Source organism: Shewanella sp. (assembly GCF_048265805.1).
In the GTDB taxonomy this organism is placed as follows: Bacteria; Pseudomonadota; Gammaproteobacteria; order Enterobacterales; family Shewanellaceae; genus Shewanella.
On sequence record NZ_JBLXAT010000024.1, the window covers coordinates 1 to 57,671 of the forward strand.

A 57,671-nucleotide genomic window follows, 5' to 3' on the forward strand; every position below is an offset into this window, starting at 1 on the left:
ATCATTTGATCACATGACAAGATGCGCATCTACCTTAATTTGATGATTTTTATCTAAATCATCAGGGGATTCCTCAGAACTTCGCAGGCGTTATTTAGCTTGATGCTTATGACGTACACACAAAAAGCGGATCACTAAAATCATCCGCTTTTTTCGTTGCTGACTAGGGGCTGTTTATCTTTAGTGTTTAATTTTTGTTCAAATTAAACGCGTTATGAATGAGGCGAGACCTGCGACGCTTAGTCAACTAAGCAAGCTGGGCGCAACAAAGTTCAGGCGGCGTTTAAATGAACCCTTCGGGCAGCGATAGCGCGCAATTTATTCAGCGTTAGGCGCTGTTTGTGGAGAATAACGGCACATCACCTGCCTTGCCTAAATCACGCGCTACCAGCTGCAAAAACAACCAGCAAAGATAAACAGCCCCTAGGTTGTCGCAATCAAGTAATTAGCTGTGCTTGGCGGCAAATGCCGTCATGAACTCAACCAACTTTTGCACACCTTCGAGCGGCATAGCATTGTAGATGCTGGCACGCATACCACCCACAACACGATGGCCTTTTAATGCGACTAACCCTTGCTCTTCCGCTTCTTTAAGGAAGGCTTTATCCAGCAATTCATCCGCCAGTTGGAAAGTGACGTTCATACGCGAACGGTTGGCAACCGCAACCCCATTTTTGTAGAAAGGTAAGCTATCGATGCAGCGATATAGCAGTTCCGCTTTGGCTACGTTGGTTTTCTCCATCGCTGCCACGCCGCCTTTATTCTTCAGCCACTTAAACACTTCGGCCGCCAAGTACCAAGCAAATGTAGGCGGAGTGTTGAACATTGAGTCTTTCGCCGCCGCGATACGGTAATCCATGATTGATGATGGATGCACTACTGGCAGTTCGAGTAAATCTTCACGCACGATGACTAACGTCAAACCTGATGGACCAATGTTCTTCTGTGCACCAGCATAGATTAACCCGAATTTGCTAACATCAACTTCGTGCGACATGATGGTGGACGACATATCGGCAACGATTGGCCATGGGCTTTCGAGGGTATCGAAAATCTCAATACCGTCTACGGTCTCATTCGGACAATAATGCACATAGCGATATTTGTCGGCTGCCCCAGCGAGCTGAGGCAATACTACTTTGTTTAGCCCATCTTGCTGCTCAACAATATTTAGTGTATCGATAGCCGGTTCCCCGACCAAACGTACAGCTTCTTCTGCCGCCGAGTTAGACCATTGTCCGGTCAACAGGTATAAAGCGCGACCGTTATCTCCAAGGAAGTTATTGACTACTGCAGCAAATTGACCGCGACCGCCACCGTGCATAAATAGCACTTTGTAGTTGTCAGGGATATTCATCAGTGAGCGCAGATCTTTTTCAGATTGCGTTGCCAATGCAATAAAAGGTGCACCACGGTGACTGACTTCCATCACCGACACGCCTAGCCCCTGCCAATCCAGTAATTCCTGCTGCGCTTTTGCCAAAACGGGAGCGGGCAACATCGCTGGCCCGGCACAAAAGTTGTACACCGTACTCACTGATCTTCTCCTTGGAAATTTAAAAGGCGTAAATAAAACGAGCGTCACATCGGACGCTCGTTACACTGCTAAGAATGGTTACTCTTCTGCATCATCCTGCGGTTCATCTGGCGTAGCAACTGATGATGCTTCGTCATCAGCTAATTCCGAGTCGATATCATCGCCGCTAGATTGAATTTCGTCAATGCGCTGCAGTCCGACCACTCGTTCATCATCAGCAGTACGGATAATGGTCACACCTTGTGTGTTACGACCAATCAGTGACACACCCGCTACTGGCGTACGTACCAACGTGCCTTTGTCACTGATCAGCATGATTTCATCGTTCTCAGCCGCTTGAACTGCGCCAATTACTGCGCCGTTACGGTCAGAGACTTTAATTGAAACCACACCTTTGGTGCCACGGCTCTTCGATGGATATTCATCGATTGCTGTACGTTTACCATAACCGTTCTCTGTCACGGTCAGGATTGGGTCATCAGACTTAGGCACAATCAACGATACCACGCGTTGATCGTCTTCCAGTTTGATGCCACGAACACCGGTGGCGTTACGGCCCATTGGACGCACGCCTTTGAAGGCGATTTGCACTTCACCGTTTTCATCCAGTACTGGGTTGCCATCTTCATCTACAATGGCCGACTCTTCAGCTTCTTTAAAGCGTACAACTTTACCTGCATCAGAGAACAACATGATTTCGTTGCTGCCATCAGTGATATCAACACCGATTAGCGCGTCACCATCTTTCAGGTTAACCGCAATAATACCGTTGCTACGTGGACGGCTGTATTCAGTCAGGGCGGTCTTCTTCACAGTACCATGTGAAGTTGCCATGATGATGTATTTACCCTCTTCATATTCACGTACAGGCAGAATCGCAGTGATGTGCTCACCTTCGGCCAACGGCAGCAGGTTCACAATGGGTTTACCGCGAGATTGACGACTTGCCAACGGCAGTTCAAATACCCGCATCCAGTAAAGTTTACCGAAGTCAGAGAAGCACAAAATGGTGTCGTGGGTGTTAGCCACCAACAGACGTTCCACGAAATCTTCATCTTTCACTTTGGTAGCGGCTTTACCTTTACCACCACGGCGTTGCGCTTGGTAATCGGTCAGTGGTTGATACTTGGCATAACCTAAGTGCGACAGTGTCACCACTACATCTTCTTCGGTGATCAAATCTTCTAGATTGATATCAGCTGTTGAAGCGGTAATTTCGGTACGACGCTCATCACCGAAGTTTGCCAAGACTTCTTCGAGCTCTTCTTTGATCACTTCCATCAAACGTGCAGGACTACGCAGGATCAACAACAAACCAGCGATGATGTCTAGCAGTTCAACGTATTCGTTAAGAATTTTTTCGTGTTCCAGACCAGTCAGTTTGTGCAGACGCAGATCCAGAATCGCTTGTGCTTGTTGTTCTGTCAGGAAGTACAGGCCGTCACGGATACCATATTCTGGTTCCAACCACTCAGGACGGGCTGCATCATCACCGGCTTTTTCTAGCATTTCGCGCACATTGCCCAGTTCCCAACCTTGCGCCATCAAGCCAACTTTTGCTTCCGCTGGGCTTGGTGATGCTTTGATCAGCTCAATGATTGGGTCAATGTTTGACAATGCAACGGCCAATGCTTCCAGAATGTGGGCACGGTCGCGCGCTTTACGCAGTTCGTAAACGGTACGACGAGTGACCACTTCGCGGCGGTGTAGAATGAAGGCTTCCAGCATCTCTTTAAGGTTGAACAATTTAGGTTGGCCGTTTGCCAGTGCCACCATGTTGATACCGAAAGAGGTTTGCATTTGAGTTTGCGCGTACAAGTTATTAAGAACAACTTCGGCAACTTCGCCACGTTTGATCTCAATAACAATACGCATACCGTCTTTATCAGACTCATCGCGCAGGCCACTAATGCCTTCTATACGTTTATCTTTTACTAGCTCAGCAATCTTTTCAATCAAGCGCGCCTTGTTCACTTGATACGGAATTTCAGTGACAATTATGCGTTCACGGTGGCTGTGCTCGTCAGTTTCAAACGACGCACGAGCACGCATGATAACTTTACCGCGACCAGTACGATACGCGTCTTCAATGCCTTTACGGCCATTGATGATTGCTGCGGTCGGGAAATCTGGGCCAGGAATATAGTCAATCAACTGTTCAATCGACAGTTCCGGCTCATCAATCAACGCCAAACAACCTTTGATCACCTCAGTCAAGTTGTGTGGCGGAATATTGGTTGCCATACCTACCGCAATACCTGATGACCCGTTAACTAACAAGTTAGGTACGCGAGTTGGCAGCACTTCAGGAATCATTTCTGTGCCGTCATAGTTAGGCACATAATCGACGGTTTCTTTTTCGAGGTCAGCCAGCAACTGATGCGCCAGCTTTTGCATACGGATTTCGGTGTAACGCATTGCCGCTGCCGCGTCACCGTCGATAGAACCGAAGTTACCTTGACCATCAACCAAGGTATAACGCAATGAGAATGGTTGCGCCATACGCACAATAGTGTCGTACACCGCACTGTCACCATGTGGGTGATATTTACCGATTACGTCACCAACAACACGGGCGGACTTTTTATAAGGCTTGTTCCAGTCGTTTTTCAGCTCGTTCATCGCAAATAGTACGCGACGGTGAACTGGTTTCAGACCATCCCTAACATCAGGGAGTGCCCTGCCCACAATTACGCTCATTGCATAATCGAGGTAGGAATTTTTGAGTTCGTCTTCAATATTTATTGGTGAAATTGATGAAGCCTGGTCAGTCATAAACTGCTCGATCCCCTTGTAATAGCTGACAACTGATTAATTCCTTGTCATTGCCGAGCCTGAAAAACGTGATTTCGGATTCTACCACAGTTCTGCCCACTGGTAAGCTTTGATCCTATTACCAACATCGAAATATGTTAGGTTCGCCGAATTATTGCGCAATCAGACAGTTGCCGCGTATCCACCGCGCTAATAATTTGCACTAATTTCTGCAAAACAGGCGGACAAATTGCCGAATTACGCTAGTAAAGCCACCGGAAGATAAGGTTATAATGAACGCCTATTTTTCGAGAGGAATCGAGTAAGTTACATGTCCCAGAATGCCAATGTTGATCCGCAAGAGATTGCAAAGTTTGAAAATATGGCGGCCGGATGGTGGGATCCGCAAGGAGAATTTAAACCCCTCCATGAGCTAAACCCATTGCGCCTCAACTACATCGATTTGAAGTCAAATGGCATATTTGACAAACAAGTACTGGATGTAGGCTGTGGCGGTGGTATTTTAGCTGAAAGCATGGCACGCATCGGTGCAAAAGTTACTGGGCTCGACATGGGACATGAACCACTGGAAGTGGCTCGTTTACACGCGTTAGAAAAAGGCGTCAACATCAACTATCTGGAAATGACCGCCGAAGAGCACGCCCAAAACCACCAAGGTGCCTATGATGTGGTGACGTGTATGGAGATGCTCGAACACGTCCCCGATCCGCTGTCAGTGATTCGCGCTTGCTGCGATATGGTGGCAGATGATGGTTGGGTGTTCTTCTCTACTATTAACCGCAATGTGATGTCATGGTTGCAAACCATTGTTGCCGCAGAGTACGTCATGAAAATGCTGCCAGTGGGTACACATCAGCATGATAAGTTTATTCGTCCATCGGAACTTATCGATATGGTTGAACAAACCGAACTGCATTGCCGCGATGCTATCGGTATCAAATACAACCCAATCACTTCAGTGTTTTCCTACACACCTAGCCTTGAAGTGAATTACATGCTCGCCTGTCAAAAACAAGGATAATCCTATGCCCGCGTTGCCAAGTATCCAAGGCCTATTATTTGATCTGGATGGCACGCTGGTTGATACAGCGCCAGATTTAATTCAGGCGCTGTATTTAGCTTTAGCTCAGTTCCAACTCCCCTGCCTTGCCGATGAAGCCACACTGACGTCGGTCGCCTCCCATGGCTCACTCGGCCTTGTTAAAACCGCGCAACCACAGCAAACAGCCGAAATGACCGAAACACTACGCTTAGCATTGTTAGACCACTACCATACTGTCAACGGAGACGCGGCCAAGTTATTCGATGGTATTGCAGAATTACTCGCTTTTGCGAATAAACAGCATCTGAAAGTCGGCGTGGTGACCAACAAGCCCGCCAGATTTACCCGTCCGCTGCTACAAAAACTTGGGTTAACGCCACAACTGCACAGCATTATCAGTGCTGACAGTACCCGTTTTCGTAAGCCAGATGTCCAGCCTATGTTGCTGGCCGCACAGCAACTACAACTGCCTACAAATAACATCCTGTATTTAGGTGATGCCGAACGCGATATTGTTGCCGCTAAAAATAGCGCAATGCCCAGTGCTGTCGCCTTATGGGGTTATCTTGCAGAAACTGATCGGCCTGAGGCTTGGGGGGCAGATATTGCACTGCAACAGCCAACAGAATTGCTCGGTATTCTCAGTGGCTTTTAACCGTCAATAATGGCAGTGATCGAGACACGATCTTGTCACATCTGCTGCAAATTTTGGCGATCGAAATCTTTTTGTTTGACCGCACATATTTTGACCATCACGCGCTAGACCGCGTATTGACGGGGCTAACTGAAATGTGAGAGGGAAGATAGCCAATTTATCCACAAGATATGCTCCGTCTTGGTACTTGCAAATCCCCCCTAACCTCATTATCTTGATGTATATCAAATTTAGAAACACTATATGTAGTGTGCAATCCTCAGTACAAACACTAGAATTGTACTATCAAAACGAATTAAACCGAGATGGCCTTTTTGCGGCCATTTTAGTGATTTTTGTTTACATCGGAAGTTAGGTGGCGAGAGCCATCATTATAAGAAAATTGACTAGGGCTAGACTCCATGAATAGCAATATGACAGTGACTAAGCGCAGTGGCGCACGTGAAGTGATAGATCTTGAGAAGATCCATCGTGTGATCACTTGGGCAGCTGAAGATCTTTCTAACGTATCAGTATCTGAGGTAGAACTGCGTTCTCATCTGCAGTTTTTCGATGGCATCCCTACCGAAGCCATCCATGAAACCATCATCAAAGCTGCGGCTGATTTGATCTCGCCAGAGTCACCAGATTACCAATTCTTGGCAGCGCGCTTGGCTATCTTTCACCTACGTAAAAAAGCCTTCGGTCAATTTGAGCCACCAAAACTGCGTGATCACGTCGTCAAACTGGTTAAGCTTGGCAAATATGACCAGCACATTCTGGAAGACTACACCGCTGAAGAACTCGATATCCTTGATAGTTATATCGATCACTGGCGTGATATGACCTTCTCTTACGCTGCTGTTAAGCAGCTAGAAGGTAAATATCTGGTGCAAAACCGCGTGACCCATGAAGTCTACGAAAGTGCACAGTTCCTCTATATTCTGGTGGCCGCCTGTTTGTTTGCCCGTTATCCCAAAGAAACGCGTCTGCAATACATCCGTAATTTCTACGATGCGGTATCAACCTTTAAGATTTCACTGCCTACGCCAATCATGGCTGGTGTGCGTACGCCAACTCGTCAGTTCAGCTCATGCGTATTGATTGAAACTGGCGATAGCTTAGATTCTATCAACGCCACCTCTTCTGCCATTGTGAAGTATGTTAGCCAACGTGCCGGTATCGGTATCAACGCTGGTCGTATTCGCGCGCTGGGTAGCCCAATCCGTGGTGGTGAAGCTTTCCACACCGGTTGTATTCCGTTTTATAAGCATTTCCAAACAGCTGTTAAGTCTTGTTCGCAAGGCGGTGTACGCGGCGGCGCAGCGACCCTGTTCTACCCAATGTGGCACTTGGAAGTGGAATCACTGCTGGTACTGAAAAACAACCGTGGTGTAGACGATAACCGTATTCGTCACTTGGACTACGGCGTACAGATCAACAAGTTGATGTACCAACGTTTGATTAAAGGCGAGAACATTACGTTGTTCAGCCCTTCAGATGTGCCTGGTTTGTATGATGCCTTCTTTGCTGACCAAGCGGAATTTGAACGTTTATACGTACAGTACGAACAAGATCCGGCAATTCGCAAACGTACACTGCGCGCCGTAGAGTTGTTCTCATTGATGATGCAAGAACGTGCTTCTACTGGCCGTATCTACATTCAGAACGTTGACCACTGCAACACGCACAGCCCATTTGATCCTCAAGTCGCGCCAGTCCGTCAATCCAACTTGTGTTTGGAAATCGCACTGCCAACAAAACCATTGAACGATGTGAATGATCCAAATGGTGAGATAGCACTATGTACCCTATCAGCACTAAATTTGGGCGCAATTTCTGACTTGAATGAACTTGAAGGCTTAGCTGATTTGGCCGTACGTGCGCTCGATAGCTTGCTGGATTATCAAGATTATCCGATCCCAGCGGCACAAACAGCATCGATGAACCGACGTACACTCGGTATTGGCGTAATTAACTTTGCTAACTATTTAGCTAAGCATGGTGTGAAATATTCTGATGGCAGCGGTAACAACCTGACTCACCGCACCTTTGAAGCGATTCAGTACTACCTACTGAAAGCGTCAATGAAGCTGGCAAAAGAGCAAGGCGCTTGCCCACTGTTCAACGAAACCACCTACGCTAAAGGCATTTTGCCAATTGATACCTACAAGCGTGACTTAGACAAGATTGTTGCTGAGCCACTGCACTTAGATTGGGAACAACTGCGTAGCGACATCAAAGAGTACGGTTTACGTAACTCTACCCTGTCAGCGCTGATGCCATCAGAAACATCATCGCAGATCTCTAACGCGACTAATGGTATTGAACCGCCACGTGGCTTGATCAGCGTAAAAGCTTCGAAAGATGGCCAACTGAAACAAGTGGTCCCCGATTTCGAACAGTTGCGTGAAAACTATGAGTTGTTGTGGCAGATGCCAACCAACGACGGTTATTTACAACTAGTGGGCATCATGCAGAAGTTTATCGACCAATCGATTTCTGCCAACACCAATTATGACCCATCGAAGCACGAAAGCGGCAAAGTACCAATGCAGTTGCTGCTGAAAGATTTGTTAACTGCCTACAAGCTTGGTGTGAAGACGCTGTATTATCATAACACCCGAGATGGTGCTTCTGATAAGCACGACGATTTTGCTGCCGTCGAGAAAGAAGACGATAGCTGTGCCGGCGGCGCATGTAAGATTTAATAGATAAAATACTAACGGGGCCAAGTTGGCCCCGACTGTTTGGAAGAATGGATTATGGCTTATTCGATTTTCTGTCAAACGCCGAACGACGCGACTCGCGAACCGATGTTCTTCGGTCAAGCGGTTAACGTTGCGCGTTACGACCAACAAAAATATGAAGTGTTTGAAAAGCTGATTGAAAAACAGCTGTCTTTCTTCTGGCGTCCAGAAGAAGTTGACGTATCACGTGACAAAATTGACTTTGCTTCACTGCCTGAGCATGAAAAACATATCTTTTTGTCTAACCTGAAATATCAAACCTTATTGGACTCTATCCAAGGCCGCTCACCTAACGTAGCGTTTTTGCCGCTGGTATCTCTGCCAGAGTTGGAAACTTGGATTGAAACTTGGTCGTTTTCAGAAACCATCCACAGTCGCTCGTACACCCATATTATTCGCAACATTGTGAATAATCCGTCTGAAGTGTTTGACGATATCGTGGTAAACAAGGAGATCCTCAAGCGTGCCGGTGACATCGCCAACTACTACGACCGCTTGATCAACATGACGCAGTACTATCACCTGCATGGTGAGGGTACGCTGCAATTCAACGGTGAAGAGGTTACCGTAACACTGCGTGAAATGAAAAAAGCGCTGTACCTGTGCATGATGTCAGTAAACGCGTTGGAAGCGATTCGTTTCTACGTGAGCTTTGCTTGTTCATTCGCCTTCGCTGAACGTCGCTTGATGGAAGGCAACGCTAAAATCATCCGATTGATTGCTCGTGATGAAGCACTGCATTTGAACTCAACCCAACACATCATCAACCTGATGCAAGCGGGTCGCGATGATCCTGAGATGGGTGACATTGCTAAAGAGTGCCAACAAGAAGCGTATGACATCTTTTTCCGCGCTGCCGAACAAGAGAAAGCGTGGGCGCAATACCTGTTTAGAGACGGTTCGATGATCGGCCTCAACGAAGCAATTCTGTGTCACTACGTTGAGTACATCACTAACGAACGCATGAAGTCAGTTAACTTGGCACAACCGTACCAACAACGCAGTAATCCACTGCCATGGATGAAAAACTGGTTGGAAAGCGATTCAGTGCAGGTCGCTCCGCAGGAAGTGGAAGTGTCTTCATACTTGGTCGGCCAAATTGATTCTGCCGTTGATGAAAATGAGTTCTCCGACTTTGATCTTTAAAAAACGCCCAATTATCTACTTACAAGGTGAACCCCTGCTGCTATGGAATTGGCAGCAGGAGCAGCAGACGCTACTTGAAATTCTTGAAAGTAAACGGGTGCGTATTTTTTCCGAGTGTCGCAGTGGTTTCTGCGGCGCATGCCGCACCAAAGTGCGTCAAGGTTCAGTAAAATACCTGATTGAACCGCTTGCTGAGCTAGCGGCGGACGAATGTCTGCCCTGTTGTTGTATCCCAAACGAAGACTTAGATCTGGACATAACGACGGAAGACGCCGATATGCCGCTGGTGTATCTGGATAAATACGCATAACGTCGATAGTGCCTTAACACTATTGCCCAACAAGGAACGTGGAAGTAGTTGCTGTAATGATAAGTTCGAGTATTCCGCAATTTACCAGCTTGTATGCGGCCTTTGACCGTTTTCCCCTTCCCAAAGGTGCCACCACACATATTCGCCAAATGGCATCCACCTTGTTTAATCATTGTGGTGACGGGCTGTTATACGTTGCAGGTGATAACGGCATGCCGACGATAGAGCACGAACAGCTTAGTCACGCTAAGGTGACCATGCTGCGTAGCCCGATAGTTAACGACAGCAACAATGTACTCGCTAAAGCCATGGCCTATGCCGAGCAACTGGCGCAACTGCTGCAGCAACGCGGTCAACAACTGCAGATAGCCCATTTCCGCGATCCCTGGGCAGGCGTTCCCTTAGTCGATTACCAACGGCAACAACCTGCGCTCAAACTCGTTTATGAAGTGAATGCACTGCCGAGTATTGAGTTGCCAATCCATCTGCCTTTGCCACAAAGTACGATTGCGACTATCAAACACTGGGAACAGCGTTGTCTTGATGGAGCCGATATCATCATCACCCCGTCAAAGCTTACGCAAGCTAAACTGCAGCAGCGAACCGACACGCCAGTGCACTATCTGCCAAACGGCGCTGACATTATCAGCAATGAACAACAGCAACGCCAACTTGCCAATCAGCAAAGCGCCCAACCGCGACTCATCTATTTTGGTGGTGCACAGCGGTGGCAAGGGCTGCATACCTTGCTGCAGGCGATGGTGATAATCAACCGCCAACTATCCGTTGAACTGGACTTATGCTTATCGCTTGATAATCGCCAGGCGCGGCAACTCAAACAACAGATACGCAAGCTAGGACTAGAACAGGTGGTTAAGGTGTTCTACGGTCTAACACAGGCAGAACTTAGACCCAAAATTATGCAAGCCACCGCTTCTATTGCTCCGCTTGTTGCTTGCCAACGCAATATGCAGCAAGGTTGTTGTCCATTGAAAATTATTGAATCCATGGCATGCGGCACCGCTGTTATCGCTTCAGATTTACCGGTTGTGCATGAGCTATTGCAGACACCTGACCATGGTTTATTCGTGCCACCTTCCCGCCCGTCTGAGTTGGCCCGCGCCTGTATCCGATTAGTAACACAGCCGCAAATAGCCCAACAGATGGGATTAAACGGTTTGGCACATATCGCCCAGCATTTCCAATGGGCAACGATCAATCAGCAATTGCGGCAACACTACCAGCAACTGTTATTGTCACCTACCTCATTGAAAAGGACCCACAATGAATCCCTCGCCAGTGAACTTGCTTAATGCCGAAACGCATTATCGTCGGCTGAATAAGCTGTACAAAACGCTAACGCCTGAGGAGCAAGAGTTTGTTAAAACCCAGCAACTAAGTGCTGGTCATTCCACCGCTTATTGGCAAAAGCTATTTCAGCGCTTAATCGTAGTGGACGTACTTGGCTCCGATCTGCGTCGCATATATCGACGGGCACGCTTTTGGAGCGTGGTAGCATTTATCGTTGCATTTCTATTTCTTCAAGGCTCGTCCTATACCCCTGTGATTTGGGTGTTGTTAGCACTGTCGCTGTTTAGTTCTTATCGCGTTAAAACCTGTGACAACAAAGACGTAGACAACAATATTCGCACAGGGTTGGTTAAAGTGTTTCAAGTGTTGGCACTAGAAACGCGCTATATCAAATTAAAGTTAGATGTACGCGCGCTCGACAAGCGTGAAATTACCGCTAAAGAGCAAGATGGTCGTAATACTAAGCTGGAGTTTTATCACGTCCCTTTAGTGCAGCTATCAGCTAAGTTAAAGGATGGTAATACCCTTAACGTACGAGTGCAGGATGTGATCTGTAAGCGTCAACGCAAACAGATCAGTCGCAGCGGTAAACGTAAAACCAAAATCAAATTTAAAGGACGCCGGTTAATCCGCGTCGATCTTGGTTTGAATCCACAACGTTATGCTCACCGCGATGGTAAACTCGCGCCGGGCTGCAAAATCGTCAGTCAGCCGGATGGACAACAAAAAGTAGTGGTGCAATTTAAGCTGAAATTTGAAGGTAAGTTCAAATATCTCGACGCAGAAAACATCCTAAAAACTGTCGCGAAAGCCTACCAACAAACCAAAGTGGTTAATCGAGGAAAAGCCGCATGAGCCAGTGTGAAGTTACTTATGGATTTTTCACTATGTCAGCGTGCCAAGAGCCCGCTGTTGCCACCTGCCCTGAATGTCAAAAAGAGATCTGTGCGCTGCATTGGAGCGAAGCTCAAGGTCGCTGCATGGTTTGCGCCGCTAAAGAGTTAACACCTGAAAACGCTTCAGCACTGTCACAAGGTGCTGACAACTACAACGGTTTTGGCATGAAGCAGCTCTATTTCAGCCACGACTGGTACCAAAACCACCGTAAACATGGCAGCTATTCAGGCGCATTTAGCGACGCAGACTACGCCGCCTTTGAACAGCCATTGGTTGAAGACGCCGATGTCGACGCAGACGACTATCAATACCGAGATATTTATGACAGCTAAGTTGCGCTTGCTGTGGTTAACGCAACATTATCCACCCGCAGCGGGCGGTATGGCATTATCGTGCGACCGCATTGTGCGCCACCTGCGGGCACTGGGCGTGCATATCACGCTGTATCATCTTAAACATGCCAGTCCACGCAAGACCACTTATTACAGTGATGAACACGGATGTGATCATCGCGTCGGTCTTGCAGACAACGCTGCCCATGGATTAAATCTACTTTGGCACGAAGTGGCCGAACAATCATTTGATGCCGTGGTAGGTTATGGCTTTCCGTGGGCGATGCATGGGGCGCGCATCTTTGCCGCCTGGAAGCAACTGCCACTGCTTAGCTGCATCCGAGGCAATGACTTTGACGTCAATATTCTCGATCCGCGCCGCAGCGCAGCTTTGATGGAAATACTCACCGCCAGTCGCTTGGTGTTAACCGTTAGCCAAGATAAAGCCAGCCGTATCAAGGCACTATTCCCTCAAGTCAATGTTGCCAATATGGGCAATGGCATTGACTTAAGCCAATGGCAACCGCTGCCATTTGACCAGCAACAAGCAACATTGTGGCGTGAGCAACGGCAGCTCCAACCCACGACTCGAGTGATTGGGTTGATTGGCCATCTCAAAGAAAAAAAAGGCTGTGCGTTTTTTATTAATGCACTGCTGCAACAGCGGCTACTTGAATCCCAAGTGCATCTGCTCTTGGTTGGCGACATCGATAGCGCCACGGCAGAATTGCTAGCGACCTTACCTGTGCATAGTTGGAGCCATGAGCCAGTGCTCGACCGTTATCAGCTCCCAGCCCGTTATCTTGCCTGTGATTTGGTTGCCATACCGTCATTTTATGATGGAACTCCCAACGTATTACTCGAAGCTGCTGCGCTAGGTATTGCTGTGCTTGGTGCGCGCTGCGGCGGTATGGCCGATTTACTGACATCCGCTAACGGTTGGCTATTTACGCCCGGCGATAGTGATAGTCTTAGCCAAGCATTAATACAGTGGCTAGCAAGTTCACCGCAAGATGTTTCACTAAAAGCGTCACGCTTACAGCAACTTATCTTCGAACAATATCAGGCAGAACATGAAGCTAAGCGCTATATTAAGTTGATAGCGGAAACGATTGAGCATTTGCCAGGACGGTAACTTATGACATTGCTTTACTATGCGCCAGGTGGCGGTCTGGGCCATCTTAGCCGTGCCGTAAAAGTGATGCAGTACATTAATGGTAAGGGCATTATTGTCACTAGCCCACTGCCAATGACACCGGAACTGCCACAAGGTATCACGCACTTGGCCATTAATGCCCAATGCCAAGATATTGGCTCGCTGGCCGGATGGTTGCAAAAGCAGTTAAGGCATTTCAACGTCACGCGACTTATTGTCGATAGTTTCCCCGCGGGGATATTTGGTGAGCTGGGTGTGATTACGTTGCCGGAGCAACGGATATTGGTATCACGCTTGCTCAATTGGCCAGTTTATCAGCAAGGGAAAGGGATCAGTGCAATACCAAGCTTCCGTCAGACTTGGTATTGCGAGTGGCCTGCCGCCGAGCAAGAACAAGCCTTAGCCCATCTCACCGGTACCCGTTACTGGTTACCCTTGCTAGCCACACCACCAGAACATGAAATAGATCCGCATCAAGCGTTATTGGTTATCCATTCAAATATTGATGAATTACCACAGCTGCTGCCTAAGCAATGCTCACTGCCCATTACTTTAGTGACTCCGCCATTAAGTCAAGCGCAACATGCCCAAATTGAGCAGCACTGGCCGCAAGTTCAATGCATGCAACAGTTTCCGTGCGATGCTCTGGGGTGGCAATATCAAGCGGTACGTTGTGGCGCAGGCTTTAACTTGATGAGTGAATATCAGCAGCATCCCGGTGCGAAATTTATCGCGCTGCCGCGGCGCTTCGATTTACAACAACTGCGGTTGCAGCGCGGGATTCGCGGCATGTTACCGCCAGCGGCGATGCCGCTGCTGCAGCCTAAGTTTTTCTGGTAATTAGCATACAAAACTAGATAGATTGCGCCAGTATTGCCGCATCGCGGATCGCCCGCTTAGCATCCAGCTCCGCCGCCACTTTTACCCCACCAATGAGATGGACAGGCTTACCTGTTGCTTGTAAAGGCTCGAGTAATGCACGTTGTGACTCTTGACCAGCACATACCACAATGGTGTCCACCGCTAACAGTTGTTCATGCTGGTTTTGGCAGATGACTAAACCATCATCATTAATTTGCCGATACTCCACCCCTGAGAGCAGTTTTACCCCATGCAATTTTAATGTGGCGCGATGCACCCAGCCGGTGGTTTTGCCAAGTCCTTTACCAATCGCTTCCGCTTTACGCTGCAACAAGTAGATGGTGCGTTCGCAGGGTTCTGACGCTGGCGGCTTCAATCCGCCTACATGCCGATATTCGGTATCTACCCCCCAACGTGCATACCATTTTTCAGGTGTTAAGGTGGCAGATTGTTGCTCGGCCAAATAGTGCGCAACATCGACCCCAATACCGCCAGCGCCGATAATAGCAACCCGTTCACCAGCGGTATGTTCACCACTGAGGAGTTGCTGATAGTTGATTACCTTGGCATGGTCGATGCCATCTAACTGCAATGGCCTTGGTATCACGCCGCTGGCGAGAATAACTTCATCGAAGTCCGTCGCATCTGCCATAGTAAATGGACGATTTAGTCTGACGTCTACCGCCAACCGCTGTAGCTGCGCCTCGAAATATCGCAGCGTTTCATAAAACTCCTCTTTGCCTGGGATCTGCTTAGCAAAGTTAAACTGACCACCGATAGTAGCGCGCGCCTCAAACAGACTGACTTGATGACCACGTTCCGCCGCATAAACCGCAAATGCCAGCCCAGCCGGACCAGCGCCGATAACCGCCAGTTTTTTCGGCTGTGGCGCAGTAGTAAAGTTAAGTTCCGTTTCATAGGCGGCCCGCGGATTAACTAAACAGGTCGCTCGCTTTAGTTTAAAGGTGTGGTCTAGGCACGCTTGGTTACAGCCAATACAGGTGTTGATCAGTTCGTTGTGCCCTGCGGCAGCTTTCTGCACAAACAGTGGGTCAGCCAACAACGGCCGCGCCATCGACACCATATCGGCTTGGCCGGACGTTAAAATCTGCTCAATCACCTCTGGGCTATTAATGCGATTAGTTGCGATCAGCGGGATGGTGACTTCTTGACGTAACTTGGCTGTGACCCAACTAAATGCCGCTCGCGGTACGCTGGTAACAATGGTAGGAATACGCGCTTCATGCCAGCCAATACCGGTGTTGATCAGATTCACGCCTTCAGCTTCCAGCGCCTTAGCCAGTTGCACCACCTCTGCCCAACTGGAGCCATTATCGACTAAGTCCAACATCGATAGCCGAAAGATAATGATAAACTCACGCCCAACCGCCGCCCGAATGGCGCTTACAATCTCTAAGGGAAAGCGCATACGCTTAGTAAAATCACCGCCATAATCATCTTGCCGTTGATTGGTGCGACGACAGATAAATTGATTGATGAGATACCCTTCAGATCCCATCACTTCAACCCCATCATAGCCAGCACGCTGTGCCAATTTGGCAGAACTCGCAAAGTCTTTAATGGTGCCGCGTACCTGCCTCAATGACATTGCGCTCGGTTTGAATGGAGTAATCGGTGATTTAAGCGCTGATGGCGCCAGTGAAAAAGGATGATAGGCGTAGCGGCCCGCGTGCAACAGTTGCATACAGATTTTACCTCCAGCGGAATGCACGGCATCGGTCACCAGGCGGTGATTTTTGAGCTGCCATGGAAAACTCAACTGCGTGGCGTATGGCGTGAGACGACCGCGAAAGTTAGGTGAAATGCCACCTGTCACAATCAAACCAACGCCACCTGCAACCCGTTCCTGATAGAAAGCCGCCAATTTGGCAAAGCCGCCCTTTTCCTCTTCAAGGCCTGTATGCATCGAGCCCATAATGACGCGATTTTTGAGTTGGCAAAAACCAAGATCTAGCGGTGCAAGCATAGCAAGTGATGATGTCATATAGTGCCGATGTTTAAACAGGTGTTTGAATCAAGCATAGCTGCAAATAAAAAGCGTCTCAATAACACCTAAGTGGCAGAAAATAGATAAATAGATTTACAAATCAAACTCCCAGTTTTAGCGCTTTTCAGTTAGCATTAGACGATTGTATAAAGCTAGGAACCGCTATGTCTGCAAAACCGCTTACCACAAAGAACACTTTGATTCTGATATGGAATGTCATCAATTTTGTTCGCAAACTTATCCTGAACATCATTTTCTTCCCTATTCTGTTTATCGCTTTGATCGCCGTCATTGTCGGGTTGGCGTCAGAGAAGGAAGTCACTGTAGATGATGGCTCAGCCTTAGTCCTCAATCTCGCTGGTACTGTGGTCGACCAAAAAACCGAGATCGACCCGTTCGAAACCCTGATGAACCAAGGCAACCAGCGCAGCGCCGCCAGCGAAGTATTGCTCAGTGAAGTGCTAGATACAATTGATAGCGCGGCACAAGATAGTCGCATTAGCGCCTTGGTAATCGATCTGGATGATTTGGCCTCTGGCGGCTTAACTAAGCTGCTAGCTATCGGTCGTCATATTAACGAGTTCAAAAAAAGCGGTAAGCCAGTTGTCGCTATGGCGAACTTCTACGATCAATACCGTTACTTGCTGGCCAGCTACGCCGATACTGTTTATCTCAATGATCAAGGGCAAGTATTAATCCAAGGCATTGGCAGTTATCCCATGTATTACAAAGAAGCGCTGGATAAGCTGAAGATCAAAGCTCATGTCTTTAGAGTGGGCACCTACAAATCAGCGGTAGAACCCTATCTGCGCAATGACATGTCAGACGCCGCTAAAGAAGCCAACCGCAAGTGGATGGGTGATATTTGGCAGGTTTATGCTGAAGCTGCCGCGCAAAACCGTGGCTTAGAACCTGAAAGCTTCCACATGAATGCCGATGACTACGTTACCGCTTTGCAGCAAGCTGACGGTGATGCAGCACAAATGGCCGTCAATCTTAAATGGGTTGATAAGCTGGTAAACGCTGAACAATTCCGCCAAAAGATGCTGGAACTGATTGGCAAAGCAAAAACAGGTCATAGCTTCAAACAGATCGATTACTACGATTACGCTACGCTGATTGCACCTCCGCCTGCGATCGTTCCGACTGAGGGCGTTGGTATCGTCGTCGCCAAAGGGAATATCCTCAATGGCGAGCAACCAGCCGGCACCATCGGTGGACAAAGCACCTCTGCGCTGCTCAGAAAAGCGCGCTTTGATGACAAAATCAAAGCTGTGGTCTTACGCGTAGATAGCCCTGGCGGCAGCGCGTTTGCCTCCGAGCAGATCCGCCAAGAAGTGTTGGCACTAAAAGCTGCTGGCAAACCCGTTGTTGTTAGCATGAGTAGCCTTGCGGCCTCTGGTGGCTATTGGATTTCGGCTAGTGCTGACTACATCTACGCTAATCCAGGTACCATCACTGGTTCTATCGGTATCTTCGGTATGATCACTACGTTTGAAGATTCGCTCGCCGCGTTAGGCGTTCACTCCGATGGCGTAGCAACAACCGATGTCGCTGGAGTGTCGTTAGTTCGCCCACTGCCTGAAGGTTTTAAAACAAGCATGCAAATGGCCATTGAGCGTGGTTATCACAACTTCATCACTATGGTTGCTAAGTCGCGCCATATGACGGTTGAGCAAGTTGATAGCATCGCCCAAGGCCGTGTGTGGTCAGGCGTAGAAGCCAAAAAGCTTGGGTTAGTGGATGACTTAGGTGACATTGACCAAGCCATCACTAAAGCAGCGCAATTGGCATCACTCGATAAGTACGACGTGCGTGTTATTGAGAAAGAGCTGACGCCAGAGCAAATGATGCTCAAAGCCTTGGTGAGCAGCGCGCAAGCTTATCTGCCTGATAGCGTCACTAAGATGAGCGCTACCGATAAACTACTGAGCCAGTTCACCAAAGTCGCTGAAGATTTTGCGGCGTTCGATGACCCACAAAACCGTTATCTGTACTGTGAAGAGTGCAGTTATTGATCGGCTAACCGCCCGATAAGATAAAGCCCGACACAAAGCGTCGGGCTTTTTGTTATAATCGCGCCACCTAATAGACGACCACAACAAGCATGAATAAAAAGTCGATTTATATCGCCTACACAGGCGGTACCATTGGGATGCAAAAAACGGAAAACGGCTTTGTGCCTGTGGCAGGGTTTCTCACCGAGTGTCTCAACGGCATGCCAGAGTTTTTCCGCGAGGAGATGCCCCACTTCGATTTACACGAATATTCGCCGCTGATCGACTCCTCTGATATGTCCCCTGCCCATTGGCAGATGATCGCCGACGATATTGCTGCCAACTACGACAAATATGATGCATTCGTCATTCTCCACGGTACCGACACTATGGCATTCACCGCGTCGGCACTATCGTTTATGCTGCAAGACCTATCTAAACCTGTGATTGTCACTGGCTCGCAGATCCCGCTGTCCGAGCTACGTTCCGACGGGCAAACCAATCTACTTAATGCACTGTACATCGCCGCCAATTATCCCGTGGCCGAAGTGTGCTTGTTCTTCAACAACAAACTGTTTCGCGGTAATCGCACCTCAAAAGTTCATGCTGAAGGCTTTGATGCCTTTGCCTCGCCCAACTATCCGCTGTTACTGGAAGCGGGCATTCAGATCCGTATGCGCGCAGGCAGTTTAGCCCCAAGCCAACTACTGCCACTGCGGGTGCAACACATCAAGCCACAGCCAATTGGGGTAGTTACGCTTTATCCTGGCATCTCCACCGAGATATTTAAAAACATTCTGCAGCAACCAGTTAAGGCATTAATTTTGTTGACCTACGGCGTTGGTAATGCGCCGCAGCAAGCAGATCTGCTCAATACCTTGAAAGAAGCACACGATAACGGCATTATTTTGGTGAACTTAACCCAATGCCTGCAAGGCAGAGTGAATATGGGTGGCTACGCGACGGGCAATGCGTTGGCGCACGCAGGTGTTATCAGTGGTTATGATATGACGGTCGAAGCGGCATTGACTAAACTGCATTACTTACTGTCGACCGATTTGAGCGTGGCACAAGTCCGTGAAAAAATGCAGCAAAATCTGTTGGGTGAATTAACCTCAAACTAATTTCAGTGGTGCTATACAGCAAAAAGCCCCGTCATGACAGCGGGGCTTTTCATTACATGTCGCGGGCACTGTTACAGCTACAGCGATTTTTCATCAAAAGAGGCGATGCTTTCGCCTTTGAAGCGCTTTTTAAGCTCGGCTTTTGATAACTCAATTACCTGCCCATCTTTACCTATGGTGAAATGTTCGTTTTGATCTAAGCGACGCGCTTGGAACAACATTACCGCCTGTAAAGTCGATTCCTTTTGCGCTTCGGTCAGTAAAGTACCATCTTCCCACTTGCCAGTTTCTGCAGCGGCGCGTAATCGCTGATACACCTCTAGCGGCATTTCATCGATAACTTTCAGTAACTCATCGCTCATTAGTTTTTCCTTTTATTCAGCACTATCCGTAGACGTGTGATTAAGTAACCCACAAAACCAAACACGAAACATACTGAGCCCGCCAGCGCTTGTTTGCCCTCGGCGACTTCTCCGCCCCAGAACCAGATCACGACACCCACAATAAACAACGTCAATGCAATAAAGCTGTGGGTTTGCAGCTGAGCCGCTTTTTTAATTTGCTTAATACGAATTGCCGATTCATTATCGCCATTCACCGCCAAATCACAGTTGGGACAGCGCGGTGACTTGCTCGACATACGTTTATGGCAAACCGGACATTCAACTAACGCCATAATGACTACCTCAATTTATCAACAACGGCGAGCATTGCAGTTAATGATGCTTCACCGAGATGAATACAACGCGCAGGTGACCAACCTTCCATCGGATCGGCTAGGTTTTGGTTATCTTTAAACGGCATTTCTAAGGTGTTAGAGAGGCAGTTAAAGGTTTCCGCTACCCAATTAGATGCAATGTTCAAATTCGCTTTGCCTGCTTCATCTTTGCCATAACCAAATTTCGTTTGAAAATCTGGGCTCACCAACAACAATGCACTTTCAAACGCATCTTGCAGCTGCTGCATCCGCGCATCCCAACTCGGAACACCTTCACAACCCGCGAGAAAAACATACGGCAAACCTTCATCACCGTGCACATCGTAAAACAGATCTACGCCAGTGGCTTTCATCTTGTTAACGACGTAATAAACTTCTGGGCTTTTTGCCAGTGATGGCGTCTGCCATTCGCGGTTTAAGTTGGTGCCGACCGCGTTGGTACGCAAGTGACCACGGACACTACCGTCTGGATTCATATTAGGCACAATGTAGAAGTTGGCTTTATCTAGCAGTTGCTTAGACACTGGTTCATCGGAATCAAGTAAGCGATAGAGCAAACCTTCCACCAGCCACTCAGCCATGGTTTCACCGGGGTGTTGACGAGCGGTAATCCAGATATTCTTTTTATGCGCCGCGCCGTCCCCCACTTTGACCAGTGTCATATCGCGGCCATCTAAGGTCAAACCTAAGTGTTCTAAGGTCACTTCTGGATGCACCTGCACGGCGCTAAGCAGATCTAAGTGGCGTTCATAGCTATAAGGCGCGAAGTAAGCGATTTGGATCGCGTCAGCATCTAAGGCGAGATCGATAACCAACTCACCTTGTTCGTAACGAGTTGGCAGACGGAACCAATGCTGGCGATCATAGCTGGCAACCGCATAATACTCTTGCCAACCTTTGGTGTAGGAAGACTGACCAGCATTAACGATTTTTAGTGTGTATTGATAACCAACAACACCTTCAAAACGGAAGTTAAACCATTGGAAAAATTCGTCACCAGCATCGGGGCGAATGGCAAGGCGAATATCATCTTTATTCGTGATATCAATAACTTCAATATTTCCAGCGTCAATATTGGCTGTAACTCTCATTCCTTATCCTTTTTACTTTAGGTAACGCTAATGGCTACCGTTATTTTGCGTACTAGGATAAACCAAATTGACTCAGCATTAAACGTTGTTGGTGATTAGGTTGCAGTCTGCAATGCAGCAATTAATTGCGGGTTGTAACTATAGCCGCGGCCGCGCACCGTAAGGATAACGGAGCGAGGTAAGCCTTGTTGGTGCAGCTTTTTACGGATATTGGCGACGTGCATATCTAAGTTACGATCGAACTTACCGAAATCGCGTTTCAAAATCTGATGCTGTAGCTCTTGTTTGCTGACAGGCTGGCCTTGCTGTAAGTGCAAATAGCGGAATATTTTGAGTTCGGTATCTGTTAATGTCAGCCGTTTACGCCCTATAGCGAGCGAGCCGCGCTTAAGGTTAATACTGACAAATGGGGGATTGGATTCGTCCACCAGCACCGGAGCAATATCTGCATCCAATGACGCTGGCGACGAGTAGATAAATGGCACATGTTCTAACGGTTGTAACTGATGATGCTCAGCGGCTTTGGCAAAATGACGCGACATCAGTACCACAACATCGGGCGTATGTGGATAGCTCAAGGCATCGTCATTGAGTGAACGCAACGCAAAATCGTGCTCAACAGCATCTGACTTTGCTGCAATCCAAGGTTTAACGGCGTTCAGCCATTGTTCATCATCCGTTACAACGAGAAAATTCATATACCACGAATACAATTGAGAATAGTTTTCATTAGCATATTTAAATCTAAATCTAACGTTGCTGTCAAACAGATATGTAAATCACAGTGATGATTAGCAAAGAAAAGGCGAGCATTGCTCACCTTTTCTTACGTTAATTGACACAATTAGCGCGGTGCAAACCGTGTTATTTCAGCATCAGTTGGCGGATATCTTTTACTGGCGCGCTGCCATAACTTAGGAACTGCTCATGAAATTGTTTCAGGTTGAACTGACTGCCCAGCTTAGCTTTCAGCTCTTCACGTAAATCGTAGATCGCGCGATAACCGGCATAATAGCTCGTTAACTGCACTTGGCTTAACGTCGCACGACGCCACTTACCCTCCGCTTCCGCCGTTTGTTGGAACGCTTCTGTCGTCATTAACGCAATCGCTTCGTCATGCGTCATGCCTTTCACTTGAATGCTGTAATCCAAAATGGTGTTGCAGATACTGCGTAGATTCCACTTGTAGTACATCAGCCACAGCTCAGGTTCAAAATCACCATAGCCCTGCTCTAACATCATCCGTTCCGCATATACCGCCCAGCCTTCGACCATGGCGCCATTACCAAACAGGCTTTTAATCAAGCTTGGCGATTGGTTGGCATAAACTAATTGCGCATAGTGTCCCGGAATAGCTTCGTGAATATTCAGAATTTGCAGCATCCAGTGATTATATTCACGCAGATAGCTTTCGGCTGACTCATCGCTCATACCATCAAGCGGTGTCACATTGTAATAGGTGTTAGCACCCTTATCGTATGGCCCCGGCGCACTCACTGATGCACCGGCTATACCGCGCATATACTCAGGCGTTTCACGTACAACGAGCGGTTTATTCGGTTCGATAACCAATAAGTCGTGCTCTTTGACAAACTGGATCAGCTTCGGCATCAGTTTTTTCACCTGCGGTACAAACTGGTCTCGGCTAACGTGATTGAGCGACAATTTATCGATCATCATACGGATCGCTACTTTGTCATCGCTCGGTTTTGCTGCAGTGAAATACTTGCTCCACAGCTTAGCTGTCAGTTTTGCCATCTCACTTTGCACATTCGCTTTATCCAGCAATGCTTTTTGATACAGTTCCTTGCCTGTCATCCCCGCTTGAATATCGAAAGCAAATTTTTGCTCGTAGAGCGCCTCGCCGATACGGAAACTCCGTGCACCATGTTGTTCTAGCTCACTTTTGAGGTTGTTCAAATAAGCGATATAACCGTTGATAGCCTGTTTGGCGGCGGTTAACCGCGTTGCAAACAGTTGCTTATCTGCAGTCGTCAGCCCAGAGGCAGATACTTGTTCCAGCAAGGCATCGTTTAACACACTAAATGCCCCTTGGCTCTGCGCAATGGCTAACTCAGTGTGCTCCATGGTAGGTTGAGCGATATTTTGTTGTGCTGCTTGATAATATGCAGGCACATTTTCCAGTCGACCGAGCGCCGCTTTTAGCCGTTCGTCTTCACTGGCGTAATTCCCATTAATGATTTGTGCAAAGCTGCCAGCCACATTGTAGGAAGACGGATCCCACTGCCATGACTTAAAAGTCTTTAAATCCCAAGCGATGCTAGCTAGGAGATTTTCGATGATACGGTAATCGATTAAGTGGCTATCACTCAGCGCCTTGGCATCAATCTGTTGTAGCTTTGCTTGGTATTGGGCGACAAAGGCCAATGTATTAGCACGCTCTTTCGCGTCGGGAACAACAAGGTTGGCGTCATACTTGTGATAGCCACTATACAAGGCGTAGGTAGGCATTACCTGCCAAAAGGCATCAATAAAAGTATCGCTGAATTGATTAAATTGTTGATCGGCCGTTGGCTGTACTACGGCGGTGCTAGCGGCAGGCGTTGAAGCGGTTTCACATGCGGTTAGGCCCGTAAGCGCGGCCATAACCAGCAATGACAAAGGGAGTTTATTCATGGGTGTATTCCAATGATAATCAAGCAGTAATCTTCGCTTGAGTTAACCATTGCCACCACTAAAAGTCTGCAATAATTCCCTTTGTCACATAGCTTGTTACAGTTTTACTGCGCCGCTACTTGGGTAAACACAGTATCGGCGTCCAGTTTCCAGCCGCCTTGTTGTTCTTCAGTTTTGGCTTGTGGGATACCGGTGACTAAGGTGCCGTCCTCTCTGATTTGGTACACCAGCGGCTTAGGTTGTGTCTTATCGTCCCAATACAACGTCAGCATTACGGCTGTTTGACCGTCGATGGTTTTAAGATGATTATCGGCCAGTTGTGCATAGGCACTGCCACGGTATTCACTGATAGTGTCGCCTGAGCATGAGGTGTTGTCGTACAACTTTGCCACACTATGGTAAGTGTTTTTGTTAAAGCTCATGGTGAAGTCTTTACTGTTACTACCCTCTACCACACAACCCGTACTCCAATCGCCACTGATCGGCAGTTGTGGTGTATCTGAATGACGATAACCAAAATATCCAATGACCACGACCGCGATCACCAATAGTCCGGCATATACTGCCTTTGACATAATTTCCCCGCCCATGTGAAATAAATAACGCTGATGACAATAGCACAAATTTGGTTAGACTGGCGTTGAGAATATGCTTGCTTCCGCCTAAATATCAAACAGATAAACAAGGTCGTTCTATGTCAGAGATTGATTTTAGCCTTCGCTTTACCCTACGCCGCCCGTACGCTTACTCAGAAACGGAGACTCAACCCAATATTGGTGCAGTACAACGCGCGTATGAGAGTGATCGCGGGCGAATCATCAACTCTGCGGCCATTCGGCGTCTGCAACAGAAAACCCAAGTGTTTGCGTTAGAACGTAATGCCGCCGTACGTAGTCGGCTAACTCACTCGTTAGAGGTGCAGCAGACTGGTCGTTTTATCGTGCAAAAGATATTTGAACGCTTAGGTGACCGCGCAGCAGATTATCAACTCGCGCAGTTTGAGCGTGCTTTTGAAAGCTTGGTCGAAATGGCTTGTCTGATGCACGATGTTGGCAACCCACCGTTTGGGCATTTTGGTGAAGCGGCAATCAGTGATTGGTTTAGCCAGCAGTTACCTCTGTTTGCTAATGACTTTGTTAACCAAAATCCTAAGTTGTATCAGGATATCAGCCATTTTGAGGGCAACGCGCAAGGCATCCGCTTGATGTATTCGCTACTGAACCTCAACCTCACCTACAGCCAAATTGCAGGCATTCTCAAATATACTCGCGCTGGCGATGAACCTAAGCCTGATGCTAGCAACAACAAAAGTTATTTGATGAAAAAAGTCGGCTACTACGCAAGTGAACGCGCGTTTGTGCAGCAACTGTGGCAGCAGCTCAAAATCCCCGTCGGTAATCGTCATCCCGCCAGTTATGTGATGGAGGCGGCGGATGATATCTCCTACTGTTTGGCTGATATCGAGGATGCTGTTGAAAAAGGCATTATTTCGTTGTCCGCATTGCAGCAAGCATTAATGGCGGAATATGCACAGCAGTCGCAGCATTTTGCGCAAGCACATTACCGTGAGTTGATGAGCCAAGCGATTCAATATGCCGCCGACAAATCGGCCAGAATAGATATTAATCACACCAGCCAGTTTTTTACCTTTTTACGCGTAAAATTGATCCATCCGCTGGTAGAGCACGCCGCGAATAGTTTTGTCGATAACATTGACGCTATCTTCAAAGGCGAACTCAACCGTGCCTTGCTTGAAGATAACAGCCATTGTCACGCCATTACAGAAACGCTAAAACAAGTCGCGAGGCGGGAAGTGTTCTGTCATCGCGAAATTGAAAAGCTGGAGTTACAGGGCTATCACATCATCGGTTCATTGCTGCAGCACTATGCGCCTTTGCTGAAGCTCACCAGTGCTGAGTTTATGGCGCTGGTCGATGGCAGTAGCCATAAGCCACTTATCGCCACACGCTTATTGCATCGCTTACCGCAAAAGCATTTAGCCACCTATAAAAAGGCAATAAAAAACGACAATGATGATGTACTACCTGAGTTTTATCATCGTTGTCGTTTAGTTCAAGATTATATTAGCGGTATGACAGACCAATTTGCCCAAGATGAATACCGCATGATGCAGGCTTTAGATTAGCAGCGAGTGATTCGCACGACTTTCATGGTTTCCAACTCCATGCCCGCTACTAACGTGGTTTGCGGATAATAGTCGACGTTCACATTGGAGCCTTTGAGGCTACGATAACGTTTGCTACGGCGGAAACGGAATGGGGTTTCATGGTTTTCCAACATCAAGGTGTGTTGAACCCATTCACCTTCATCACGTTGGGTATGTGACAGCACGGTACAGTGCTCTTTGTGAAAAAGGTTTGGTTGTTGCTCAATAGTGATGTCAGAAATACTCATTGTATGTACCTCCCGCAGCGTTGATTCCGACGAAAAAATCGGTCCTGATGGGCCTTTTTATAAGGCCTACCCCCTACCTAAAATTTCCGTAAAAAAATCCAGCGCTGTGTAAAACAGCGATCCTATGCCAATCTAAGGGGAGACCATCTATGTGCGCGCAGAGAGTTTGCCAACTTTCTCTGTAATAACGCGAACGGATATTGTAGCAAAAATAACCAACAAATTGGCGGCGATATTTGAAATTCTTTAAAGAACACCACTAACATAATGAATTACTTTCAAAAAATAATGCTCATATGTAGTGATATCATATCGCCGAACTTTATTCTCACAGCATTTTTGCGAGCTGCATGGCTTATTTATCACTACCAAGCAATGGTATTGCCTTGGTAATCAAAGAAGCCACCGTTTTGCTTATCATCTAAGTTATCAATTAACTGTTTGATGCCGGCAGCAGACTGCTGTGTATCAATTAATCCATGTGGCCCCCCCATTTCGGTACGCACCCACCCAGGGTGCACCACAATGGCTTTCATGCCATAGCTAGCAAGATCGATAGCCAAACTTTTAGTTACCGCATTTAACGCCGCTTTGGATGAACGATAAAAATAGGCGCCACCGGAGTGGTTATCATCCATGCTGCCCATCTTCGAGGTCATATTGACCACAGTGCCATGCGCTTGTTTAAGGTGGGGTAAGAACGCTTGCACAATATTCAGTGGTGCGATGGTATTAATTTCTATGACTTGACGCCATTCATCTAAATCGAGATGACCAAGCCCGATATTGTGAGGGCCGTAATACCCCGCATTATTGATTAACACATTGAAAGCACGGTCACTTAATTCTGCTGCGAGTTCATTTACCGCATCCGCATCGGTTACATCGAGTTGATACACTTCAAGACCAGGATTGTCACTAATTAAGTACAGTAGATCATCAGCCTGTGCGGGGCTACGGCAACATGCTACGACATCCCAGCCATCTCGCAGATATAGCTTCGTCAGCGCCAGCCCAATGCCACGATTGGCTCCTGTGATAAAAACTTGCGACATGGTTTACTTGCTCCTAGTTTGTCGACACGAAATGTATTGCAGCCGCTACGGCTGGCCTATGGATAAGGCGATAAAAAATTTATCATTAATGAGGGTCAATGATAGAGAACCAATCGTGATTTAACATGTACATTTACCTTCTGAAGTGAACAGCAGTCACATTCTGGTATTTTTAATCTACTACTATCCCCGCAGTGCTATGATGCCAACCACCATAAGTACCCTGGCAGCAACGCTAACGCAGTTAAGCTGTGATAAAAGCGCCAGCGACCAGGGACTGCGATCCCCTGCTGCCAATTGAGCTGATTTACCGCCAGCACCAGCGGCGTCATAAGCAATGACAATACTAACCAGCCAATAAACAGTGATGTTTGTCCGTCCCACCAAAGCAAAGCGCACACCGCTAACGGAGTTAGCACCGCGCTAATACGTAATAGCCACTGATAACCTTTAGCCTGCTGCGCTACCTGTAACGTGAGCGGAAAATAGATGATTGGCAACAACAAACCAAGCCAGCGTAACTGCCGCTGGTCTTGTTGCTTGCGCCAATAACACCAGTTGCGATAGCACCAATACACGCCATAAATACCGCCAGTTAACCACATAAACAGCACAGTGTGAGAAAGCTTAGTGGGGTAAAAAACCGTAGCACGCGTGCGTTTTTTGGCAACCATGCCACATACAAACGCCACACTTAACAGCACAATGGCCAGCAACACATAGAGTCCTGTTATCACTTTCTTACCAAGTGCTTTCACTGGTTTGGTGTCAGTAACTGCTTTAGCGGGCGGATAACTGACAATGCCATACTCGCTCCAGTCAGCAACGCGTTCTATCGCGGCAAGATAATCATTAAACTCCTGTTGGGGAACATATGGTGCTAGTGCCTGATATCGGTAGTTGAGCAACAGCTCACTATTGTCTTTATCAAAGCTCACGTCAAAGCGATAGTCGAAAAAGCGATTCTGCTCATGCTGCGATTCGTTGGCAAAACTCCAGTCGATATCATCATTTAACTTCAGCGTGATCTCACCACTGACTTCCTGCGGATATACCAGTGCATACGGCCGAGGCGCGCGATTTTTAGGTAACTGTAGTGGAATTTGATTTTCGGAAATGAAAAAACGATGTTTATCTTTATCGTTCACTTGCCACGGATTTTCAAACTGATAGTTTTCACGAATAGCTAAGCCTTGGTCAGAATCGTCGACGTCCAAAGGCTGTGCGGATAAGTCACCGTATTGTTCAGTAAAGAAATCCTGATAGCTTTGCTGCAGCCCAGCGATACCATCTGTAGCTAAGCGTTGACGTAACTTCTCCGCTTCTCCACCAAGATAACGGGTTTCCACCGCGTAACTTGCTGCGTGGCCAGCACCGCGACGCAGATCAAACATCTCTTTATAGTCAATCTGCGCAGTTGTCGATGCAGGCATTTTAACCAAGCTCTCGGTATCATCCGCCAACACTAAGCCGTAGCCATAGTTAGGTGAATGTCGCTGGGCCAATGCCCCTTTCTGCACTCCAATCGTGGGATCAACAAATATTTGCTGGCCGTCAAGTTCAACGACGACAATCGCATGATTAAATGCCCGGCCAGTGGGGAGGTGACGATTGAGCCGCTCACCAATATCGGTGTTGACCAAGACGGGATAGGCTTTGATATTCATCGCCTGCAACAGGGCGACTAACAATGCACTCTTGTCTTTACAGTCGCCAAAACGATGCCGCAATGTCATATCCGCTGCAGCTGGTAGATGGCTATTAACGCCCATCTCTAATGCTAAATAGCGGATCTGTGTTTGCACAAAATCGAGTGCATTAACCATGCGTTGTGGCACTGACGTCGTGCCTGCACTGAGATCATTGGCTTTGTCTGTTACGGTTTGAGACGGTTTGATAGCATCGGTAAAGAGTGTTTGTCCCCAGCGAGAAACGTCATGCCACGTTGCAAGATCACTAAAACTCAGTTGCGCGCGCGGATCATACCAATCAGGCACGCCATCGGGTAATGCCACCCCTGCGGTATCAGTCAGCGCCAGTTGATAAATATGTTGTTGACCGCGTTGCAGCTGTTCGATGTGGTAATCATCACTATTGGGAGTAATTTGCAGCTGCAATGGCCGATTGCTTTGCCATACAATCCGTAACATTTGCTGTGCAATTGGCACATTCCACTGCATCGGACGTCGATGGAAGAAATGCCCTGAAAATACAGGATTGTTACCTATAACGCTATAACTGTAATCAATCACATCCCCAACACGAATGTCGCTCAGTAATAACCGCAACTGCATTGTGCCATCAAACACTTGGTCGGAGGCTGATACTCGTTCAATGGTATGCTCTGCACCTGTCAATTTATCTAATGCTTGCCCGCCACGGTAAACGGTTACCGCATGTAACTTGAGTTGCTCATAGCTAGGGGCAAAAATAAAACTCAACTGAGAGTAGTTATCCGCAGCATTAGTGTTAGTAAGTTGCACAGCAAAATGCCGATATTGCTGCTCTGGCATGTTATCGCCAGCGTAGAACTGAAAGTCAGACAGCAAAAAGTAACTGCCGTCTTGGATATTATGGCTTGGGACCACAGCGTCAAGTTTAGGTTGCTGCGGTAACACCCATTCAGGTGTACTGGTTATTTCGACTTGTTCAAGCGTCGAAGCCATGCTGCTATGATTTAGCGTCTCTCGCTGTAATGGCGCTGCGGCAACATATGACGCACTCAATAACCCACTGCAACACAGTAGGCTTATGATTAACTGTGTCACCCTTCTACATCTTGTCATCTAATACCATTCCGTTGAGCCCATTGCCTAAACGGGCAGAAAATCAGCCAAACACTGAAAATACTGACGTAAGCACTGCAGAATCCGCGCTCGATGAGGCAACGTCGGATACGCTAAACGCGTCTGCTCATCTTGTTTTAACGTCCCTTGTACCAGAAAGCGATTAGTAATCTCCGCTGAACTCTCAATACAGGCCTCAAAGGCGCGGGCACCAAGCTCAGTAGGCATGGCAAAATAATCGCGATTCATCTGCTTATCGAGGGAAATCGCTTGTGTGACAAAGCTATTTGCATCTTGTCCTCTCCCCTGCAGAAAAATCTCCCGCAGTAATAACTCAAGTGCTTGGTTGACGGGATGGCTCTTCAAGCGGCGGTCCTTTAGCCACAGGTCTGTGGCAAAGTTAATGGCTGACGCAGACATCGAGACGTCATTAACAAACGCAGTATCTGCCAGATGATGATCCAGCGCATGCCAAAACTCATGTGCCAATGCCCCCGTTCCCGCATTTTTTGCCAGCGCGAGCGTACGCGTCTGGGGCGCGTAATGAGCCTGCACACCGGGGCGGCCACCAATACCAAAATCCAAATTGAGTTTTTGTCGTAATCCCAGCGTCGCTGGAGGCACATTAAGGATAAACGCGAGGTCAGCCAAGGCATCAAATAGCAAGTTAGCCGCTTTTTCAGCTTCTTCGTCAGTCACCCATTTACCAACGCGTACTGACGCAAAACCAAAGGTGTCGCGTATCTGACTAAAGGATGCAGCGTCATCAAACCGATAGTCCGGTCCGCTACGAAAATATTGAGAATTAGCTAGCAAAAGAGATAAGTAATAAACAAGTTTGCAGGCATGATGACATAAATGACTACTAATAAAAAAGCTCCCGTAGGAGCCTTTTTGAATTGCAATAAGTTATCGACTAAAGCGCCGTACGACCTCTAGCAAATTATTAGCGATCTGTTGTAGCCCATCAATACGTTGTGACGCATCACCAGCATTTTGTTGGCTGCTGAAAGCTAGCGATGAAATGTTGCTGATCTGGCGATTAATATCTTCAGACACATGTGCTTGCTCTTCTACGGCTGAGGCCATTTGAGTCGACATTTCAGAGATATTAGCCAGCTCAGTAGAGATACCAATCAACAACTGCTCACTCTGTTTCACGCGATCTAGGCCAAGCTCTGCGCCGCCTTGCCCCTGCTCCGCAACAATAACCGCTTTCGATGCTCTGTCGCCCAACTCTTTGATGATCTCATGGATCTCTTTAGTTGATTCTTGCGTACGGCTAGCCAACGAACGTACTTCGTCAGCCACTACGGCGAAACCGCGACCTTGCTCACCGGCACGTGCGGCCTCGATGGCCGCATTAAGCGCCAACAGGTTCGTCTGCTCCGCAATTTGCTGAATCATCTGGGCAACAGTTGCGATTTTATCTGTCTGCTCAGACACACTCGCCACTGAGCGACTGATATCATCAACTGTGCCGCGCAACTGAGTAATTGCATCACTGGTAGCCCCTGCGACGCTTTTCACTTCATCAGCAAGTTGGGTAGATTTGGTCACCCGCGCGGAAGTTTCCGTGACGTGCTGCGATACTTCGTTGATCGTAGTAGTCATCTGATTCATCGCTGTCGCGACTTGCTCGGTTTCATGATGCTGAGACTCAAGCTGTTGTTGCGACGCTTTAGTTAACTCAACAGACGATTTGGTTTCCTTCACCATCGTTGACGCAGCATGTTCGATGCGGGTAAGCACAGTATTCAGATGAGAACGCTCACTCAGAATTGCCACCTTAATGGTACCAAGCATATTACGATCATCCGTAAAGCTCTGTACCGCAAGCGGGTCTTGGAAACTCCCTTGTAGTAAATCCAATAGTTCTCGATACACTTTCCGTTTAACTTGTGAACTCCACACAGCGTAAATGACAAATACTGCAATCAAAAATTCTTCCGATAACGTTTTGTAACCAATAAAAAATAGCCCAGCGCAAATTAGAATAGCGAGGCTAATGAAGATGTTTTCTGGGCTGACAATTCGAGACTTTTTCAACGAACCACCATTGTTCAGCGAGGCATACAGTTTGCTACAGCGCTCGACGTCAGCGCGTTCTGGTACTACACGCACCGACTGATATCCCACCACCTTGCCGTTTTCTGTCATCGGGGTAACGTAGGCATTGACCCAATAAAAATCGCCATTTTTACAGCGATTTTTTACAACCCCCATCCATGGTTTACCCGCTTTCAAATAACTCCACATATTGCGGAAAGCTTCTGGGGGCATATCAGGGTGACGAACGAGGTTATGAGGCTGACCTATCAGTTCTTCTCTGGTGTAGCCGCTGATATTCACAAAGGCGTCATTACAATCAAGGATTATCCCTTCAGCATTTGTAACTGAGATAAGCTTCTCTTCAGCCTTAAAGGTCCGTTCTCGATCCGTGACCGGTAAGTTTTTTCGCATAATGTTGGTCCATGCAAGCCAATAATTATTGGGTAACAACTCTATCCAGCGGTTTAATTATTGGTGATCTTTATCAAGTTTCAAATTTTTAACCCAAAAATTTAACATGTTGTATTTAAAGCAAACGACTCATGAGAAAAAGTAAATGTTTCCATATCACGTAACGCCGGCAAAAAGCACAGCAAGGCAAGGACTGAAACACTATAAATAGTTGGCGAGGCATGCATAGCCTCTCAGGAAGAGTAGACCCTTGGAATAATCGTGCAGCCGTTGACATTACATATTCCGAAGCTTTGCGAACAAACTGTTGCGCCTTCCCTAGCCTATTCCGTTGAATACCCAACAGATTTTAGATAACCATCATTATATATGGATATAACATATATAATGTGCTTTACGCAAATATTAGCAGCAGCTAAACATAATGAGCAGGCAATAAAAAAGGGACCCTAGGGTCCCCTTCTTACAACTCTTGGCACTAATAAATTAGTTAGCCAGAGCTTCTTTTGCTTTTTCAACTAAAGTTGCAAATACAACTTTGTCGAATACTGCGATATCAGCCAGGATCTTACGGTCGATCTCGATAGAGGCTTTCTTCAGACCGTTGATGAAACGGCTGTAAGACAGACCATTTTGACGAGATGCCGCGTTGATACGTGCAATCCACAGTTGACGGAATTGACGTTTTTTCTGGCGACGGTCACGGTAAGCATACTGACCAGCTTTGATTACTGCTTGTACCGCTACACGATAAGTACGTGAACGAGCACCGTAATAACCTTTAGCAAGCTTAAGAACTTTCTTGTGACGAGCACGTGCAGTTACACCACGCTTAACTCTTGGCATTTTTCAATCTCCTATTAAGCGTATGGTAGTTGGCGTGCAATTGCTGGCACGTCAGACTTGGCAACTAGACACTTAGCACGCAGATGACGCTTACGCTTAGTGCTTTTCTTGGTCAGGATGTGACGCAGGTGAGCTTGTTTACGTTTGAAACCATTAGCGGTTTTCTTAAAACGTTTAGCCACACCGCGGTCAGTTTTCATTTTTGGCATTACAAAAACTCCGCATTGGGATAATTAATAAAACGCAAGGCGAATCGCGGAACATATAAATATGACCCGCGAATTACTTTTGGAGCCTTACTATTTCTTCTTAGGAGCAAGAACCATAACTGCCTGACGTCCTTCCATTTTTGGGAATGACTCAACAACAGCCAGTTCTTCCAAGTCAGCTTTGATACGGTTCAAAAGTTCCATACCAAGCCCTTGATGAGCCAGCTCACGGCCACGGAAACGCAGCGTTACTTTCGCTTTGTCGCCGTCTTCAAGGAAACGAATCAGGTTGCGTAGTTTTACCTGATAGTCGTTTTCATCGGTTCCGGGACGGAATTTAACTTCCTTCACCTGAACTTGTTTTTGCTTTTTCTTCTGTTCTTTTTGGGCCTTAGCCTTGTCGAACAGGAATTTACCGTAGTCCATGATACGGCATACAGGCGGCTCAGCGTTTGGGCTGATTTCAACCAAATCCAACCCTGCTTCATCAGCAGCTTCTTGGGCTTGACGAATACCCACAACACCTACTGGTTCACCGTCGGCACCGACTAGACGTACTTGTGACAGACCGGTTATTTCATCGTTAATTCTATTAGCGGCCGCCTGACGGCCTGATGTCTTCTTGATCTTTATGACCTATTCCTCCATCAATTCAAGACTACGGAGCGCAATTCTTTGTTTAACTAATGATGTAAAATCATCAACTGGCATTTTGCCTAAATCCACTCCGTCCCTGGTACGCACCGCTACTTCACGGTTTTCGACTTCTTGGTCACCAACGACCAGAAGGAATGGAACCCGCTTCAGCGTGTGCTCGCGTATTTTAAAGCCTATTTTTTCATTCCTCAAGTCCGTAACAGCTCTAATTCCCTGAAGTTGGAACGAATTGACGATCTCTTCAGCGTAATCATGCTGTTTATCAGTGATATTCATCACTACAACTTGAGTTGGCGCCAACCAAGCTGGGAACTTACCGGCATACTCTTCAATCAGAATACCGATAAACCGTTCCAGTGACCCAAGAATCGCGCGGTGAATCATCACTGGCACTTGGCGAGTGTTGTCTTCAGCGACGTAGGTAGCACCTAAACGACCTGGTAAAGCGTAATCGAGCTGCACAGTACCACATTGCCATGCACGATCTAAACAGTCGTGCAAAGTAAATTCGATTTTCGGGCCATAAAATGCGCCTTCCCCCGGCAGAATTTCATATTCGATGCCGTTATTGGTCAGAGCTTCTTTCAATGCACCTTCTGCACGATCCCACATTGCATCGTCGCCGATACGTTTTTCTGGGCGAGTAGAAAGCTTCACGACTATGTTTTCAAAGCCGAATGTTGAATAAGTATCGTACACCATTTTGATGCAGCTACTCACTTCAGCTTGCACTTGCTCTTCAGTACAGAAGATGTGCGCATCGTCTTGAGTAAAGCCACGTACACGCATCAGGCCGTGTAATGCACCAGATGGCTCATTACGGTGGCAGCTACCAAATTCAGCCATACGCAGTGGTAAGTCACGATAAGATTTCAACCCTTGGTTGAAGATCTGCACATGGCCCGGGCAGTTCATTGGTTTAATTGCGTATTCGCGGTTTTCACTTTGGGTGGTAAACATGGCTTCAGCATATTTATCCCAGTGGCCAGAGCGCTCCCACAGTACACGGTCCATCATGAATGGGCCCTTAACTTCTTGGTAGCTGTACTCTTTCAGCTTGCGACGGATGAAATGTTCCAGTTCAAGGAAAATACTCCAACCATCGTTATGCCAGAACACCATACCTGGTGCTTCTTCTTGCATATGATACAAGTCAAGCTGCTTACCAATTTTACGGTGGTCACGCTTAGCTGCTTCTTCCAGACGAGTCAGGTGCGCTTTAAGGGCTTTTTTATCACCCCATGCAGTACCATAGATACGTTGCAGCATCTTGTTGTCTGAGTTACCACGCCAGTAGGCGCCAGCAACGTTCATCAGTTTAAAGAACTGACAAAACCGCATGTTAGGCACATGAGGACCACGACACATGTCGATATATTCTTGGTGATGATACAGCGCAGGCGTAGCGTCTTTGCTGATGTTTTCATCGAGAATCGCCATTTTGTATGGTTCACCACGCTGTTCAAACGTGTCACGCGCTTCTTGCCAACTAACGACTTTTTTCACTACGTCGTATTGGGTCTTCGCCAATTCCATCATGCGCGTTTCAAGCTTTTCGATATCGTCTTCGGTCAGCTTGTGGTCTAAATCCACATCGTAATAGAAACCGTTATCGATCACCGGACCGATAGCCATTTTGGTTTCTGGCCACAATTGTTTGATGGCATGACCTAGCAAGTGAGCGCATGAGTGGCGCGCAATTTCCAGACCTTCTTGATCTTTAATGGTAATAATCGCTAATTCAGCGTCTTCGGTGATCAGATCGCAAGCATCTTTCAATTCACCATTTACGCGACCTGCGATACAGGCTTTGGCTAAACCTGGGCCAATATCGGCAGCGACATCAAGAGTGGAAACTGCTTGAGCAAATTCACGTTTGCTCCCGTCAGGGAGAGTAATAACAGGCATGAGAAATCCTTAATCCAGTGGTGACCCACACGTAGGGCCACTTGGTCATCATGTTAGAAAAAATGAGTTTTTCAGCTGTTGCGCCATCACCATACAGGGGCGATGTTAACCGCAATCAGTGAGCGGTGAATTTTACGGTAGTCAGTGTAAAGATAGCAACCTTGGTGATGGTTAAATTCACTTTAAAATCGGTAGGTAAGCCTTTCGCCCACGTAGTTAGCTATAAATAAGCTGCATGTACGCTCTAGCCTGTCGTCTATAGCAACTATACTGAATAAGTAATCGGTGATTTAGGAGGCGAACCATGAAACGCCAAACCATCTGTTGCCCTTACTGCGGCCACCACCAAACTGTTGAGATTGATACTAGCATGGGCGATCAAGAGTTTTATGACGATTGTCGTATCTGTTGCAATCCCATTCATGTGCGCATGCAGATAGACCATCAGCATCAACGGATCAAACTGCACGTTGATACTGATGATGAGCAGTACTACTAAGCTAAGGTCAGCCCATTAGTAAGACGTTGTGACAATACCCGCTCCACCGTATCGACGATGGTTTGCGTTTGGCTGTCTATTTCAAGATTTAACCAATCACCGATGCGGTATGACGCTAAATTGGTCAGCCGTAAAGTTTCGGGGATTAGATGCAACCAGAAACGATGACCTTCGACATTGCCGATGGTCAGACTGCAGCCGTTCACGCCAATAAATCCTTTGTAGAAAATATACTTCTGCCACTGCGGCGCAAATTCCAGCTGCAGATTGTAGTGGTTTTGAGTGTTATCAACGGCAACCACTTTAGCTTGGGTATGAACGTGTCCCGACAAAATGTGACCGCCAATCTCCTTACCAAAGGTCAGTGAACGCTCTACGTTAACTTTATCGCCAATATTTAACGTGGCGAGATTGGTAAGGTTTAATGTTTCTTCCATCACATCGAAAAACACCCTATCATCCGCAGCGGCAGTTACCGTGAGGCAAACGCCGTTATTTGCCACACTGGCACCTATCTCTAGTCCAGCTGACATAGTTGGCGGCATAGCGATGCCAAGTGTATAAAGTCCCGGCTTCTTCTCAATGCTTAAGACTTCGCAATCTGCCTGCACAATACCTGTAAACATATTTCACTCGCTCTTGGATACAACATGGAACACGCTGGTTTTCACGCGAAACGGATCCTACAACTGGCCATGCCAGTGTTGGTTGCTCAAGTCACCCAAACCATGATGGGTTTTATCGATACCGTTATGGCTGGCCGCGTTAGCGCCACCGATATGGCAGCGGTTGCTGTCGGTACCAGTATTTGGTTACCAGCTATCTTATTCTTCCAAGGATTATTAATGGCAATTACGCCGTTAATGTCCCACCACCATGGTGCCAATGAATCATGTAAAATTGGCCCTTTGGCGAATCAAGCTATATATATTGCCATATTTGGCGGCGTGATCGTTATGGCGCTACTGCATTTCTCCAATCTATTGATAGCCCATATGTCACTGGAACCTAAGCTGGAGCTTATCTCGACGCAATATATCAGCGCTGTGCTGTGGGGCGCGCCAGGCTTTTTACTCTATCAAGTGTTGCGTAGCTGCGGTGAAGGTATCTCTTATACCCTGCCTGCGATGGTGATAGGTTTTATTGGGCTTGCGGTGAATATTCCAGCTAACTTGATTTTTATTCATGGCTACTACGGCATGCCAGCGATGGGCGGCGCAGGCTGCGGGGTCGCGACTGCCATTGTGTTATGGGCGATGCTTTTCTCAATGCTATTGTACATCCGATGGCATAAACGCTTTGCAGTTATCGAATTTTTTCATCGCTTTCACAAGCCAGACTTTGCGATTATTTGGGGCGTTATTAAGCTCGGTTTCCCTGTTGCACTCGCGCTATTTTTCGAGGTCAGCCTGTTTGCCATTATCGCATTATTACTCGCGCCACTGGGCGCAGACGTTGTCGCCAGCCACCAAATAGCGCTCAATTTTTCCTCCATTGTATTTATGGTGCCCTTGTCTATTGGTGTCGCGGTATCGATTCGAGTGGGCTACTACTTGGGGCGCAACCAAGCAAACCACAGTGCGCTAGTTGCAAACGTCGGGTTAAAAATTGGTTTGGCACTGTCATTTTTCACCGCGGTGCTGACGGTATTGTTCCGTGAAGATATTGCGGCGCTGTACAACAAGTCACCGGTAGTGATTGAGTTAGCCTCAGGCTTGATGCTCTTGGCTGCGGTATATCAGCTGTCTGATTCTATTCAAGTGATCTCTGCTGGCGCATTGCGCGGGTTTAAAGACACCAAAAGCGCCTTCTATATTACGCTAGTGGCCTACTGGTTTATTGGCATGCCGATCGGTTATGTACTAGCGCGCACTGACTATATTGTGCCAGCCATCGGTGCTTATGGTTTCTGGACGGGGCTGATTGCCGGTCTTACCTCTGCTGCAATTATGTTTGCAGTGAGATTACAAGTGATAAAACGCCGAGCATTGGCACAGCATCATGCGGTTTAAGTCTATTAAATTGCGGTAAAAACCATTGAGTTGACTAGCAATTCACCATTCGACGCATTTTTTGAGATTTTCACTTGCCAGCATGTACGAGACAACTTTAATATAGCGCTCGTTCCTGCTGGCAGCGTCAACAGGAAGCAAATTAAGCAGTACACCCGTAGCTCAGCTGGTTAGAGCACTACCTTGACATGGTAGGGGTCGGTGGTTCGAGTCCACTCGGGTGTACCAAACATCATAAAATTAACGCGTTAACGTTTTTTCAATCTCACCCAAACGCCCTATTCTGACCATTATCATAAATTTTTAAAAATTGTTTATTTTTTAATCAAAATATGGCGACTCATATCACAATGGTCACAAACAGCCACAAATGTGACCATGTTGTGACCATCAAATAAATCATCACTACTTTTGCAAGATGGCGTTTAACGTCATAACACAACTGATATTCATAATTTTTAAACAGCGCAAAAAACACAACTTCCGCTTATTAGTAACTATTAACATGCATAAATCGCGTTTTTACCCGCAGTTTTGAACTGTTTTCATATAATCTACATCAGTCAGCGAGCATTCAATACTTATGCACTTAATAGTGCATATGTAGTCAAGAATTCGTTTCTTAGTTGCTCAGTAGTCGTCGAGTTCAGAAGTGTTCTTGTAGTTGCATCAAATCCGACCTAACTGGTGCTCTATTGCATAAATTGCATCAGCGATATCACTAAAGTGCTTTCCTGCAAAATAACCGCTTACATCTAGGCACTCAACATTTACGGAATAAGGAACGTAGATGCATTGGCAAGTCCGGCCCTGGTAGAGGGCATAAGCTTGGCCCTGGTAGAGGGCATAAGCTTGCTGCTGACAGTAGATTTCCATCAGAATTGTACACTATCCATGTGCATGTCTTCCTATTACAGTTTTGTACAGTAGTACCTGCAACTCCTTAGCAATAGACTGGCACATGTGTAGTAAGCGATTCTGCCGTGACGTAACTTACTTTGGGGCAATCCCAATCCATCCAGTACACAATTATCACTTTGGTTGTAAAATTGTTTGGACATCTCGAAAATTGGACATTTAGATTCTTTGTTTAAGCATCTCAATATGACGCTTGGGAGATGCCCCAAATTGCCTGCTAAATTCCCGGCTAAATTGCGATGGACTTTCATAACCAACTCTAAAAGCAGCATTAGCAGCGTCTAAATGTTCATTGAGCATCAGCCGTTTCGCCTCATTCAATCGCAACCATTTTTGATACTGCAAAGGGCTCATGTTGGTGAGTAATCGAAAATGATGATGTAGCGTTGTCGTACTCATTTGCGCGTACGAAGCCAGGTCTTCTATCTTCAATGGATGAGAATAGTGGCTTCTTAGCCACTCAACGGCTTTTACAATCCGGTTACTTTGACTGCCGACAGAAGCAATTTGCCAAAGCCGATCGGCCAAGTCACTCGTCAACAAGCGATAATGGATCTCTCTGATGATAAGTGGTGCAAGTGTAGAAATAGCTTCAGGCTCATCCAGTAGCGTAATCAGACGATAGAATGGTTCAATTAATGAGGGAGTCACCTTGCCTAATGCAGTACTTTCGGAAGCTCGATGTCGTGGAGCCGGAATGCCAGTTTGCGTAATAATTTCCGCCATCACCCGTAAGTCCAGCCTTAGCATAAAACCAAGAGAGGGTTCGTCATGGGATGCTTCAAGTACCTGTGAACTCGCCGGCAAATCAAGCGAATTAAGCAGAAAGTGCTCAGTATCGTAAACATATGATTGTTCTCCAACTAACAGCTGTTTAGTTCCCTGAACAACAAATAAAACGCTGGGTTCAACAGTACAGTCACAAGCTTCAGTAATTTCTTCTCGTCTAAAAAAGAACAAACCTTCTACGGCGGTGGTGCAGTTTTCTGTTCCAATTGTCCATCGGCCAATGCTATGTACTAAATCTGAGTACATCTCCTCAAGCGTCTTAAGGGCTCGGTATTGAGGTATCTGTTGCTTCATGGACACTTTCCTAATAATGAAATTGACTAGAATGGTAAAACATTATTCCAAAATCCGTAGAATTAGGCAATAAAACGGCAGGATTTGCATACCATAAACATCATGCAAGTGATGAAAATACATCTACCTCATTCAGATTAACAAAGGTGTGATGATGAAAATAAATGCCTATGGTGCTTATGCAGGGGATAAACCTCTGGAACCAATGCAAATCATTCGTCGTGAAACTGGCGAACACGATGTCCAAATCGATATTGCCTACTGTGGGATTTGTCATTCTGATCTCCACCAAGTGCGTGCTGAATGGGCAGGCACTCAATTCCCTTGTGTTCCCGGTCATGAAATCGTTGGTCGAGTCGCTGCGGTTGGGGCTCATGTAAAAGGTTTTAAGGAAGGTGATTTAGTCGGTATCGGTTGCATTGTTGACAGTTGTAAACATTGTGAAGAGTGTGAGTCTGACTTAGAAAACTATTGTGACGGCATGATTGGCACCTACAATTTTCCAACTCCAGATGCACCGGGCTGGACTCAAGGTGGCTACTCACAAAAAATCGTCGTACATGAACGGTATGTGCTACGCATTAAACATCCAGAAGAACAACTTGCGGCAGTCGCCCCATTGCTGTGTGCGGGTATTACGACCTATTCACCGCTTCGCCATTGGAATGCTGGACCAGGTAAAAAGGTCGGGATTGTCGGTATAGGTGGTTTGGGTCACATGGGTGTCAAACTCGCGCATGCGATGGGAGCTCATGTAGTTGCCTTTACTACCTCAGATGCCAAACGCGACGCAGCCAAAGCGTTGGGTGCAGATGTAGTTGTTGTTTCCCGTAATGCAGATGAAATGGCCGCCCATGCCAAAAGCTTTGATTTAATTGTTAATACGGTAGCAGCCCCTCATGAGCTAAATGACTACCTTGCATTACTCAAACGCGACGGAACATTAACCTTGGTGGGCGCGCCTGCTACACCACATCCATCACCAGAAGTGTTCAACCTTATTTTTAAACGCCGTTCTCTGGCGGGCTCCATGATTGGCGGCATCACAGAAACACAGGAAATGCTCGATTTTTGTGCGGAACACGGCATTGTTTCGGACATAGAACTCATACGCGCAGATGAAATCAACCATGCGTATGAGCGCTTACTTAAAGGTGACGTGAAGTATCGCTTTGTGATCGACAACGCGACGCTCTCGGCTTAAGAAATCAGTGCATCATCCCTAAAGGGCACAGTGAAATATTATTGGACATTAAGAGTAATATCATGAAAACACATAACCACGCTCACCAGTTGAGCAGTTATCAAAACGAACACAATGAAAGCCGCCGTAACGCCCTCAAAATGACCGGTGCGACAATTGCGGCATTAGCGGTGGCAGCGGTTGGTTCTTCACCTGCTAATGCGCAGTCAGCAGAGCCGTTACAACTTATTGATGACGGTAAGTTGTGGGATAAAACATTTCCCCAAAGTAACAAAGTCGAACATTCTAAAATCACTTTCAGAAATCGTTACGGCATTACCTTGGTTGGCGATCTCTATCAACCTAAAAATGCAAAAGGCAAACTTGCAGCCATTGCGGTAAGTGGTCCTTTCGGTGCCGTAAAAGAGCAGTCTTCAGGTCTTTATGCACAAACGATGGCTGAGCGTGGTTTTGTCACTTTGGCGTTTGATCCTTCTTACACAGGTGAAAGTGGTGGCGAGCCACGCAATGTTGCATCTCCTGATATCAACACCGAAGATTTCAGTGCCGCTGTCGATGCTCTGGGCCTGCAACCTAATGTTGACCGTGAACGTATTGGTATCATCGGTATATGTGGCTGGGGGGGGATGGCCTTAAACGCTGCGGCAATCGACAAACGTATTAAAGCTGTGGTTGCTAGCACCATGTATGACATGACCCGAGTGATGTCTAAAGGGTACAACGATAGTGTTACCTTAGCGCAACGCACAGAAATGCTAGAACAACTAGGACAGCAACGTTGGAAAGATGCTGATAAAGGGCAACCAAACTACGGCCCAGTGATGAATCAACTCAAAGGTGGTGAACCTCAGTTCCTTGTTGATTATCACGATTATTATCGTACGCCTCGCGGCTTCCACCCACGGTCGGTCAATTCTAATGGTTCATGGACAATGACGACACCGTTGTCATTTATGAATATGCCGATTTTGACCTATATTGCAGAGATTTCACCACGTCCAGCTTTGCTTATTCATGGTGAAAAAGCGCATTCTCGCTACTTTAGTGAAACGGCATATGCTGCCGCCGCAGAACCCAAAGAACTGATGATCATCCCAGGGGCTGTGCACACGGATTTATATGATCGCGTAGATATCATTCCGTTTGACAAGTTGACTGAGTTTTTCAGTACTCATCTGGCATAACGATTAACACAGCGTCGTTTATCCACAATGAGAATATTTCTTAAATATACACTGTTTGTCTCGATGCTGGTCTGGGGTTCGCTACAGACTGCATCTGGGCAAGGAACAGAGCCGAGTACTGGGAGTGAAACATCTCCCAGTACTGCCTCACAAGGTACGAAAATTTTAATCACCACCGGCTCAAATCATCTTGTTGCAATGATGGATGACAATCCAACTGCTCGCGATTTTGTGTCAATGTTGCCATTAACCGTCACCCTGAGGGATTTCAGCCCAGCCGAAAAGGTCAGTGATGGACTGTCCAAACGTCTGTCGAAATATGGTGCGCCAGCGTCTGGGATGGGGATGACGGGTGACATCGCATATTATTCCCCATGGGGCAACCTTGCTTTTTACCGAGGACAAGGACCTGATGCCGCCGGTGTCATCAAAATTGCCAAGATTATTTCCGGTATTGAAATACTTAATCAATCGGGGACAGTTCGCGCAACCATAACCCTCTCAGAAAAATCGGATGAATAACATGGTGATATCCTTTCAGGCGTAGTTACGCTTTTCATTTTGAGGCGTAGGGACGAATAAACCTTACATCCCTCTTCTTTAATCTCAGCCTTCCTTAATCTCAGCAAGTTTGCGTACTCAATATGTGTTAGTGCCAATACAACAAGACTTAAACGATGTGGATTTTAGAAAGCGCTTTATTGTGAGTTTTTGAGTTTCCTGGAGTATGACATGAGTATTTCACTGCGAAGTCCCGCAGATAGTCACCAATTTTGGTCTGCCGTTTTTGCTATGTCTCTGGCAGCTTTCGCACTAGTAGCCTCTGAATTTATGCCCGTAAGTTTACTTACGCCAATTGCGACAGACCTCGGCATTAGTGAAGGACAAGCTGGGCAGGCAATATCCATTTCTGGTGCGTTTGCCTTACTCACCAGTCTCTTTATCGCAACGATATCCGAAAAGATTGAACGTAAAGTTCTGCTGCTGTCATTAACACTGTTAATGATTGCATCAGGTACAATCGTCACACTTGCGCCTAACTATCTAGTGCTAATGATTGGTCGCGCATTTATTGGTATCGCAATCGGTGGCTTCTGGTCATTATCTGCTGCGACAGCAATGCAATTAGTGGCCTCGGTGCATGTACCCCGAGCATTGGCAATATTAAATGGTGGAAACGCATTGGCCTCCGTGCTCGCAGCGCCGATAGGCAGTTTCCTTGGAGGCATTATTGGCTGGCGAGGCGCCTTCTTTTGTGTTGTTCCCGTAGCAGCTATCGCGTTAGTTTGGATGCTAACAAGTCTTCCCCAAATGCCCCAAAACGATAAATCTAGTAAGGTTAGTGTTTTAAAATTAATTAAATCTCCAGCCATCGCGGTTGGTATGTTGGCGGTTAGCGTATTTTTTATGGGACAATTCACCTTGTTCACCTATTTACGCCCTTTCTTGGAAACCGTCACCAAAGTCAATGTTTCAACATTATCCTTGATGTTATTTATCATTGGAGCAGCAGGTTTTATCGGTACGATTTTTATTGGCAGATTCATTAATAAAGGTATCTATCAAACATTAGCCACTATTCCCGCATTGATGGCAATTATCGCAATAGTGTTGATTCTATCCGGTGAGTCATTAGTGAGTACTACTCTGTTATTAGGGCTATGGGGCTTATTTGCGACAGCGGCACCAGTTGGTTGGTGGACTTGGATGGCAAAATCATTACCGAATAATGCGGAGGCTGGCGGAGGTCTAATGGTTGCACTCATCCAGCTTTCTATTACTCTTGGCGCTACAGTTGGGGGCGTATTGTTTGATAGTAATGGGTATCAAGTAACATTCGGGACAAGTGCTATTTTGCTTCTATTGGCATCTGGACTAGCAATATTTACCGCCATACTTACGAAAAACAGTAAAGGTTAAAATGAAATTCATGATGACCTCCTTTAAATTTTGCTAAGGCAGAAATAAATGTCTGAATGAATCGCCACCATTACACTAGGGATGGTGCGATTAGGTCATAACATGTAAAACAAGATGGTAGTAACATCATGAAATACATTATTTTTTATTAACCACCAGACTGTCATGCGGACTTGATCGCATGTTCCCTAGTGGGATTGTTCAACATTACAGGGGGTATAGTCAGTTCCAAAAATCTTGCCTTTCTCTGTAATAAAAAATAACCACCAATATTTTTTTTCAGATTCATGAATCTGATTCATGACGTTATTCATATATTCCCTCTTTTAAAGCATTATATTTTATGTGCTTAATAATGAGGAATGCTACCAAACTATCCCGAGCGGCCTATAAAATTTACTGTTCAATCAATGAAATTGAGGGCTAATGATTGAGAATTTTTGTCTCTGTCAGGGAAATCAACAAAAGTTAAAAGGGAGAATCTGATGGGGAATAACATTTCAAGACGCAACTTTATTCAAAGTAGTGCGGCAGCGATTGGCACAGTAGCGCTCACCCAAAATGTGTTGGCAGATGTCCTTGAAAATGGGGACACCGTTGCCGGACAAGGCGCGACTCCAAAAGTTTTTTTCACCAAAGATATCAGTGAAGATGGAATTTTGCGTGTTTATCAGGCGATGATGAACAATGATAAGTTACCAGGTAACGTCGCAGTAAAACTACATTCCGGGGAACCAGGTGGTCATCATTATCCTTCACCTAAGCTCATCCAAAAGTTAGTGAAATCTGTAAATGGCACTATTGTCGAATGCAATACGGCCTACCCAGGTAAACGGCAGGATGCTGCTAGTCATCTACAAGTGATGCACGACCATGGTTTTGCCGCAATCGCTCCAGTTGACATAATGGATGCAAATGGGTCTGTTGCCCTAAAATGCCCCAAAGGCAGTATCAATATCAGCGACAATTATGTAGGCCAAAATTTCAAAAACTATGATTCTTTTTTGCTGTTCTCCCACTTTAAGGGGCACGCCATGGGCGGCTTTGGGGGGGCACTGAAAAATATGTCAATTGGGATCGCATCAGCTGAAGGTAAAATGTGGATCCATACTGCAGGAACCACGCACAGCCTAGCCGATTTTGGCATGGCATTTAAAACTGAGCAGGACAAGTTTTTAGAATCTATGGCTGAAGCTGCAGGTTCAGTTATGCACACTCTCGGACCTAAGAAACTTGCCTACGTAAACCTGATGAACAATCTATCGGTTGATTGTGACTGTGATAGCAGTCCCGCGGCGCCGGAAATGGCTGATATCGGTGTGCTTGCGTCGCTCGACCCCGTAGCGTTAGACCGTGCCTGTGTTGACCTTATTTACCAAGCAGACAAGCAACATAGCGCAGCACTACGTGAACGCATTGAATCCCGCCACGGTACTCATACGTTAATTCATGCAGCCAAACTAAACCTTGGTAGCCTCAATTATGAATTAGTCAACGTTTGAACTAATTCACGTCACGTTTTGTTAAACAAAGGGGAAGCATCCAATCGGTCGTTTCCTCTTAATTTAATTTGAGCAAACCCTATGCACCTTCATCTCGATTTAACAGGGGGGCTTGCCGGCGACATGTTTGTGGCTGCGATGCTAGATACCTTTCCTGAATTGCAACAACCACTGCAATCGATGCTGCAACCATTGGCACTCGAAAACAACTTTACCGTAGATATCGGTCGAGGCACGAATAAAGGTATTGCGGGTACCAAATTTAAAGTGCATCTCAGTGAGACATCCGAAAAATTCAAATCCTCGGTGCATGTTGTTGAACCACATCCTCATTATCACTGGCACGACATTCGCGAAATGTTGCAACAGAGTCCGTTAAGTGACGAAGTAAAAGTAATTGCGATTGGAATATTCAATAAATTAGCCAAGGCAGAGGCACACATTCATGGCGTAAACGTTGAAGATGTGGCTTTTCACGAAGTTGGTGCTTGGGATTGTATTGCCGACATTGTCTCAGCTGCGTGGTTAATCAATACAGTCAATGCCGATAGCTGGTCAATGTCACCAATTCCCATAGGCGGCGGCTCAGTTCAGTGTGCTCATGGCATTATCCCGATCCCGGCTCCTGCGACACTTGAGTTACTGAAAGGCTTTGAAGTGATTAACGATGGTGACGGGGGGGAACGGGTAACTCCGACTGGCGCGGCGATTCTTGCCTGGCTATCTCCTACGCAAATCATGGCAAGTGGCAAAATTCATGCTTGTGGCTATGGTCTTGGCACACGATTACTCCGCAATCGCCCCAATATTTTAAGAGTAACAGCACTTACAAATTCCCAGCGCCTTAAACATGAACAAATCGTGGCTATCCAATGTGATATTGATGATATGAGCGGAGAACTACTAGCCCTTGCGAGGGAGTCGTTGCGATCAACAAATGGCGTGCTAGAAGTCTCTGAAAGTGTGTCTCATGGGAAAAAACACCGTTTCATCAGTACCCTCACCTTACTTTGCCAACCATCTGCCGTTGTAGATGTAGTCACAGCAATATTTAATCAAACGTCGACCTTGGGGGTTTGTTATTGGTTTTGCGAACGCCTTAGTCTTAAAAGGGAATTATTTGAAGTGGATGGTTACCCAGTAAAAGTTGTACGGCGTCCAGACGGAACACTGACGGCGAAAATTGAGGCAGATGCGCTGCTAGGTTATGACAGTTTTTCCCAACGACAACAGCTAAAACGAACCATTGAACAACAAGCGGAGGCTGACGATGAACACCGATAGTAAAATCAATCAGCTAGCTGATATTTTATCGTCAATGAAACAAGTTACTGTTGCTGTCAGTGGCGGAGTAGACAGTATGACTTTGGCATATTTCGCACATCAAGTATTAGGAACAAACGCCATGATGGTACATGCTATTTCTCCAGCAGTACCGCCGACAGACAGCCAACGGGTTTCCGAATACGCTCACGAACAGGGGTGGCACTACCGTACCGTAGAAGCTGGGGAGATAGCCCGTGAGGAATATCTGAATAATCCCGTTAATCGCTGCTATTTTTGTAAAAGTTGCCTCTATAGTACGTTAGCTTCGTTGGGGTCAGGACAGCTTATTTCAGGCACTAACATGGATGACCTAGGTGATTATCGGCCAGGACTTATCGCCGCCAAAGAGCACCATGTACGGCATCCTTACGTTGAAGCCGACATTAATAAGGCTACCGTCCGCGCTATTGCCAAGAATTTAGGGTTAGACTCTTTAGCGATGCTTCCTGCATCCCCTTGCCTTGCTAGCAGAGTAGAAACAGGCACGGTGATAAATCCTGCGCAACTAACGCTAATCAATCATATCGAGCTAATGGTTCGACAAAAAATAGACACAGATAACATTCGCTGTCGTTTATCATCGCACTGTTTGGAAATTCAACTTGATCAGTCAACGCTGTCCCGTTTGTCCGAGGAGCAGAAAGAGATTTTGCGTACAGCAGCTCGTCTAATGGCTTCAGTGGCCGGTCTGCAATTTCCCATAACTATCGCACCATACCGCCGCGGCAGTGCCTTTTTAAGGAATTCATAATGGGCGATATTATACTCGACTTCGAACGAGAGACCCGTTGTGGCGTTGATGAAGCTATCTTCTGTGAAAGTAAGACGCCGGAGCAGATTACGCAAATTATTGAGATGGTCATTCAAGCAGAAAAGCGAGCGTTATTGACCCGCCTAATTCCTGAGAAGTGGGATGCATTGCCGTCAAATGTTCGTCAGCAACTTTGTTACGATGAGTTCGGATGGACAGCCACGCTGGGTGCATCGTCTATGCTGGATACACAGGCCACCGTTGCCGTTGTTTCTGGTGGCGCATCTGATAACCGAGTCTGCAATGAAATTGTCACTACCCTTAACTACCACGGTTTTGGCTGTAGTCGATATGAAGACGTTGGGGTTGCAGCATTATGGCGCTTGAATAATCGCTTAGACGATATCAAAAAGGCGGATATCGTCATCGCTGTTGCCGGAATGGAAGCCGCATTACCCACAATACTCTGTGGACTCATCTCCAATCCTATCATTGCCGTACCAACATCCGTCGGATATGGTGTCGCAGCTGGTGGGAAATTAGCACTACATGCATTATTGGGAAGTTGCGCGGCAGGGATTACTGTCGTGAACATAGATAATGGTTTTGGCGCAGCCTGCGCCGCTGTACGAATGATGAAAATGGCTAATCAACATAGAATAGGTTAATTGAGGTTCTAGCCATCGTTGAAAATTTTTATCATGAATGACATGGCCACGGCTGTGGCCATGTTAATGAGATACAACTCTACTAATTGCTGCTCAGCGGCCCATAGAAGAATGACGCAGTTGCGCCGCCATCAATCAAAAAATCCGCCCCTGTAATAAACGCGCCTTGGTGACTCATCAATAGTTCTGCCAAATTGGCAATTTCATCGGCTGTACCAGGCCGCCCTGCCGGACATTTGGCAAACATGTTTTTGTAGAAATCACCGCGAGGGCCATTGAACTCATCAATTGCAAGCGGTGTGACTACAATCCCAGGAGAGATAGAGTTAATGCGCGCACCACGTTCGCCCCATTTCACTGCCTCAGCCATAACTCTTTTCACGTTACAACGTTTGGCCATTTGATAAGCGTGCAAGGTGTCATTGATGTTATTGGGTTGAAGTACATCCAATTTAAGCAACTCTTCAGTCGGTGTCAGCGCTAATTGCGCATCCACTTCTGCAGTAAGGGCTGGCATACGGTGACCGGATTGGCTAGATATCGTCACGCCTACCCCGCCTGACTTAATAACTTTCCCGACCTCTTCTAACAAAACAGCAGTGCCATACAAATCCACCTGCAGAATGACGTCAATCGGTGCTTGGCTTGGCGAAACACCAGCAGAGTTAATCAATGCACTAATTTCACCGTACTGCAGTGCTTCCTTAACTAAATTGATAATGGATTCCCGAGACGCCAAATCCACTTCAACCGCTGAGGCATCAAAGCCCGCCTCGGTCATAATTTGAGCTATTGCATTAGCGTTCGCCATGTTTTTATCAGCCACAATCAGCTTGTTACCATAGCTAATGCGGCGTGCGATCGCCATACCAATTTGACCTGCGCCAGTCAAAATCACGACATCTTGCTTACTCATAATAAGTTACCTGTTTTATCAAGAATGGTTTGCCATGCATTCAAAGATGAATATCAAGAGATTCATTACAGCATAGGCAATATTTGCTATTAGCTGCGAGCTCATGGCTCGCAGCTGATAAAAAGGAAGGTGCGCGGAACGTTCTACTAAGCCGCGCAAAAGTCACTGCTGCGCACGTTCCTTAAAATTGCTTATAGTGCGTCGAGGAGAATTTTTGTAATCACTTCATCAGTATAGATATCAGCAATGCCAAAGTACTGCGCGTTACCGGCAACGTTTTCTTTAATGCGGTTGATTTCACTGGCATCAATTTCGAACTGACTCAATCGAGTTGGCGTGCCAATTTTGTCAAACCACGCTTCGAGGTGAGCAATGCCTTCGTCCGCTGTCCCTCCAAAAATCTCTTTACCAAAGCGTTTGAATTGTTCAGGATTTTTATGGCGATACCACTTCATCCAAGCTGGCATAATTACAGATAAACCCGCGCCGTGGGGCACGTTGTACAATGCTGACAACGAGTGTTCAATCATATGATTGGGATAACTAAAGCCTGCCGTTCCAGCGTAGGTCAGGCCATTTAATGCCAGTGTTGCTGCCCACGCAAACTCAGCACGCGCATCATAGTCATTCGGGTTTTCTAGCAGAATCTCAGTGGTTTCAATCACCGTTTTAATGTTGGTTTCTACTAGCCGGGATTGCAGCTTTGGCTGCTCAGTAGCCGTGAAGTACCCCTCAATCGAGTGCGCGATAATATCTGCAGCGGAATACACTAAGTAGTCTCGTGAAATGGTTTTCATCAACTCAGGGTTAACCACAGAGACTTTTGGAAAGGTAAATGGTGAATTGATGGCGAACTTCTGTTTGGTGGTTTCATTAGTCACCACTGCGCCACTATTCATTTCACTACCAGTTGCGGCCAAGGTTAAAATATCAAAGATAGGCAACGCGGCGGTTACGGCACCTTTGCCAATAAACAGATCCCACGCATCGCCTGCGTATTTCACCCCGGCGGCAATCGCTTTGGCGCTGTCAAGGACAGAACCACCACCAACACTCAACACAGCATCGACTGTTTCAGCTTTTGCCAGTTCGATACCTTCGTAGACCTTGCTCATCACTGGGTTACTGACAATGCCCCCCAGTTCTACATAAGCGATATTATGCTCGGTCAAGCTGGCAACTACCGTGTCGAATAGACCATCTTTTTTAATACGGTCGCTGCCAAAAGTCAGCAATACTTTTGTGATGTGATGATCGGCGAGATGTTGGCCAATGTGTTGTTCGCGGCCTTTACCAAAGTCGATTTTAGTTGGATTGTGAAAGATAAACTCATGCATGTTAGACCCCTTAAGTCATGGGTGAGACTCGTGCGCCTAAATCCCTTTAGTAAGCTAAAGGAACGCCATCTGCTTTGTTGGCGGCGCACTCATCTAAATCAAACGTCGATAAATTATTTTCGGAATGTCGGGAAGCATTGTTGGAAATAATTTGTTCAACTACTTTACGTGTTTTTGGGCGTGGCAGTACCTCCTTCAGATGCAATGAACCAATGAGTCATACTCATAAATAGCAAGCAGTTATATGCAACTCTAATGAGTATAAAAGTAGGGAAAGCTGCGTGTTGCCTGCCAATTTTCAGGCAACACACAAGCTCAAAAAGAATTATGCAAGTGGTGGCTTTTCACTGTGAAAATGCAGTGGTTTATTGCCGGTTAACTTACGCAGTACCACATAGAACACCGGCGTCAAAAACAAACCAAAGAAGGTCACGCCGAGCATACCGCTGAATACAGCGATTCCCATAGCTTGGCGCATTTCAGCTCCTGCCCCAGATGACAACACCAGTGGCACCACGCCCATGATGAAAGCAATTGAGGTCATCAAAATTGGGCGTAAACGCAACTTACAGGCCTCAATGGCAGCTTGTACTGGCGTTCTGCCGCTAAATTCTAACTCGCGAGCAAACTCGACAATCAATATGGCGTTCTTCGCCGACAGCCCCACCAGCACCATCAAGCCAATTTGGGTGAAGATGTTGTTGTCACCATCGGTGAGCCAGATACCGACCATTGCGGCCAACACACTCATCGGCACAATCAGTACAATCGCCAACGGCAGCGTTAAGCTTTCGTACTGCGCCGCCAACACCAAGAACACCAACAGAATCGTCAACGGGAACAGCCATACTGCCGAGTTACCCGCCAAAATCTGCTGATAGGTCAATTCCGTCCACTCAAACTCCATACCCGGCGGTAGCGTTTCTGCCGCTACACGTTCAATCGCCGCTTGTGCTTGCCCCGAGGAGTAGCCCGGCGCCGGAGTGCCGTTAATATCGGCCGTTAAAAAGCCGTTGTAGCGCATTACCCGTTCTGGGCCATAGCTATAATCGACCTTCATCACCGACGCCAACGGCACCATATCGCCATTGATCGAGCGAACTTTCAGTTTGCCAATATCTTCAGGATGAGCACGATACTGCGCATCGGCTTGCACCCGCACCGTGTAAGTACGACCAAAGGCGTTGAAATCGTTGACATATACTGAGCCAAGATAGATCGACAAGGTGTCAAAAATATCCGGCAACGGCACGCCCAACTGCTGCGCCTTGGTACGGTCCACATCAGCAAACAGCTGCGGTACGTTGAGTTTCCAGTTGCTGTATACGCCCTGTAGCTCTGGCGCTTGTGCCGCTTTAGCAATAAAGTCATTGACCGCTTTATCCATGGCATCAAAGCCAAGCGAGGCGCGATCTTCCAACTGCAGTTTAAAGCCGCCCGTGGTACCTAAGCCCTGCACTGGTGGAGGCGGGAACATGGCGATAAACGCATCCTGAATACCACCAAACGCTTGGTTTAACTGTGCAGCCACAGCGGCCCCCGATTGATCGGCACGTTGGCGCTCATCAAACGGTTTTAACACCACAAAAATAATGCCGGAGTTCGGGCTATTGGTGAAACCACTGATCGACAAGCCAGGAAACGCCAACGTATCTTGCACATTGGGGTTTTTCGCCGCCAACTCACCCATACGGCGGATCACCTCTTCGGTACGGTCTAACGTCGCGCCATCGGGCAGTTGGGCAAAGCCCACCAGATATTGCTTGTCCTGCGCTGGCACGTAGCCCGTTGGCACACTTTTCAACAAACCGCCAGTTACCGCGCCTAAGCCAACAAATAGCACTAACATTAGGCCTTTGTGGGATAACACACGGTTTACACCACCTTGATAGCGCTCGCTGCCACGATGGAACACTCGGTTAAACAGTTTGAAGAAGCGACCAAACAACTTGTCCATCAGACGGGTTAACCCATCTTTAGGCGCATCGTGACCACGCAATAAAATGGCGGATAACGCTGGCGATAAGGTCAACGAGTTAAACGCTGAAATCACCGTGGAAATAGCAATCGTCACCGCAAACTGGCGATAGAACTGCCCCGTCAAACCGCTGAAGAATGCCAACGGCACAAACACCGCCACCAGCACCAACGCAATGGCGATAATCGGGCCAGACACTTCACGCATCGCCTTGTAGGTGGCTTCACGCGCCGACAAGCCCGCTTCAATATTACGTTCGACGTTTTCCACCACCACAATGGCATCGTCCACCACAATACCGATGGCAAGTACCAAGCCGAATAAACTCAGGGCGTTGATCGATAAGCCCATCAAATTCAGCACGGCAAAGGTGCCCACAATAGAGATAGGCACCGCCAGTAACGGAATGATCGACGCACGCCATGTTTGCAGGAACAGCACCACCACTAACACCACCAACAGAATCGCTTCCAGCAGGGTGTGGATCACAGACTCAATTGACGCCCGCACAAATTGGGTTGGGTCATAAGCAATGCGATAGCCTACGCCTTCCGGCATCTGCTTCTCAGCCTGCGCCATTACGGCGCGCACCTGCTCAGAGATCTCCAATGCATTGGAACCCGGCGCTTGGTGAATACCAATGCCCACTGCCGGTTTGTTGTTCAGTAATGAACGTAGTGAGTAATCCGCTGCACCCATTTCAATACGCGCCAAGTCTTTTAAGCGTGTTACAGCCCCCGAGCTAGAGGTTTGCACTATGATGTCGCCAAACTCTTCCGGCGTAGACAAGCGCCCTTTGGCATTGACCGATAACTGTAACTCCACGCCTTGCAAGCTTGGGCTGGCACCCACTGTACCCGCGGCAGCTTGTATGTTTTGCGCATTAATCGCCGCCACCACATCACTGGCAGAGATATGTTGCTGTGCCAACTTGTCCGGGTCGAGCCATACGCGCATGGCGTACTCGCCACCACCAAAAATCGCCACATCCCCCACGCCTTTAATGCGCGCTAGATTGTCGCGCAGGTGCAACAGCGCATAGTTACGCAGGTAATCCATGCCGTAGCGTTCGTTAGGTGATTGCAGATGCACCACCATCGTCAAATCTGGCGATGCTTTGGTGGTTGAAACCCCTAAACGTTGCACTTGCTCTGGCAAACGCGCTTCGGCTTGCGCCACACGGTTTTGGACTAATTGCTGTGCTTTGTCTGGGTCAGTACCCAAGGCAAAAATCACGTTCAGCGTCATCGCACCATCGGTGGTGGCTTGGCTGTTCATGTACAACATGCCTTCAACGCCGTTGATCTGCTCCTCCAGCGGTGCGGCTACAGTTTCGGCAATCACTTCAGGGTTAGCACCGGGGTAACTGGCTTTCACCACCACCGTTGGTGGCACCACTTCTGGATATTCAGAGATCGGCAACAGCGGGAGTGAAACCACCCCTGCGAGAAAAATCAGTACCGACAGCACCCCAGCAAAAATCGGGCGGTCGATAAAAAAACGAGAAATATTCATGAATTACGCGCCCTTATTTGCCATGGCGGTAACCTTGTCATCGGCAATAGTCACGCTGACGCTGCTGCCGGGACGCACCCGCTGTATACCGCTCACAATCACGCGGTCACCATCATTCAAGCCCGCGCTGATAACGCGCTTGCCCGCCACTATGCTACCTAAAGTGACAGGGCGATATTCCACTTGGTTTTGCGGATTAACCACCCAAACAAACTTCTTATCTTGGTCAGTGCTAATGGCACTTTCAGTCAGCAATACCCCTTGGCTTGGTTGCGCTTGCCCCAAGCTGACGCGCACAAATTGCCCCGGTAGCAGTTGGCCGTCGCGGTTATCAAACACCGCGCGCATATTGAGCGTGCCGCTACCAGCGTCCACCATGTTGTTGACCAACTTCAACGTGCCCTGCTCAGTCATCGCGCCGCCGTTGCTTTGTGCTTTCACAGGCACTTGGTCAAGACGCGCTAACTGCTCACGGCCATTACCGAGCTGCGCTAACACGCCAGTAGCGATAGCACTTTCCACATCAAAGTTGACGTAGATTGGCGACATCGACACGATGCTGGTGATCGGATCAGCGCTATTACCGGCAGCAATCAGGTTGCCTGGCGTAAACGCCAATTTGCCAATACGGCCAGCAATGGGAGCCATCACTTGGGTGTAAGACAGGTTCAAACGTGCCAACTCCAAGTCAGCCTTAGCTGCTTGCAGATTCGCTTTGGACGCATCGGCTGTGTTTTGCAGTTGCTCCATATCGTTTTCTGCAATCAACTTCTTTTCCCACAAGCGTTTAGCACGTTGATATTCAAGGTGCGCTTGGGCACTTTGCGCGGCAGCTGCGGCTACGGTTGCTTCAGCCTTTTGCACTTCTGCTTTGAACGGGGCTGGGTCGATGGTCAACAACAGTTGGCCCTTTTCTACATAAGCGCCTTCTTCAAAATGTATGCTTTGCAGCATACCCGCCACGCGAGCACGCACATTCACGCGTTCAACGGCTTCAACACTGCCCGAATATTGATGCCACGGCATAAAGGTTTGTTGATGCACTTCGACAGCCGTCACAGGTACCGCTGAGGCGGTTTGTGGCTCTGCCTGCGCAGGCTCGCTTGATAATGGCAAAGTGGCAATCATGCCAAAGCCCACCAATGCAGCCGTCGCAACAGCTAGAAAACGATGGCGTTTGACAAAAGTTGTCGTATTCATCTGTTTGATTCTCCTGAGATGAAGACAAAAAGCCCCCGCTGCTGTGTATGAACAGCAGTGACATTTAGCATGGATAAAAGAGATAGACTGACAGTCGAATTAGGCTATCAGCAATTAATCTGTGTGGTTAGCAAGCTTGTTTAACGCTGGTGAACACCGAGGCTGGCGCCAATATGGCTATTGTTCAATGCAACATTGACGATCAAATCAGCGACGCTTTTACGAGAAACTGTGGCATCCGGATTAATAAATACCTCACCTTTTTCAGTCGTGCCGTAATTAATTTCATTCCGGTTATTGAGCCACGCAGGACGAATAATGGTGTAATCCAGCCCAGACGCTTCAACAATACGGGTTGCATCACGATAAGGCTGTAAAATACTACCAAAATGCTCACCTGGCACTTCGTCATACACGCCCATTGAAGTCACAAAAACCAAGCGCTTTAGTTCGCACTCTTGCATTGCACGCACCACATTACGTGCATGGCTAGCCATATCGCCTGACAGATTGGCATAAACCACATCTTGGTTATGCATCAAGTCTGACAACACGTCCTTATCGCGCACATCAGCTTCAACCAATTTGATACGTGGATTATTGACAAAGTGGCTAAAGCGTTTGGCATTGCGTAGTGCCAAGGTCAGATTAACGCCAAGCTCTTCCAAAAATAGATGAATGGATTGCTGAGCTATTTGCCCTGCGGCACCAAGAACTAGAATATTCTTCATACATTATTGTCTCGCAGTTATCGCCCAATTGTTGCTATGGGTACAGCTCAAGGCGGTGAATTGGATGTGCAATAGTTTACTCACATCTCATTTTTTGATTAGATGGGATAATCTTCTATCACCTATAAGCTAAGCTAATTAATAATGAGCCAAGAAAACTTCAACGATTTGTATGCTTTTGTCTGCGTTGCCCAAGAAGGCAGCTTTACCAAAGCCGCAGCCCGTTTGAATGTATCGCAATCCGCACTGAGTCAGACAGTAC

49 protein-coding genes and 1 tRNA gene (1 of these 50 running past the window's edge) are annotated in these 57,671 nt (G+C 47.1%); 25 read left to right on the top strand and 25 right to left on the bottom strand.

Going from position 1 to position 57,671, the window contains the following annotated elements; translation table 11 throughout:
- Nucleotides 1-445: 445 nt before the first annotated feature.
- Nucleotides 446-1,537 carry a 3-phosphoserine/phosphohydroxythreonine transaminase gene (gene serC, locus ACN0TT_RS15490; RefSeq protein ID WP_417763052.1) on the bottom strand — a complete coding sequence of 364 codons (1,092 nt, stop codon included), beginning with the start codon at nucleotides 1,535-1,537 and terminating at the stop codon, nucleotides 446-448.
- A 78-nt stretch (nucleotides 1,538-1,615) separates the two neighbouring features.
- Complete coding sequence (gene gyrA, locus ACN0TT_RS15495; RefSeq protein WP_417763053.1) at nucleotides 1,616-4,312, bottom strand: DNA gyrase subunit A; 2,697 nt, start codon at nucleotides 4,310-4,312, stop codon at nucleotides 1,616-1,618.
- Nucleotides 4,313-4,622: 310 nt separating this feature from the next.
- Here gyrA and ubiG point away from each other — a divergent pair, with 310 nt between their 5' ends.
- The 10 genes from ubiG to ACN0TT_RS15545 all read left to right on the top strand — a co-directional run bounded on the left by ubiG (nucleotide 4,623) and on the right by ACN0TT_RS15545 (nucleotide 14,730).
- A complete protein-coding gene (ubiG, locus tag ACN0TT_RS15500; RefSeq protein WP_417763054.1) occupies nucleotides 4,623-5,333 on the top strand; it encodes a bifunctional 2-polyprenyl-6-hydroxyphenol methylase/3-demethylubiquinol 3-O-methyltransferase UbiG in 711 nt (236 codons plus the stop codon).
- A gap of 4 nt (nucleotides 5,334-5,337) precedes the next feature.
- The gene (locus ACN0TT_RS15505; protein ID WP_417763055.1) at nucleotides 5,338-6,009 is read left to right on the top strand and encodes an HAD family hydrolase; all 672 of its coding nucleotides are present in this window, start codon (nucleotides 5,338-5,340) and stop codon (nucleotides 6,007-6,009) included.
- 401 nt (nucleotides 6,010-6,410) lie between these two features.
- Nucleotides 6,411-8,699 carry a class 1a ribonucleoside-diphosphate reductase subunit alpha gene (gene nrdA / locus ACN0TT_RS15510; RefSeq protein WP_417763056.1) on the top strand — a complete coding sequence of 763 codons (2,289 nt, stop codon included), beginning with the start codon at nucleotides 6,411-6,413 and terminating at the stop codon, nucleotides 8,697-8,699.
- 54 nt (nucleotides 8,700-8,753) lie between these two features.
- Nucleotides 8,754-9,884 (top strand): class Ia ribonucleoside-diphosphate reductase subunit beta, encoded by a 1,131-nt coding sequence (gene nrdB / locus ACN0TT_RS15515; protein WP_417763057.1) that lies wholly within the window; start codon nucleotides 8,754-8,756, stop codon nucleotides 9,882-9,884.
- A complete protein-coding gene (gene yfaE / locus ACN0TT_RS15520) occupies nucleotides 9,853-10,194 on the top strand; it encodes a class I ribonucleotide reductase maintenance protein YfaE (RefSeq protein ID WP_417763058.1) in 342 nt (113 codons plus the stop codon). Before nrdB ends, yfaE begins: the two co-directional genes overlap by 32 nt.
- A 56-nt stretch (nucleotides 10,195-10,250) precedes the next feature.
- Nucleotides 10,251-11,507, top strand: a complete 1,257-nt coding sequence (locus ACN0TT_RS15525; RefSeq protein WP_417763059.1) for a glycosyltransferase family 4 protein — start codon at nucleotides 10,251-10,253, stop codon at nucleotides 11,505-11,507.
- A complete protein-coding gene (locus ACN0TT_RS15530; RefSeq protein ID WP_417763060.1) occupies nucleotides 11,479-12,360 on the top strand; it encodes a hypothetical protein in 882 nt (293 codons plus the stop codon). Before ACN0TT_RS15525 ends, ACN0TT_RS15530 begins: the two co-directional genes overlap by 29 nt.
- Entirely contained in the window at nucleotides 12,357-12,734 is a 378-nt protein-coding gene (locus ACN0TT_RS15535) for a hypothetical protein (protein ID WP_417763061.1), read from the top strand. Before ACN0TT_RS15530 ends, ACN0TT_RS15535 begins: the two co-directional genes overlap by 4 nt.
- Nucleotides 12,724-13,869, top strand: coding sequence for a glycosyltransferase family 4 protein (locus tag ACN0TT_RS15540; protein WP_417763062.1), 1,146 nt, complete (start codon nucleotides 12,724-12,726; stop codon nucleotides 13,867-13,869). The genes ACN0TT_RS15535 and ACN0TT_RS15540 overlap by 11 nt, the downstream gene beginning before the upstream one ends.
- A gap of 3 nt (nucleotides 13,870-13,872) precedes the next feature.
- Nucleotides 13,873-14,730 (top strand): hypothetical protein, encoded by an 858-nt coding sequence (locus ACN0TT_RS15545; protein ID WP_417763063.1) that lies wholly within the window; start codon nucleotides 13,873-13,875, stop codon nucleotides 14,728-14,730.
- Nucleotides 14,731-14,743: 13 nt separating this feature from the next.
- Here the strand turns inward: ACN0TT_RS15545 and ACN0TT_RS15550 are convergent, their stop codons facing one another.
- On the bottom strand, nucleotides 14,744-16,756 hold the full coding sequence (locus tag ACN0TT_RS15550; RefSeq protein WP_417763064.1) for an FAD-dependent oxidoreductase: 2,013 nt from the start codon (nucleotides 16,754-16,756) through the stop codon (nucleotides 14,744-14,746).
- A 167-nt stretch (nucleotides 16,757-16,923) separates the two neighbouring features.
- Here ACN0TT_RS15550 and sppA point away from each other — a divergent pair, with 167 nt between their 5' ends.
- Nucleotides 16,924-18,777: a signal peptide peptidase SppA gene (gene sppA / locus ACN0TT_RS15555; RefSeq protein WP_417763065.1), complete on the top strand. Its 1,854-nt coding sequence runs from the start codon at nucleotides 16,924-16,926 to the stop codon at nucleotides 18,775-18,777.
- Nucleotides 18,778-18,866: 89 nt separating this feature from the next.
- On the top strand, nucleotides 18,867-19,880 hold the full coding sequence (gene ansA / locus ACN0TT_RS15560; RefSeq protein WP_417763066.1) for an asparaginase: 1,014 nt from the start codon (nucleotides 18,867-18,869) through the stop codon (nucleotides 19,878-19,880).
- A gap of 77 nt (nucleotides 19,881-19,957) precedes the next feature.
- On the opposite strand, the gene ACN0TT_RS15565 is transcribed toward ansA, so the two are convergent.
- The 6 genes from ACN0TT_RS15565 to ACN0TT_RS15590 form a co-directional block, all read right to left on the bottom strand.
- Nucleotides 19,958-20,242, bottom strand: coding sequence for a YeaC family protein (locus ACN0TT_RS15565; RefSeq protein ID WP_417763067.1), 285 nt, complete (start codon nucleotides 20,240-20,242; stop codon nucleotides 19,958-19,960).
- The gene (locus tag ACN0TT_RS15570; protein WP_417763068.1) at nucleotides 20,242-20,556 is read right to left on the bottom strand and encodes a zinc ribbon domain-containing protein; all 315 of its coding nucleotides are present in this window, start codon (nucleotides 20,554-20,556) and stop codon (nucleotides 20,242-20,244) included. Before ACN0TT_RS15570 ends, ACN0TT_RS15565 begins: the two co-directional genes overlap by 1 nt.
- Before the next feature lie 5 nt (nucleotides 20,557-20,561).
- A complete protein-coding gene (locus tag ACN0TT_RS15575; protein WP_417763069.1) occupies nucleotides 20,562-21,689 on the bottom strand; it encodes a M14-type cytosolic carboxypeptidase in 1,128 nt (375 codons plus the stop codon).
- A 95-nt stretch (nucleotides 21,690-21,784) separates the two neighbouring features.
- Nucleotides 21,785-22,387: a winged helix-turn-helix domain-containing protein gene (locus ACN0TT_RS15580; RefSeq protein WP_417763070.1), complete on the bottom strand. Its 603-nt coding sequence runs from the start codon at nucleotides 22,385-22,387 to the stop codon at nucleotides 21,785-21,787.
- Between the two features lie 166 nt (nucleotides 22,388-22,553).
- Complete coding sequence (locus tag ACN0TT_RS15585) at nucleotides 22,554-24,326, bottom strand: DUF885 domain-containing protein (protein ID WP_417763071.1); 1,773 nt, start codon at nucleotides 24,324-24,326, stop codon at nucleotides 22,554-22,556.
- A gap of 104 nt (nucleotides 24,327-24,430) precedes the next feature.
- Complete coding sequence (locus ACN0TT_RS15590) at nucleotides 24,431-24,901, bottom strand: hypothetical protein (protein WP_417763072.1); 471 nt, start codon at nucleotides 24,899-24,901, stop codon at nucleotides 24,431-24,433.
- A 119-nt stretch (nucleotides 24,902-25,020) separates the two neighbouring features.
- On the opposite strand from ACN0TT_RS15590, the gene dgt reads away from it, so the two are divergent.
- Entirely contained in the window at nucleotides 25,021-26,472 is a 1,452-nt protein-coding gene (dgt, locus tag ACN0TT_RS15595) for a dGTPase (protein WP_417763073.1), read from the top strand.
- Here dgt and ACN0TT_RS15600 read toward each other — a convergent pair.
- From ACN0TT_RS15600 to thrS, 9 genes are all read right to left on the bottom strand, one after another.
- Entirely contained in the window at nucleotides 26,469-26,741 is a 273-nt protein-coding gene (locus tag ACN0TT_RS15600) for a hypothetical protein (RefSeq protein WP_417763074.1), read from the bottom strand. The two genes, dgt and ACN0TT_RS15600, sit on opposite strands and share 4 nt — an antisense overlap.
- A 365-nt stretch (nucleotides 26,742-27,106) precedes the next feature.
- A complete protein-coding gene (locus tag ACN0TT_RS15605) occupies nucleotides 27,107-27,796 on the bottom strand; it encodes an SDR family oxidoreductase (protein WP_417763075.1) in 690 nt (229 codons plus the stop codon).
- A gap of 197 nt (nucleotides 27,797-27,993) precedes the next feature.
- On the bottom strand, nucleotides 27,994-30,462 hold the full coding sequence (locus ACN0TT_RS15610) for a DUF3857 domain-containing transglutaminase family protein (RefSeq protein WP_417763076.1): 2,469 nt from the start codon (nucleotides 30,460-30,462) through the stop codon (nucleotides 27,994-27,996).
- Nucleotides 30,463-30,609: 147 nt separating this feature from the next.
- On the bottom strand, nucleotides 30,610-31,398 hold the full coding sequence (locus tag ACN0TT_RS15615; RefSeq protein ID WP_417763077.1) for a CLCA_X family protein: 789 nt from the start codon (nucleotides 31,396-31,398) through the stop codon (nucleotides 30,610-30,612).
- Between the two features lie 93 nt (nucleotides 31,399-31,491).
- The gene (locus ACN0TT_RS15620) at nucleotides 31,492-33,045 is read right to left on the bottom strand and encodes a PAS domain-containing methyl-accepting chemotaxis protein (RefSeq protein WP_417763078.1); all 1,554 of its coding nucleotides are present in this window, start codon (nucleotides 33,043-33,045) and stop codon (nucleotides 31,492-31,494) included.
- 486 nt (nucleotides 33,046-33,531) lie between these two features.
- On the bottom strand, nucleotides 33,532-33,891 hold the full coding sequence (gene rplT, locus ACN0TT_RS15625) for a 50S ribosomal protein L20 (RefSeq protein WP_037439620.1): 360 nt from the start codon (nucleotides 33,889-33,891) through the stop codon (nucleotides 33,532-33,534).
- A 14-nt stretch (nucleotides 33,892-33,905) separates the two neighbouring features.
- Nucleotides 33,906-34,100 carry a 50S ribosomal protein L35 gene (gene rpmI / locus ACN0TT_RS15630; RefSeq protein ID WP_238897358.1) on the bottom strand — a complete coding sequence of 65 codons (195 nt, stop codon included), beginning with the start codon at nucleotides 34,098-34,100 and terminating at the stop codon, nucleotides 33,906-33,908.
- Nucleotides 34,101-34,190: 90 nt separating this feature from the next.
- Nucleotides 34,191-34,733 carry a translation initiation factor IF-3 gene (gene infC, locus ACN0TT_RS15635; protein WP_417763104.1) on the bottom strand — a complete coding sequence of 181 codons (543 nt, stop codon included), beginning with the start codon at nucleotides 34,731-34,733 and terminating at the stop codon, nucleotides 34,191-34,193.
- Nucleotides 34,734-34,736: 3 nt separating this feature from the next.
- The gene (gene thrS, locus ACN0TT_RS15640) at nucleotides 34,737-36,665 is read right to left on the bottom strand and encodes a threonine--tRNA ligase (RefSeq protein ID WP_417763079.1); all 1,929 of its coding nucleotides are present in this window, start codon (nucleotides 36,663-36,665) and stop codon (nucleotides 34,737-34,739) included.
- Between the two features lie 304 nt (nucleotides 36,666-36,969).
- On the opposite strand from thrS, the gene ACN0TT_RS15645 reads away from it, so the two are divergent.
- Nucleotides 36,970-37,164, top strand: a complete 195-nt coding sequence (locus ACN0TT_RS15645) for a CPXCG motif-containing cysteine-rich protein (RefSeq protein WP_417763080.1) — start codon at nucleotides 36,970-36,972, stop codon at nucleotides 37,162-37,164.
- On the opposite strand, the gene ACN0TT_RS15650 is transcribed toward ACN0TT_RS15645, so the two are convergent.
- Complete coding sequence (locus ACN0TT_RS15650; protein WP_417763081.1) at nucleotides 37,161-37,790, bottom strand: riboflavin synthase subunit alpha; 630 nt, start codon at nucleotides 37,788-37,790, stop codon at nucleotides 37,161-37,163. The genes ACN0TT_RS15645 and ACN0TT_RS15650 overlap by 4 nt on opposite strands.
- 24 nt (nucleotides 37,791-37,814) lie before the next feature.
- Here ACN0TT_RS15650 and ACN0TT_RS15655 point away from each other — a divergent pair, with 24 nt between their 5' ends.
- Together ACN0TT_RS15655 and ACN0TT_RS15660 are read left to right on the top strand one after the other, a co-directional pair.
- Nucleotides 37,815-39,176, top strand: coding sequence for an MATE family efflux transporter (locus ACN0TT_RS15655; protein WP_417763082.1), 1,362 nt, complete (start codon nucleotides 37,815-37,817; stop codon nucleotides 39,174-39,176).
- 151 nt (nucleotides 39,177-39,327) lie between these two features.
- A tRNA-Val gene (locus ACN0TT_RS15660) sits at nucleotides 39,328-39,404 on the top strand.
- A gap of 849 nt (nucleotides 39,405-40,253) precedes the next feature.
- Here ACN0TT_RS15660 and ACN0TT_RS15665 read toward each other — a convergent pair.
- Nucleotides 40,254-41,177, bottom strand: coding sequence for an AraC family transcriptional regulator N-terminal domain-containing protein (locus ACN0TT_RS15665; protein ID WP_417763083.1), 924 nt, complete (start codon nucleotides 41,175-41,177; stop codon nucleotides 40,254-40,256).
- 154 nt (nucleotides 41,178-41,331) lie between these two features.
- On the opposite strand from ACN0TT_RS15665, the gene ACN0TT_RS15670 reads away from it, so the two are divergent.
- From ACN0TT_RS15670 to larB, 8 genes are all read left to right on the top strand, one after another.
- Nucleotides 41,332-42,381 carry an NAD(P)-dependent alcohol dehydrogenase gene (locus ACN0TT_RS15670; RefSeq protein ID WP_417763084.1) on the top strand — a complete coding sequence of 350 codons (1,050 nt, stop codon included), beginning with the start codon at nucleotides 41,332-41,334 and terminating at the stop codon, nucleotides 42,379-42,381.
- Between the two features lie 62 nt (nucleotides 42,382-42,443).
- Nucleotides 42,444-43,565, top strand: coding sequence for an alpha/beta hydrolase (locus tag ACN0TT_RS15675; protein WP_417763085.1), 1,122 nt, complete (start codon nucleotides 42,444-42,446; stop codon nucleotides 43,563-43,565).
- Nucleotides 43,566-43,592: 27 nt separating this feature from the next.
- Nucleotides 43,593-44,087, top strand: a complete 495-nt coding sequence (locus ACN0TT_RS15680) for a cyclophilin-like fold protein (RefSeq protein WP_417763086.1) — start codon at nucleotides 43,593-43,595, stop codon at nucleotides 44,085-44,087.
- A gap of 210 nt (nucleotides 44,088-44,297) precedes the next feature.
- Nucleotides 44,298-45,485: an MFS transporter gene (locus ACN0TT_RS15685; protein ID WP_417763087.1), complete on the top strand. Its 1,188-nt coding sequence runs from the start codon at nucleotides 44,298-44,300 to the stop codon at nucleotides 45,483-45,485.
- Between the two features lie 485 nt (nucleotides 45,486-45,970).
- Nucleotides 45,971-46,987, top strand: coding sequence for a DUF362 domain-containing protein (locus ACN0TT_RS15690; RefSeq protein WP_417763088.1), 1,017 nt, complete (start codon nucleotides 45,971-45,973; stop codon nucleotides 46,985-46,987).
- Between the two features lie 81 nt (nucleotides 46,988-47,068).
- On the top strand, nucleotides 47,069-48,271 hold the full coding sequence (locus tag ACN0TT_RS15695; protein WP_417763089.1) for a LarC family nickel insertion protein: 1,203 nt from the start codon (nucleotides 47,069-47,071) through the stop codon (nucleotides 48,269-48,271).
- Nucleotides 48,258-49,064 (top strand): hypothetical protein, encoded by an 807-nt coding sequence (locus ACN0TT_RS15700; protein WP_417763090.1) that lies wholly within the window; start codon nucleotides 48,258-48,260, stop codon nucleotides 49,062-49,064. Before ACN0TT_RS15695 ends, ACN0TT_RS15700 begins: the two co-directional genes overlap by 14 nt.
- Nucleotides 49,064-49,732, top strand: coding sequence for a nickel pincer cofactor biosynthesis protein LarB (gene larB, locus ACN0TT_RS15705; protein WP_417763091.1), 669 nt, complete (start codon nucleotides 49,064-49,066; stop codon nucleotides 49,730-49,732). Before ACN0TT_RS15700 ends, larB begins: the two co-directional genes overlap by 1 nt.
- An 82-nt stretch (nucleotides 49,733-49,814) precedes the next feature.
- Here larB and ACN0TT_RS15710 read toward each other — a convergent pair whose 3' ends face one another.
- From ACN0TT_RS15710 to ACN0TT_RS15730, 5 genes are all read right to left on the bottom strand, one after another.
- A complete protein-coding gene (locus ACN0TT_RS15710; RefSeq protein WP_417763092.1) occupies nucleotides 49,815-50,648 on the bottom strand; it encodes an SDR family oxidoreductase in 834 nt (277 codons plus the stop codon).
- 191 nt (nucleotides 50,649-50,839) lie between these two features.
- Complete coding sequence (locus tag ACN0TT_RS15715) at nucleotides 50,840-51,985, bottom strand: iron-containing alcohol dehydrogenase (protein WP_417763093.1); 1,146 nt, start codon at nucleotides 51,983-51,985, stop codon at nucleotides 50,840-50,842.
- Nucleotides 51,986-52,310: 325 nt separating this feature from the next.
- Nucleotides 52,311-55,478: an efflux RND transporter permease subunit gene (locus ACN0TT_RS15720; RefSeq protein WP_417763094.1), complete on the bottom strand. Its 3,168-nt coding sequence runs from the start codon at nucleotides 55,476-55,478 to the stop codon at nucleotides 52,311-52,313.
- Between the two features lie 3 nt (nucleotides 55,479-55,481).
- Nucleotides 55,482-56,678, bottom strand: a complete 1,197-nt coding sequence (locus tag ACN0TT_RS15725) for an efflux RND transporter periplasmic adaptor subunit (protein ID WP_417763095.1) — start codon at nucleotides 56,676-56,678, stop codon at nucleotides 55,482-55,484.
- A gap of 140 nt (nucleotides 56,679-56,818) precedes the next feature.
- On the bottom strand, nucleotides 56,819-57,409 hold the full coding sequence (locus ACN0TT_RS15730) for an NAD(P)H-binding protein (protein ID WP_417763096.1): 591 nt from the start codon (nucleotides 57,407-57,409) through the stop codon (nucleotides 56,819-56,821).
- A 144-nt stretch (nucleotides 57,410-57,553) separates the two neighbouring features.
- On the opposite strand from ACN0TT_RS15730, the gene ACN0TT_RS15735 reads away from it, so the two are divergent.
- Nucleotides 57,554-57,671: the 5' end (the start) of a LysR family transcriptional regulator gene (locus ACN0TT_RS15735; RefSeq protein WP_417763097.1), read on the top strand. It continues 776 nt past the right edge of the window; only the first 118 of its 894 coding nucleotides appear in the window; the start codon lies at nucleotides 57,554-57,556; its stop codon lies beyond the right edge, outside the window.

Coding starts and splice junctions, on each gene's coding strand:
- ACN0TT_RS15700 (WP_417763090.1), top strand. CDS start 48,258: ATGAACACCGATAGTAAAATCAATCAGCTAGCTGATATTTTATCGTCA.
- ACN0TT_RS15530 (WP_417763060.1), top strand. CDS start 11,479: ATGAATCCCTCGCCAGTGAACTTGCTTAATGCCGAAACGCATTATCGT.
- ACN0TT_RS15690 (WP_417763088.1), top strand. CDS start 45,971: ATGGGGAATAACATTTCAAGACGCAACTTTATTCAAAGTAGTGCGGCA.
- yfaE (WP_417763058.1), top strand. CDS start 9,853: ATGAAAATGAGTTCTCCGACTTTGATCTTTAAAAAACGCCCAATTATC.
- ACN0TT_RS15590 (WP_417763072.1), bottom strand. CDS start 24,901: ATGTCAAAGGCAGTATATGCCGGACTATTGGTGATCGCGGTCGTGGTC.
- ACN0TT_RS15545 (WP_417763063.1), top strand. CDS start 13,873: ATGACATTGCTTTACTATGCGCCAGGTGGCGGTCTGGGCCATCTTAGC.
- ACN0TT_RS15645 (WP_417763080.1), top strand. CDS start 36,970: ATGAAACGCCAAACCATCTGTTGCCCTTACTGCGGCCACCACCAAACT.
- rplT (WP_037439620.1), bottom strand. CDS start 33,891: ATGCCAAGAGTTAAGCGTGGTGTAACTGCACGTGCTCGTCACAAGAAA.
- larB (WP_417763091.1), top strand. CDS start 49,064: ATGGGCGATATTATACTCGACTTCGAACGAGAGACCCGTTGTGGCGTT.
- ACN0TT_RS15685 (WP_417763087.1), top strand. CDS start 44,298: ATGAGTATTTCACTGCGAAGTCCCGCAGATAGTCACCAATTTTGGTCT.
- ACN0TT_RS15680 (WP_417763086.1), top strand. CDS start 43,593: ATGAGAATATTTCTTAAATATACACTGTTTGTCTCGATGCTGGTCTGG.
- ACN0TT_RS15730 (WP_417763096.1), bottom strand. CDS start 57,409: ATGAAGAATATTCTAGTTCTTGGTGCCGCAGGGCAAATAGCTCAGCAA.
- ACN0TT_RS15575 (WP_417763069.1), bottom strand. CDS start 21,689: ATGAGAGTTACAGCCAATATTGACGCTGGAAATATTGAAGTTATTGAT.
- rpmI (WP_238897358.1), bottom strand. CDS start 34,100: ATGCCAAAAATGAAAACTGACCGCGGTGTGGCTAAACGTTTTAAGAAA.
- gyrA (WP_417763053.1), bottom strand. CDS start 4,312: ATGACTGACCAGGCTTCATCAATTTCACCAATAAATATTGAAGACGAA.
- ACN0TT_RS15550 (WP_417763064.1), bottom strand. CDS start 16,756: ATGACATCATCACTTGCTATGCTTGCACCGCTAGATCTTGGTTTTTGC.
- ACN0TT_RS15675 (WP_417763085.1), top strand. CDS start 42,444: ATGAAAACACATAACCACGCTCACCAGTTGAGCAGTTATCAAAACGAA.
- ACN0TT_RS15665 (WP_417763083.1), bottom strand. CDS start 41,177: ATGAAGCAACAGATACCTCAATACCGAGCCCTTAAGACGCTTGAGGAG.
- ACN0TT_RS15600 (WP_417763074.1), bottom strand. CDS start 26,741: ATGAGTATTTCTGACATCACTATTGAGCAACAACCAAACCTTTTTCAC.
- ACN0TT_RS15565 (WP_417763067.1), bottom strand. CDS start 20,242: ATGAGCGATGAGTTACTGAAAGTTATCGATGAAATGCCGCTAGAGGTG.
- ACN0TT_RS15725 (WP_417763095.1), bottom strand. CDS start 56,678: ATGAATACGACAACTTTTGTCAAACGCCATCGTTTTCTAGCTGTTGCG.
- ACN0TT_RS15540 (WP_417763062.1), top strand. CDS start 12,724: ATGACAGCTAAGTTGCGCTTGCTGTGGTTAACGCAACATTATCCACCC.
- nrdB (WP_417763057.1), top strand. CDS start 8,754: ATGGCTTATTCGATTTTCTGTCAAACGCCGAACGACGCGACTCGCGAA.
- ACN0TT_RS15605 (WP_417763075.1), bottom strand. CDS start 27,796: ATGTCGCAAGTTTTTATCACAGGAGCCAATCGTGGCATTGGGCTGGCG.
- ACN0TT_RS15535 (WP_417763061.1), top strand. CDS start 12,357: ATGAGCCAGTGTGAAGTTACTTATGGATTTTTCACTATGTCAGCGTGC.
- ACN0TT_RS15525 (WP_417763059.1), top strand. CDS start 10,251: ATGATAAGTTCGAGTATTCCGCAATTTACCAGCTTGTATGCGGCCTTT.
- ansA (WP_417763066.1), top strand. CDS start 18,867: ATGAATAAAAAGTCGATTTATATCGCCTACACAGGCGGTACCATTGGG.
- ACN0TT_RS15620 (WP_417763078.1), bottom strand. CDS start 33,045: ATGCGAAAAAACTTACCGGTCACGGATCGAGAACGGACCTTTAAGGCT.
- ACN0TT_RS15580 (WP_417763070.1), bottom strand. CDS start 22,387: ATGAATTTTCTCGTTGTAACGGATGATGAACAATGGCTGAACGCCGTT.
- ACN0TT_RS15650 (WP_417763081.1), bottom strand. CDS start 37,790: ATGTTTACAGGTATTGTGCAGGCAGATTGCGAAGTCTTAAGCATTGAG.
- ACN0TT_RS15670 (WP_417763084.1), top strand. CDS start 41,332: ATGAAAATAAATGCCTATGGTGCTTATGCAGGGGATAAACCTCTGGAA.
- ACN0TT_RS15655 (WP_417763082.1), top strand. CDS start 37,815: ATGGAACACGCTGGTTTTCACGCGAAACGGATCCTACAACTGGCCATG.
- ACN0TT_RS15585 (WP_417763071.1), bottom strand. CDS start 24,326: ATGAATAAACTCCCTTTGTCATTGCTGGTTATGGCCGCGCTTACGGGC.
- ACN0TT_RS15505 (WP_417763055.1), top strand. CDS start 5,338: ATGCCCGCGTTGCCAAGTATCCAAGGCCTATTATTTGATCTGGATGGC.
- thrS (WP_417763079.1), bottom strand. CDS start 36,665: ATGCCTGTTATTACTCTCCCTGACGGGAGCAAACGTGAATTTGCTCAA.
- ACN0TT_RS15610 (WP_417763076.1), bottom strand. CDS start 30,462: ATGGCTTCGACGCTTGAACAAGTCGAAATAACCAGTACACCTGAATGG.
- ACN0TT_RS15710 (WP_417763092.1), bottom strand. CDS start 50,648: ATGAGTAAGCAAGATGTCGTGATTTTGACTGGCGCAGGTCAAATTGGT.
- nrdA (WP_417763056.1), top strand. CDS start 6,411: ATGAATAGCAATATGACAGTGACTAAGCGCAGTGGCGCACGTGAAGTG.
- ACN0TT_RS15570 (WP_417763068.1), bottom strand. CDS start 20,556: ATGGCGTTAGTTGAATGTCCGGTTTGCCATAAACGTATGTCGAGCAAG.
- ubiG (WP_417763054.1), top strand. CDS start 4,623: ATGTCCCAGAATGCCAATGTTGATCCGCAAGAGATTGCAAAGTTTGAA.
- sppA (WP_417763065.1), top strand. CDS start 16,924: ATGTCTGCAAAACCGCTTACCACAAAGAACACTTTGATTCTGATATGG.
- ACN0TT_RS15695 (WP_417763089.1), top strand. CDS start 47,069: ATGCACCTTCATCTCGATTTAACAGGGGGGCTTGCCGGCGACATGTTT.
- dgt (WP_417763073.1), top strand. CDS start 25,021: ATGTCAGAGATTGATTTTAGCCTTCGCTTTACCCTACGCCGCCCGTAC.
- ACN0TT_RS15715 (WP_417763093.1), bottom strand. CDS start 51,985: ATGCATGAGTTTATCTTTCACAATCCAACTAAAATCGACTTTGGTAAA.
- ACN0TT_RS15720 (WP_417763094.1), bottom strand. CDS start 55,478: ATGAATATTTCTCGTTTTTTTATCGACCGCCCGATTTTTGCTGGGGTG.